The organism is Pseudomonas sp. F9001, from assembly GCF_013385435.1.
Classification (GTDB): domain Bacteria; phylum Pseudomonadota; class Gammaproteobacteria; order Pseudomonadales; family Pseudomonadaceae; genus Aquipseudomonas.
The window spans coordinates 1-57,671 of sequence record NZ_JACAPX010000048.1 but is presented as its reverse complement, the minus strand read 5'-3'; the positions used below and the strand labels follow the sequence as shown (position 1 = coordinate 57,671).

At 62.3% G+C, this 57,671-nt stretch carries 43 protein-coding genes; 24 read left to right on the top strand and 19 right to left on the bottom strand.

The annotated features are described in order from the left end of the window. Positions 1-55 precede the first annotated feature (55 nt). Positions 56-6,691 (bottom strand): NEL-type E3 ubiquitin ligase domain-containing protein, encoded by a 6,636-nt coding sequence (locus HX818_RS29325; protein ID WP_256346383.1) that lies wholly within the window; start codon positions 6,689-6,691, stop codon positions 56-58. A gap of 141 nt (positions 6,692-6,832) precedes the next feature. Here HX818_RS29325 and HX818_RS29320 point away from each other — a divergent pair, with 141 nt between their 5' ends. Next, entirely contained in the window at positions 6,833-7,048 is a 216-nt protein-coding gene (locus HX818_RS29320; RefSeq protein ID WP_008432997.1) for a DUF2970 domain-containing protein, read from the top strand. Between the two features lie 6 nt (positions 7,049-7,054). Here the strand turns inward: HX818_RS29320 and HX818_RS29315 are convergent, their stop codons facing one another. Next, a complete protein-coding gene (locus HX818_RS29315) occupies positions 7,055-8,134 on the bottom strand; it encodes an ABC transporter substrate-binding protein (RefSeq protein ID WP_177021231.1) in 1,080 nt (359 codons plus the stop codon). Positions 8,135-8,583: 449 nt separating this feature from the next. Between HX818_RS29315 and HX818_RS29310 the strand changes: the two genes are divergently transcribed. Together HX818_RS29310 and HX818_RS29305 are read left to right on the top strand one after the other, a co-directional pair. After that, entirely contained in the window at positions 8,584-10,242 is a 1,659-nt protein-coding gene (locus HX818_RS29310) for a nitrite/sulfite reductase (RefSeq protein ID WP_003210800.1), read from the top strand. Then, on the top strand, positions 10,226-10,720 hold the full coding sequence (locus HX818_RS29305) for a DUF934 domain-containing protein (RefSeq protein WP_003210798.1): 495 nt from the start codon (positions 10,226-10,228) through the stop codon (positions 10,718-10,720). The genes HX818_RS29310 and HX818_RS29305 overlap by 17 nt, the downstream gene beginning before the upstream one ends. 44 nt (positions 10,721-10,764) lie before the next feature. Here the strand turns inward: HX818_RS29305 and HX818_RS29300 are convergent, their stop codons facing one another. After that, positions 10,765-12,411: a SulP family inorganic anion transporter gene (locus HX818_RS29300; protein ID WP_102604661.1), complete on the bottom strand. Its 1,647-nt coding sequence runs from the start codon at positions 12,409-12,411 to the stop codon at positions 10,765-10,767. Positions 12,412-12,491: 80 nt separating this feature from the next. Then, positions 12,492-13,769, bottom strand: a complete 1,278-nt coding sequence (locus tag HX818_RS29295) for a serine/threonine transporter (protein WP_102604662.1) — start codon at positions 13,767-13,769, stop codon at positions 12,492-12,494. 252 nt (positions 13,770-14,021) lie between these two features. Between HX818_RS29295 and HX818_RS29290 the strand changes: the two genes are divergently transcribed. From HX818_RS29290 to HX818_RS29250, 9 genes are all read left to right on the top strand, one after another. After that, positions 14,022-14,405: a tautomerase family protein gene (locus HX818_RS29290; protein ID WP_003210790.1), complete on the top strand. Its 384-nt coding sequence runs from the start codon at positions 14,022-14,024 to the stop codon at positions 14,403-14,405. A 52-nt stretch (positions 14,406-14,457) separates the two neighbouring features. After that, on the top strand, positions 14,458-15,054 hold the full coding sequence (locus HX818_RS29285) for a TetR/AcrR family transcriptional regulator (protein WP_177008205.1): 597 nt from the start codon (positions 14,458-14,460) through the stop codon (positions 15,052-15,054). Between the two features lie 216 nt (positions 15,055-15,270). Then, on the top strand, positions 15,271-15,807 hold the full coding sequence (locus HX818_RS29280; RefSeq protein WP_177021230.1) for a cysteine hydrolase family protein: 537 nt from the start codon (positions 15,271-15,273) through the stop codon (positions 15,805-15,807). 132 nt (positions 15,808-15,939) lie between these two features. Continuing rightward, the gene (locus HX818_RS29275) at positions 15,940-16,890 is read left to right on the top strand and encodes a 2-hydroxyacid dehydrogenase (protein WP_087692887.1); all 951 of its coding nucleotides are present in this window, start codon (positions 15,940-15,942) and stop codon (positions 16,888-16,890) included. A gap of 90 nt (positions 16,891-16,980) precedes the next feature. Continuing rightward, positions 16,981-18,837 (top strand): pilus assembly protein TadG-related protein, encoded by a 1,857-nt coding sequence (locus HX818_RS29270; RefSeq protein WP_177021229.1) that lies wholly within the window; start codon positions 16,981-16,983, stop codon positions 18,835-18,837. 130 nt (positions 18,838-18,967) lie between these two features. Beyond that, entirely contained in the window at positions 18,968-20,035 is a 1,068-nt protein-coding gene (locus HX818_RS29265; RefSeq protein ID WP_003210778.1) for a phosphotransferase family protein, read from the top strand. Positions 20,036-20,054: 19 nt separating this feature from the next. After that, a complete protein-coding gene (locus HX818_RS29260) occupies positions 20,055-20,822 on the top strand; it encodes an SDR family oxidoreductase (RefSeq protein WP_087692885.1) in 768 nt (255 codons plus the stop codon). Positions 20,823-20,881: 59 nt separating this feature from the next. Continuing rightward, entirely contained in the window at positions 20,882-22,315 is a 1,434-nt protein-coding gene (locus HX818_RS29255) for a PLP-dependent aminotransferase family protein (protein ID WP_177021228.1), read from the top strand. Between the two features lie 83 nt (positions 22,316-22,398). Continuing rightward, positions 22,399-22,800, top strand: a complete 402-nt coding sequence (locus HX818_RS29250; protein WP_003210770.1) for a cupin domain-containing protein — start codon at positions 22,399-22,401, stop codon at positions 22,798-22,800. Positions 22,801-22,934: 134 nt separating this feature from the next. On the opposite strand, the gene HX818_RS29245 is transcribed toward HX818_RS29250, so the two are convergent. Next, entirely contained in the window at positions 22,935-23,564 is a 630-nt protein-coding gene (locus HX818_RS29245; RefSeq protein ID WP_102604667.1) for a DNA-3-methyladenine glycosylase I, read from the bottom strand. Between the two features lie 232 nt (positions 23,565-23,796). Between HX818_RS29245 and HX818_RS29240 the strand changes: the two genes are divergently transcribed. The 3 genes from HX818_RS29240 to HX818_RS29230 all read left to right on the top strand — a co-directional run bounded on the left by HX818_RS29240 (position 23,797) and on the right by HX818_RS29230 (position 26,661). Continuing rightward, entirely contained in the window at positions 23,797-25,107 is a 1,311-nt protein-coding gene (locus HX818_RS29240; RefSeq protein WP_177021227.1) for a C4-dicarboxylate transporter DctA, read from the top strand. A gap of 145 nt (positions 25,108-25,252) precedes the next feature. Continuing rightward, complete coding sequence (locus tag HX818_RS29235; RefSeq protein WP_003212959.1) at positions 25,253-25,957, top strand: FadR/GntR family transcriptional regulator; 705 nt, start codon at positions 25,253-25,255, stop codon at positions 25,955-25,957. A 17-nt stretch (positions 25,958-25,974) separates the two neighbouring features. Further along, entirely contained in the window at positions 25,975-26,661 is a 687-nt protein-coding gene (locus HX818_RS29230; protein ID WP_102369279.1) for a GntR family transcriptional regulator, read from the top strand. Between the two features lie 196 nt (positions 26,662-26,857). Here HX818_RS29230 and HX818_RS29225 read toward each other — a convergent pair whose 3' ends face one another. Then, a complete protein-coding gene (locus tag HX818_RS29225; RefSeq protein ID WP_102604668.1) occupies positions 26,858-31,717 on the bottom strand; it encodes an NAD-glutamate dehydrogenase in 4,860 nt (1,619 codons plus the stop codon). Positions 31,718-32,185: 468 nt separating this feature from the next. On the opposite strand from HX818_RS29225, the gene HX818_RS29220 reads away from it, so the two are divergent. The 7 genes from HX818_RS29220 (at position 32,186) to HX818_RS29190 (ending at position 39,698) form a co-directional block, all read left to right on the top strand. After that, complete coding sequence (locus HX818_RS29220; protein WP_003212949.1) at positions 32,186-32,542, top strand: hypothetical protein; 357 nt, start codon at positions 32,186-32,188, stop codon at positions 32,540-32,542. A 310-nt stretch (positions 32,543-32,852) separates the two neighbouring features. After that, the gene (locus tag HX818_RS29215) at positions 32,853-33,812 is read left to right on the top strand and encodes a MoxR family ATPase (RefSeq protein ID WP_003218556.1); all 960 of its coding nucleotides are present in this window, start codon (positions 32,853-32,855) and stop codon (positions 33,810-33,812) included. 5 nt (positions 33,813-33,817) lie between these two features. Beyond that, on the top strand, positions 33,818-34,750 hold the full coding sequence (locus HX818_RS29210) for a DUF58 domain-containing protein (RefSeq protein WP_003218540.1): 933 nt from the start codon (positions 33,818-33,820) through the stop codon (positions 34,748-34,750). Beyond that, on the top strand, positions 34,747-35,241 hold the full coding sequence (locus HX818_RS29205) for a DUF4381 domain-containing protein (protein WP_003218539.1): 495 nt from the start codon (positions 34,747-34,749) through the stop codon (positions 35,239-35,241). The genes HX818_RS29210 and HX818_RS29205 overlap by 4 nt, the downstream gene beginning before the upstream one ends. Continuing rightward, entirely contained in the window at positions 35,234-36,322 is a 1,089-nt protein-coding gene (locus HX818_RS29200; protein ID WP_003218538.1) for a VWA domain-containing protein, read from the top strand. The genes HX818_RS29205 and HX818_RS29200 overlap by 8 nt, the downstream gene beginning before the upstream one ends. Beyond that, on the top strand, positions 36,319-38,061 hold the full coding sequence (locus HX818_RS29195) for a tetratricopeptide repeat protein (protein ID WP_177021226.1): 1,743 nt from the start codon (positions 36,319-36,321) through the stop codon (positions 38,059-38,061). Before HX818_RS29200 ends, HX818_RS29195 begins: the two co-directional genes overlap by 4 nt. Then, positions 38,058-39,698, top strand: a complete 1,641-nt coding sequence (locus HX818_RS29190) for a BatD family protein (RefSeq protein ID WP_102604672.1) — start codon at positions 38,058-38,060, stop codon at positions 39,696-39,698. The genes HX818_RS29195 and HX818_RS29190 overlap by 4 nt, the downstream gene beginning before the upstream one ends. A gap of 139 nt (positions 39,699-39,837) precedes the next feature. On the opposite strand, the gene HX818_RS29185 is transcribed toward HX818_RS29190, so the two are convergent. The 6 genes from HX818_RS29185 to HX818_RS29160 are packed head-to-tail and all read right to left on the bottom strand — an operon-like array spanning position 39,838 to position 45,764. Beyond that, positions 39,838-41,580 carry an ABC transporter substrate-binding protein gene (locus HX818_RS29185; protein WP_003218534.1) on the bottom strand — a complete coding sequence of 581 codons (1,743 nt, stop codon included), beginning with the start codon at positions 41,578-41,580 and terminating at the stop codon, positions 39,838-39,840. Positions 41,581-41,615: 35 nt separating this feature from the next. Further along, positions 41,616-41,888 (bottom strand): DUF2160 domain-containing protein, encoded by a 273-nt coding sequence (locus HX818_RS29180; RefSeq protein ID WP_003218532.1) that lies wholly within the window; start codon positions 41,886-41,888, stop codon positions 41,616-41,618. A gap of 10 nt (positions 41,889-41,898) precedes the next feature. After that, positions 41,899-42,699, bottom strand: coding sequence for a carbohydrate ABC transporter permease (locus HX818_RS29175; protein ID WP_008433050.1), 801 nt, complete (start codon positions 42,697-42,699; stop codon positions 41,899-41,901). Between the two features lie 10 nt (positions 42,700-42,709). Further along, positions 42,710-43,576, bottom strand: coding sequence for a carbohydrate ABC transporter permease (locus HX818_RS29170; protein ID WP_003218527.1), 867 nt, complete (start codon positions 43,574-43,576; stop codon positions 42,710-42,712). Beyond that, positions 43,573-44,670 carry an ABC transporter ATP-binding protein gene (locus HX818_RS29165; RefSeq protein WP_003218526.1) on the bottom strand — a complete coding sequence of 366 codons (1,098 nt, stop codon included), beginning with the start codon at positions 44,668-44,670 and terminating at the stop codon, positions 43,573-43,575. Before HX818_RS29165 ends, HX818_RS29170 begins: the two co-directional genes overlap by 4 nt. Continuing rightward, a complete protein-coding gene (locus HX818_RS29160; RefSeq protein WP_003218524.1) occupies positions 44,670-45,764 on the bottom strand; it encodes an ABC transporter ATP-binding protein in 1,095 nt (364 codons plus the stop codon). Before HX818_RS29160 ends, HX818_RS29165 begins: the two co-directional genes overlap by 1 nt. A 237-nt stretch (positions 45,765-46,001) precedes the next feature. Here HX818_RS29160 and HX818_RS29155 point away from each other — a divergent pair, with 237 nt between their 5' ends. Further along, positions 46,002-47,828 carry a sigma-54-dependent Fis family transcriptional regulator gene (locus HX818_RS29155; RefSeq protein ID WP_177021225.1) on the top strand — a complete coding sequence of 609 codons (1,827 nt, stop codon included), beginning with the start codon at positions 46,002-46,004 and terminating at the stop codon, positions 47,826-47,828. Between the two features lie 134 nt (positions 47,829-47,962). On the opposite strand, the gene HX818_RS29150 is transcribed toward HX818_RS29155, so the two are convergent. The 7 genes from HX818_RS29150 to HX818_RS29120 all read right to left on the bottom strand — a co-directional run bounded on the left by HX818_RS29150 (position 47,963) and on the right by HX818_RS29120 (position 55,406). Beyond that, positions 47,963-49,495, bottom strand: a complete 1,533-nt coding sequence (locus HX818_RS29150) for a sodium:solute symporter (protein WP_177021224.1) — start codon at positions 49,493-49,495, stop codon at positions 47,963-47,965. Beyond that, positions 49,492-49,746 (bottom strand): hypothetical protein, encoded by a 255-nt coding sequence (locus HX818_RS29145; RefSeq protein ID WP_003218518.1) that lies wholly within the window; start codon positions 49,744-49,746, stop codon positions 49,492-49,494. The genes HX818_RS29150 and HX818_RS29145 overlap by 4 nt, the downstream gene beginning before the upstream one ends. Positions 49,747-49,876: 130 nt before the next feature. Further along, the gene (locus HX818_RS29140) at positions 49,877-50,812 is read right to left on the bottom strand and encodes a choline kinase family protein (protein ID WP_003218516.1); all 936 of its coding nucleotides are present in this window, start codon (positions 50,810-50,812) and stop codon (positions 49,877-49,879) included. Further along, complete coding sequence (locus tag HX818_RS29135) at positions 50,809-51,765, bottom strand: aminoglycoside phosphotransferase family protein (RefSeq protein WP_177021223.1); 957 nt, start codon at positions 51,763-51,765, stop codon at positions 50,809-50,811. The genes HX818_RS29140 and HX818_RS29135 overlap by 4 nt, the downstream gene beginning before the upstream one ends. 8 nt (positions 51,766-51,773) lie before the next feature. Beyond that, a complete protein-coding gene (locus HX818_RS29130) occupies positions 51,774-53,054 on the bottom strand; it encodes a M20 family metallo-hydrolase (protein ID WP_177021222.1) in 1,281 nt (426 codons plus the stop codon). Beyond that, positions 53,032-53,790: a DeoR/GlpR family DNA-binding transcription regulator gene (locus HX818_RS29125; protein ID WP_177021221.1), complete on the bottom strand. Its 759-nt coding sequence runs from the start codon at positions 53,788-53,790 to the stop codon at positions 53,032-53,034. Before HX818_RS29125 ends, HX818_RS29130 begins: the two co-directional genes overlap by 23 nt. Before the next feature lie 212 nt (positions 53,791-54,002). Then, the gene (locus tag HX818_RS29120) at positions 54,003-55,406 is read right to left on the bottom strand and encodes an amidase (RefSeq protein WP_177021236.1); all 1,404 of its coding nucleotides are present in this window, start codon (positions 55,404-55,406) and stop codon (positions 54,003-54,005) included. Positions 55,407-55,771: 365 nt separating this feature from the next. On the opposite strand from HX818_RS29120, the gene HX818_RS29115 reads away from it, so the two are divergent. After that, on the top strand, positions 55,772-57,671 hold a 1,900-nt coding region (locus HX818_RS29115; RefSeq protein WP_256346384.1), incomplete at its 3' end, for a DUF6531 domain-containing protein.

The window sequence follows — 57,671 nt, the reverse complement described above, 5'->3', positions numbered from 1 at the left end:
CGACCACTGAGGCGCGGCAGGCCCGTTTCCGGACCTGCCGCCGGGGCACAGGCTGTTATAGCCTCAGTGTTGCTCTCTCCCGCTCGGACAGGCGAATCAGCAGGGCCTGGCGTTGCTCAATCCTTTGCTTGGCCAAGACCACGGCTTGCGCCTCGTACTGCGCACCAAACGCCGGATAGCGATCCTCCAGGGCTTCAGCCTCGCGGGCCTGGGTCTGGGCCAGCGTCGTAAAGTCAGCCGCGTATTGCTTCTGCACGTAGTCGACCCAGTACTGGCGCGTGACCAGATCGGCCGTGAACGCCTCGGTCGCCTCCCGGGCGATGATGCTGGCGTAGGCCTGGTCGATATCGGCCTGTTTCACTTGGGAAAGGTTGCGGTACAGCATGCCGGACGGCTGGCGCGGCAACTCCAGGCGTTGGGCCAGGCCGATGCGGTAGGCCAGGCGAATTTCCGCCGGGTCAACACTGGGCTTTAGGCTGACCACGCGGCTGGCGGTGGCTTCAGTCTGTTCCAGGCGGATCATGCTTCTGGCCAGCTTGAACAGCGCCGCGCCTTCTTTTCCGGGCTCCACGGTTTCCAGGGCCTTGAACTCATAGACACTGACTTCAAGGTCGCTGAACAGCAGGATCCAGCCGTCACCGCAGGTCGCGTTGATTCGCATGCCGCGAGCCTTGCCGAACAGTTGCTCGCGCAACGCCGGACGTTGCTCGGCGGCCTCCAGCACCTCCCATACCCGGCGCGTCAACTCAGGGCGGTCGGTGATGAAGTCCTGGGCGTTTTTCAGCTGGGAAATGATGTAGAAGAAATCCTCACTGTCGTCAACGCTCTTGAGCGACTCCCAGACTGCGTGTTTGCTGGAGTCGGCCGCCACGCCAGCAAACCATTGGGCTTTCTGTGCTGCGGGCGTCAGCAGCTCCGGATGCAGCTCACCGCTCAGATCCGCTTCCTCGTGACTGGTACTGAGGAGGAAGCCATCGAGCTCGCGATCAATTTGCTCCCGGGTATAACCCAGGCCGAACCCCGTTTCCTCGAGGAACTCGCTCAGGCGCTCGAACACGCGTTCTTCCAGCCCGTTGTCCGTCAGGTTGGTGTTGCTCATCAGGAGGTTGTGGCGAGGCAACAGGGCATCGTCCGGGATGGTCTCGATCTGGTTATTGCTGAGGTCGAGGGTGCGCAGTCGCGGCAGTTCCAATGCCCCGGCCGGCCATTCCTCCAGGACGTTGTTGTGCAGATCCAGGTTTGTCAGCCCGCGCAGGCCGCTGACATCCAGGCTGGCCAGGGTGTTTTCGCCAAGGTCGAGCCATTCCAGCGCACTTAATGGGCCGAGCAGTGCCTGTAGCTCCACAGCGTCGCGCAAATCATTGTAGGTGGCTTCGAGATGAGTCAGCGCCGTGTATTGGTTGATCACCTCGGGCAGATGCGCCAGGCCATTCTTGTTGAGCACAAGCCGGCGCAGGTGGGGGAAACTGCCCAGGAACCCATTGGACCCCTGCTCCGTCAGCTTCACCTCGGTGAGGTCGAGCACGCTGACGTGGCTCATTGAAGCCGGCAACGTCGGCAGGTCGCCCAGATACAACCCGGACAGGTCCAGTACCTCGCGCCCGTCCACCGGCGGCACCTCGGGCCGGGCACGCAGGTTGTGGCGCCAGCTTTCAAGGAGCCGGCCGGCGGCACGACGACGGTCGAGGGCACTGACCCAGCCGCCCCCCTCGCGATAACCTTCGATGTCGATCCAACTGTTCAACATCCGGCTCAAGCGTTGATGCTCGGCGCGCAACTGCACCAGGCGTGTGTCGACGCCGGTGGCGCCCAGGCCGGCGGCCAGCCATTCATCAATGCGCGCCACCGCCTGGGCACTGCTCAAGGCAGGATCCAGTTGTTGCAGGCGCGCCGCCGGAGTGAGGCGTGCTTGCGCGTCGACGTTCTCGACGTGCAGGGGCAACAGCAACTGGCCGGGGTCGTCGGTGACCCTGACCGGGAAATACTCCGGATCGCCGCCGGTCCGGCCGATGCGCAGCTGTTCCTGGGGAATGCCCAGCGGCTTGTGCAGGTAGATTTCCGGCCCCACCAACGGCAGTAATTCCACATCAAGGCCCAATGGATTTTCCCGCAGGGTGCGTTGCGCAAAGGCCAGGATGTCGGCGCAGGCCCGGGCAGTCAGTCGGCAACCCCGCAGGTTGCTCTTGAGCATCAGCGTGTCGTGGCCGGTGAGCGCCTGGGCGGGCACCCGGGTGATAGCGCTGTGGCTCAGGTCCAGGCTCTCCAGGACTGGCAAGTCCAGGACACCCTCGGGCCATTCGGTGATTCCAGTGCGGCTGAGGTTCAAGTGGCGCAAGGCGTTGAGGCCACGCAGATCCAGGCTCGCGACACGGTTGTATTGCAAGTCCAGGGTTTCAAGAGCCGTCAGGCGGCTCAAGCGTTGCTGGATGGACGGGATGATGCTCAGTTGGTTGTGGGAAAGATCCAACTGGCGCAGGGCGGTGAAGTTGTCCAGGGCCGAAGGCAGCTGTGCCAGGTTGCTGGCACTGAGGTTCAAGTCTTCAATGGCGTTGAATGCGCCGAGAAAGTCATTCAGCGCCTCAATGGAAACCCGGGTGCCGCTCAGGTTGACCTGTTTGACATGGGCGAACGCGGCCGCCGGCAACCCGGGCAAGTCGCCCAGCACGCCCCCCGACAGGTTCAGTGTGGCGGTCGGCAGGTTGGAGCGCGCCGACATGCCCGACGGCGCAAACCGCGGCCCCAGGCCTTCACGCCAACTGTCCAGGAGCCGCTCGGCGGCGCGCTGGCGGTAAAAGACATCCACCTGCCGGCGGTCAACCCGCAACTCCCTGGTCGCCCACTCCTCCAGGTCCCGGCTCAGGGCGAGCTGTTCGTCGAGTACCTGGTGAGTGCGGGCCAGTATCTGTTCAGTGGTCAGACCCTGCTGCCGGAACTGAGAGACAACGTCTATGCCAAACCCCCAGCGCACGTCTTTCAAACGATCCATCACGCCCTCACAGTAACCCCGCACCAGGGCTTGCTCATTGAGCAGGTGAGCCGGATTGCCCCGCACGTGTTCATACACCGCCATGAATTCCCGGCGGTCAAACGCGGCCCACCGCAGGTTCAAGCCGCGCCACAGGCGTTCATGCCCGATGAGCATCGACGGGGGCACCGAACGGATGTTTGTTCGCCACAGGTCGAGCCTCTCAAGGTGCTCAAGTGACGCCACCCCCTGTGGCCACTCCTGCACCGAGCCCTCCATGCGCAGCGAGCGCAGGTGCGTGAGGGCGCTGACGTCCAGGCGTTGCGAAATGCCCTCGATGCTCAGGTGCTGCAAACGCTCCATTCCCCCCAGGCGTTGCATAAACGCAGCCGGATAGGCCATATTCCGGCCGCCTAACGTCAACTGGGTGAGCCCGGTAAAGCGGTTCAGTCTGTCGACCAGCTCGATGCCTGGCGTTGCCTCAAGGAATACATCAAGGCGTTGCACGCCGGAGAATTGCTCAGCCAGCCTTGTACCCTGCTCACCCGATAAGGCCTCGGCTCGCACACTCAGCGACTGCACATGGGAAAAGTCTGCGCTCAGCCGCGGAAGGTCCGTCACGCTGCCCAGCGACAGGGTGCTCAGCGGCGGCCGCTCGCGGTAAATGCCCTGGCGCCAGCAACTGATGATGTCGGCCGCCATCCGTTGCTGATCACTGACCCTACCCGGCTGTGGGAACGCAGCGGCGGTCCACTGATCAAGCTCTGCCTGCAACAGGTCGAACTCACGCTGGCGGTTTCCCAACAGGGTGAAGATCTGTTGGGCGCTTTCACCGGCCTGCAATCGGCTCAGGACAAAATCGCTGGCCTGCCCGGCGTTGAGGTTCGGATAGAGCGCCTGCACCCTCGCCGTCAGCGATGCATCCACGTCAAAGCCTTTGCCCCGACCGCTCAACGGGTAACCCAGGACGCCCCCCGCCCCTGTCAACACGGGTCGCGAACGCGGTGCGCGCAGGCCGAGCACATTGGACATTTGGCTACGGCGGCGGGTGGCATAACTGGCCACCGCCTGTTGCAGTTCCCGGTCCAGGGTCGCCACGGGCATGTCCAGGCCAGGTCGGGCCGCAGCGGGGATCGCATGCACGACGGACTGGAAGAAATTACGCCGCCCGGTGGTCCGGCTGTTCAGCGCGACACCGCGCTCGTCGTAGGCCTGGAAGGCTTCGCCCTGCTTGACCAGGTATCTGCGCAGCGGCGCATCTTGCGGGCCAATGCTGTTCAGTAACGGTCCTTCGACAGCCTGAAAGCGCACTTCCAGGCGCAGATTGGTGGGCCAGCCCGGCAAGTGTTGCAGGCAATGCAGGGCCAGGCGGTCCGTGTCGGCACCGGCGTCGGCCTGACGATGCAGCCCCGCCAGGGCACGGCTCAGGCGGCCTTGTTGGACTGCGCGGCGAGCGGCATTGTCCAGGCGCGCCGAGGCTCCACGCTGACTGCGCAGTTGCAAGCGCTCCTGTTCGCTGGCGGTATCAAGAATTTCCTGGATGGCTCGCCTCGACAATCCAGGGAAGCGCCGTTGCAGCACCGCCTCTTCGCCAGCCAGCGGCGCCGTATCCGCCACTGGCTGGCTGCGGAACTGCTCCAGGGTATCGGCCAGCACGGCGGGCAGCGGCCTGCCTTCGATATACGCCTTGCGCAACACGTCATCCTGGACCCCACTGATATCCCCAATAATGCCCAGTGTCGTATCAGAGAATTCTTCATTGGCAGGCCCCAGTCGTCGCAACAGGGTCAGGCGGTCCCATTTGAAGGGCTGCTCATGCACATGCCGCCAGGCACCGGCGTTGTTGTGTTCAAGGATCGGTTGGTAAGCCTCGGGATTTTCCGGGTGTTTGATCCGCCACTTGCGGATTCGGCTGTCGAAGACCTTTTCATGCAGGTTTTCGCCGATACGCACATAAATCTTGCCGCCTGTCTCGTACTGGCCCCGGGTATTGGGCTTGAGAGCCGGGGCCAGCACCACCTCGCTGCGGTACGGCGCCAGGTCCGGTTTCCACAGCCGAGCCTCACCACTGGGCAGTTTGACCGGTACCAGGCCATCCACCCAGCGGGACACCTGGATTTTCGGCGCGCGACCGGCCAGGGCCGTCGAACCGCCGAGGGCGGCCATGAAGGCCACGTTCAGCGCCACCGACTCCAGATGTCCCCAGGCGGCATCGATGTCGCCTTCCTTCCACGCCTCGATGCCATGGTAGACCTCCAGGCCCAGCTGCACAGCCGTAACCGCCAGCATCACCTCCCCCAGGCCGGGCACGACAAAGGCCGCCATGTTCAGCACATTCAAGCCAATACTCAGCCAATGTTCGTGGCGTTCCTGGGCAGCCTTGCGATCCGCCTCGGCGGTGGGTACGGCGAGCGTTCTGGCGTTATCTTTCAGGCGTTGCAGGTGGTTGTCATAGAGCGCTCCGAACAGCTCGCCACTGATCAGGCTTTCGCGGCGCGCCAGGTTGATGTTCGGGTCGTAGACCTGCTCCATGTAGCCTCTGGAATTCCACTCGAAGGTAAAGAGCTTGGTCTTCAGTCGTTGCAGGAAAGCCGGGGCTTCGTCTTGCGGCACCAGGCTGGCAAACAGCCGCTGATACTCCGGGGAGCGCAGGTTGATCGCCAGTTCCGCCTCGAACGCCTTTATCGACGGGTATTCCTTGAGCGGGCACAACGGCGCACCGGGGATCCACGCCACCAGCCGCTGGTCGGCCGCGGCCGGCACCAGCAACTCCCCTAGCGAGGCGCCGGGCACCAGCACAGTGCCCCAGCCCAACGGCTGCCGGGCATCTGCCATCGCGCCGACGCCCGGCCCGATCAGTACGACTTCACCCACCTTGCAGCCGAGAATCGCCAATTGGCTGCAGGCAACGGGCTTGCCATCCAACTGCGGCCGTTCGGTACCGGCCAGCAAGGCGTTGAGCATGGCATAGGCACTGTCGCTGACTTCGTTCTTCATCCGCGCCGTGTGCAGCCTGACGGCCAGCAGTTTCTTGTGCGCGTCGATCATCTGCTCGCGCACCACGGCCTTGGTGCCCGCCTCCTCGAACACTTGTTGCAAATGCGCCTGGTATTGCTGGCCCAGGTCCAGCGTGCGGCAGAGCGCGGCAAACTGGTCCGGGGTGACGGCGAGCTTTTCGCGGTAGCGATAGCGGGCCCGGCGTGAATGGTCGTTCAGAATTTCGCCGTAGTACTCGGTGAACAACGCCCCTTCGGGGGCCAGCGCGCTGGTTTGCTGAAGGGCGATATCGGCAAAGTCTTCATTGCCTTCAAAGTTGAGCAATGCTGCCTGCAACAGCGAATGCTGTTGCGGCACCTGACGGTAACGCAGGTAGTGCAACTGGTGCTTGTGGACGTCCGGTACCTCACCGAACCGTTTGCGCCAGGCGTCTTCCAGCAGCGGCTGGGCGAACTCGGTGATGCCCTTGAGGCCGTCGAGAGTCTTGGCCAGCCGCTCGTGGGCGCGGCGACTGGCCCACTGGCTGTCGGCGAATGCCTGGCGCAACCCCTGGGGCGGCGCGTTACTGAGCCAGGCAGGTGGTGCATCCTCGGGGACGCGCCCGGGCAGCAGGCCCGGCTTCAAGCGTCGGATGTCCGCAGCCGCGCTGCGGGCAATCCAGCCGGGCAAGGTGTTCTTGATCAATGCGGTGTGTAGCCCCGGCTCTGTCGGGGCGGGTAAGGTTGGCATGCGCTCGTTCCTGATGACTCTGTTAAGGAGTCCCAGTACAGCGAACGGGCCAACCGCCAGGGCGGTAGATAGCTACAGCCGGTGTTTTGCGGGAACTTGGCTATCCTCATCCATGGGTTTGATCCCTACCGCGAGGCCTTTATGGACGATTCCAACAACAAGCCACCGACTTTCTGGCAGATGCTTCACAGCGTGATGGCAGCCGCCTTCGGGGTGCAGAGCGGGAAGAATCGCGCCCGCGACTTTACCCATGGCAAGCCCAGCCACTTTGTCATCCTGGGTATTGTGTTTACCGCCGTGTTTGCCTTGACCCTGTTTGGCATCGTCAAGCTGGTGCTGCACCTGGCCGGTGTTTGAAGCCGGTCAATGCATCAGCAGTTGCAGGCTGAACGGGTAGCGATAGGTGGCTGGCTTGCCCTGGGCTGACAGTGCTCGAAAGTCGACGCCGTACTCCTCACGCCCCTGCATCTCTAAAAGGCGCGTGGCTTGTGGCGGATCAATCAATCGAAAGAGCCCAAGCTTGCGCTCACGCCCACCGTACTGCGCCATGCCCAGGCCGCGGGCATCGTCATGCAGCACCACCATCGCCCAGCCGCCAAGGGTGAAATGCCCGGCCACCAGCACACTCAGGCGCCCCTCAAGGCGCGCCTGCAACGCTTCGGGCGAACTGTTGACCGCGCTGAACAACACGTCCGTGCCCGGCGTGCGCCCGCTGCCTTTGAGTGCATCCATTGCCCCCAGCGCCATTTCATCGTTGGCCGCCCACACCAGCGCGGTCTGCGGGTAGCGTTTGAATAACTGCGTGGCCTGGTCGAAAGCGCGCTGGCGACTCCACTCGCCATACACCAACTGGCGCAGGCGCACCTGCGGATGATCCGCCAGGGCGCGCTGCAAGCCTTGCTCGCGCAGTTGCGCGGCGGGAGTGGTCTTGGCCCCGGAGAACGCGATCAGGTCGAGGGTCTGGCCGGGGGCGACAGGCCCATGCAGGCGCAACAACTGGGTGAGCATCAAGTAGCCCGCCTGTTCGTCGTCGGCGACCATGCTGCCGATCCAGTCAGGGTATTTGCCGGCGTCCAGCAGTTGAGTCTGGTCCGCCGTCAGCGCGTTGTTGACGATCAGCAGCTTGACCCCGCTGCCCTGGGCCAGGCGCAAGATCTGTGGGGCGATGTACTGCTCGTTGACCAGCACCAGGTAGTCCGGGCGCTCGGCGCCTTGCAGGGCTTCACGGGCCTGCACCAGCGTGGTCTCGGGATTGCGCTCGGAATAGCGCACGCGCAAATCCAGGCCGAGGTCCCTGGCGGCGGCCTGCATGAATTGCGCGTAGCTGACCCAGAAGGTCTCGGTCGAATTGCCAGGGTTGAGAAACACCACCGACGTCGCCTGGGCGATGGCCCAGAACGGCATGCTCAGCACCAGCAAGCACTTGCAGAGAACCTTCAACATCGTTGCCTGAGCCCTTCGGAATGACGGCCCATGATAATGGCATCAGGCCGGTCAATCTCGGCTAATTGCCGATTGTCGACAACAAGGCTCGATAACGCCCTTTTATTGATGGCTGACCCAGAACACGGCAGTGGAAACCACCAGGATAATCAAAAACAGAATGGCCCACGCATCGACACTGCTGTCACTTTTGCGCGCTTTGGTCGGATTGCTCATAGCATCGCCTCTTGTCGGTTTTATAGGTGATTGCACAAAGACACGAGCACAGTAAAGTTCATGATTGCCCGCATGACAAATGTGGGTATCGCGATAACCGTTCTCATTAGGCCATTTGGTTATTTGCATATACTCAAACATCACTTTTGCGCATAAACGCAAACTGGTATCGTGCGCCGGCTCCGTTGGGAGTGCGCGGCCGTGCGCGCAGATTTGCCGAGAACAGGACCTATATGTACGTATACGACGAATACGATCAGCGCATCATCGAGGACCGCGTCAAGCAGTTCCGTGATCAGACCCGACGCTATCTGGCAGGTGAACTGAGCGAAGAAGAGTTCCGCCCTCTGCGCCTGCAAAATGGCCTTTATGTTCAGCGCTTTGCGCCGATGCTGCGGGTTGCCGTGCCTTATGGCCAACTGACTTCCCGTCAGACGCGCATGATGGCCAAGATTGCCCGCGACTTCGACAAGGGCTACGCCCACATCAGTACTCGCCAGAACGTTCAGTTCAACTGGCCGGCCCTGGAAGACGTGCCGGACATCCTGGCTGAATTGGCCACCGTGCAGATGCACGCCATTCAGACCAGCGGTAACTGCCTGCGCAACGTGACCACCGACCAGTTCGCCGGCGTTGCCGCTGACGAGCTGATCGACCCCCGCCCATGGTGTGAAATCGTCCGTCAATGGACCACCTTCCACCCGGAATTCGCCTACCTGCCGCGCAAGTTCAAGATCGCCATCAATGGCTCGACCTCGGACCGCGCCGCCATCGAAGTGCACGATATCGGCCTGGAGCCGGTGCATAACGCGGCGGGCGAGTTGGGCTTCCGTGTACTCGTCGGCGGTGGCCTCGGTCGTACGCCGGTAGTGGGTGCCTTCATCAACGAATTCCTGCCGTGGCAGGACCTGTTGAGCTACCTCGACGCGATCCTGCGGGTCTACAACCGCTACGGCCGTCGTGACAACAAGTACAAGGCCCGGATCAAGATCCTGGTAAAAGCGCTGACCCCCGAGGTGTTCGCCCAGAAAGTCGACGCCGAGATGGAACACCTGCGCGGCGGCCAGACCACCCTGACCGACGCCGAAGTGCACCGCGTTGCCAAGCATTTCGTCGACCCCGACTACAAGGCCCTGAGCAATCAGGACGCCGCGTTGGCCGAGCTCGATGCGCAGCACCCGGGTTTCGCCCGCTGGCGCACCCGCAACACCCTGGCCCACAAGAAGCCGGGCTATGTCGCCGTGACCCTGTCGCTGAAACCTACCGGTGTTGCACCGGGTGACATCACCGACAAGCAACTGGACGGCGTCGCCGACCTGGCCGAGCGCTACAGCTTCGGCCAACTGCGCACCTCCCACGAGCAGAACATCATCCTCGCCGATGTTGAACAGTCTCAACTGTTCACCCTGTGGGGCGAGCTGCGCGAGCAGGGTTTTGCCACGCCGAACATCGGCTTGCTGACCGACATCATCTGCTGCCCGGGCGGCGACTTCTGCTCCCTGGCCAACGCCAAGTCGATCCCGATTGCCGAATCGATCCAGCGCCGTTTCGACGACCTGGACTACCTGTTCGACATCGGCGAGCTGGACCTGAACATCTCCGGTTGCATGAACGCCTGTGGTCACCACCACGTCGGCCACATCGGCATCCTGGGCGTGGACAAGAAAGGCGAAGAATTCTACCAAGTGTCCCTGGGTGGCAGCGCCAGCCGCGATGCGAGCCTGGGCAAGATCCTCGGCCCGTCCTTCGCCCAGGAAGCCATGCCTGACGTGATCGGCAAGCTGATCGACGTGTACGTCGAACAGCGCACCGAAGATGAGCGTTTCATCGACACTTACCAGCGCATCGGCATTGACCTGTTCAAGGAGCGCGTCTATGCAGCGAATCATTAAGAACAACGAAGTCCTCGACGAAACCTGGCACCTGCTGCCCAAGGATGCGAGCTTCGATGGCATCTCCAACTGCGACGACCTGATCGTGCCACTGGCCCTGTGGCGCGAGCACGCTCACGCCCTCAAGGCCCGCGACGGCGGCCTGGGTGTATGGCTGGACGCCGATGAAGAAGCCGAAGAGATCGGTGATGACGTGGAGCACTTCCAGGTCATCGCCCTGAACTTCCCGGCCTTCACCGACGGTCGCAACTACTCCAACGCCCGCCTGCTGCGTGACCGTTATGGTTACAAGGGCGAGCTGCGGGCGATTGGCGATGTGCTGCGCGACCAGTTGTTCTACCTGCGCCGCTGCGGGTTCGATGCCTTCGCCTTGCGCGCGGACAAAGACCCGTACGAAGCGCTGGAAAGCCTCAAGGATTTCTCGGTGACGTACCAGGCCGCGACGGATGAACCGTTGCCGTTGTTCCGCCGCCGGTAAGCTCGCGTCAATAAAAAGCCCCGACCAGTCGGGGCTTTTTGCATTCAGGCGGTGGGTTGCAACGCGAGTTGCACTGCACCATCGACACTCAACCCGCTGATCAGCACCTGGGGCGCACACGCCTCAGGCAGCGTCTGCAACACCTCCTGCGCCTCATGCCGTACGCGGGCCAGCACCAGGCATTTGCCCTCCCCTCGCACCTGTACGAAAAATGCCTGCAATGCCTCGATGCTGGTGCCGTCCAGGTCGGGGGATTCTTCCAGGCTGAGCACTACCGTGTGCACCGGTAACGTAGCGTGCCGCATCAGGCTCAACACCGCCCCCAACACTCGCTCGGCATTCGCGAAGAACAGCGCTTCACTGGGCCGCACGATCAGCACACCGGGGATCCGTTCGGCGCTCGGGTGATGCAGCAAGTCGACAAAATCATGTCCGCCGTCAATGCGCCCCAGCTCACGCACGTCCGCCGACGACATCTGCCGCAGCATCAACACCACGCTGATTCCGACGGCCACCAACAACCCATCCAGCACCCCCAGCACCAACACCGCTGCCACCGCGCAAATCACCAGCAACCGGTCGCGCCGCCAGGAGAAATAGCGGCCCAGGGGCTGCAGGCTCAAGCCACGGCCCAAGGCGTAAATGACGATGGCGGCCAGCACCGGCTCCGGCGTCAGCGCCACCAGAGGCAGCACCGTCAGCACGATCGCCAACACCACCAGCGCCGCCACGGCGCCCGCCAGCCGCGAGTTGGCTCCCGCCGCCTCATTGGCCGATGTCGCCGAATACCCGGCGCCAGTGGGCATGCCCTGGAACAGCCCGGACAGCAGGTTGGCGGCCCCCAGCGCCAGCAGGTCACGGTTGGATGACACGCGATCACCATGCTTGAGGGCGAAGGAGCTGATGGAGCCGTAGGACTCGGCGTAAAGAATCATCACCATGGCAAACGCCAACTCTCCCAGGCGCAGCCAGTCGGCGAACGGCAATACCGGCAAATGCGCCAGTTCCAGGCGCAGGTCGATGACGCCGATCAACGCCACGCCATGGGCCTGCAGATCCAGCCACTGGCCGGCGGCAATCCCGAGGATCACCACCAGCAACCCGCCCGGCAGGCGCCGAACTCGCGCGCATAGCCAGAGCAGCAGCAACGCGACGCCCGCGACGGCAGCGGCGGCCCAGTTCCAGCGCGGCAGTTGCTCCAGGAGCTGGGGCAGGAAGCGAATCAGGTTGTTGTCGGTCAGGTGCACGCCCACCACGCTGGCCAACTGCTTGAGGATGATCGTCAGCGCCAGGCCAAAGGCAAAGCCACGCAACACCGGCTTGGCGATAAACGAGGTCAGCCCGCCCAGCTTGAGCATCCCGGCCAACAGGAAAAACGCCCCCGTCACCAGTACCAGGCCCATTGCCAGGCTCAGCCTGAGTGCCGGGTCATCCCCCGCCAGCGTTGCCGTGGCCGCCGCCAGCACCGCTGCCGAGGACGATGTGGCAGAGACAATCGCGAAGCGGCTGGTGCCAAACAGGCCGTAGCACAACAATCCGGCAAACAAGGCGATCACGCCCGCCTGGGGCGGCAACGCGGCGATGCTGGAATAGGCCACGGCCTCGGGCAGCAACAGGCCGGCGATGGACAGGCCGGCCAGCAAGTCTTGTGCACGGTTCGGCGTGGTGTCGCTCTCAGGCTTGGTGTTCAATCCCTAATTCCCTGGCAAAAAAAACGGCCAATCCGCTGTCTGCGAATTGGCCGTGATCATTGCACTGAAACCGGGTGCTGTCAGGACACCAGCGAATAAATCAGCGCGGTAATCGCCACCAGGCCCACCGCCGTGACGAACACGTTGGACGCCTGGCCACGGTACTTGGCCATCGCCGGTACCTTGCGGATCGCGTACATCGGCATCAGGAACAGGATCGACGCAATGATCGGCCCGCCCAGGGTCTCGATCATGCCGAGGATGCTAGGGTTGAGGGTCGCGACGATCCAGCACACCACCAGCATGAAGGCAGCCGTCATGCGGTCCAGAGTCTTGGCAGCCGGGCGACGGCCGCTTTTGAGCACCAGGCCCTTGAGGCCTTCACTGGCGCCGATGTAATGGCCCAGGAACGACTTGGCAATCGCCACAAACGCGATCAGCGGCGCGGCGAACTCGATGGTCGGGTTGCTGAAGTGGTTCGCCAGGTAGGACAGGATCGACAGGTTCTGCGCCTTGGCTTCGGCCAATTGCGCCGGCGACAGCGTCAGTACACAACTGAACACGAAGAACAGCACCATCACTACCATCAGGATGTGTGCCCGGGACAGGATCTGCGAGCTGCGTTCCTCGGCGTGTTCGCCGTACTGGCGCTTCTGGTCCACCGCAAAGGCCGAGATGATCGGCGAATGGTTGAACGAGAACACCATCACCGGAATCGCCAGCCACAGGGTATGCAGCAGCGCCGACGGGGCCGGCACGGTGCTGGCGGTGCTGAGGATGCCGCCGTTCCAGTGCGGCACCAGGTACACGGCGAGGAACAGCAAGGCGACGATAAACGGATACACCATCAGGCTCATGGCCTTGACGATCACCTGCTCGCCACACCGCACCACGGCCAGCAGGCCGAGGATCAGCACCAGCGACAGGATCGCCCGCGGAGGCGGCGCGATGTGCAGTTGATGCTCCATGAAGCTGCCCACGGTGTTGGTCAGCGCCACGCTGTAGATCAGCAGGATCGGGAAGATCGCGAAGAAGTACAGCAAGGTGATCGCGGCGCCGGCCTTGAGGCCGAAATGTTCTTCGACCACGTCGGTGATGTCCGAGCCTTCACGGCCCGAGAGCACAAAGCGGGTCAGGCCACGGTGCGCGAAAAACGTCATCGGGAATGCCAGCAGCGCAAGGATCACCAACGGCCAGAAGCCGCCAAGGCCCGCGTTGATCGGCAGGAACAAGGTGCCGGCGCCGATGGCCGTACCGAACAGGCCGAGCATCCAGGTGGTGTCCTGGCGGCTCCAGCTTGTGAGGGTTGCAGGTGTCGTTGCGTAGCGTTCGTCGACGCTATTGGCCTGATCATTCATCCGTTCGGATCTCCGCATTCACTCAGTCGAGACGAGTCAGAAAAACCTGACAGGCAGCGCCACGACCGAAACAGGGGCGCGATTGTCCGGGATTCGCTTGAAGAAGCAAAGACTTAGCTGAGGAATGGTTGTGCAGTGCAGAGGATTGAAGACGTTTCCGGCAGCGTCAATTTTACATTTCATAAGAAATCTATTTTATAAATTCATCACGTCATGTATTTTTAAGGCACGCCTCTCACTGGACTACCTGCCATGCCAATCGTGCGCATCGACCTTCGGAAAAACCCCGACGTCACCTACGCCAAGCGCGTCGGCGTATTGATCTACAACGCCATGCACACGGCCATCGGCGTGCCTGAACACGACAACTTCCAGATCCTCACCGAGCACGATGAACACCACTTCATCTATGACCCGGAGTACCTGGGCATCCAGCGCACCGACAACCTGGTGATCATCCAGATCACCCTGAATGAAGGCCGCAGCACCGAGCAGAAAAAGCTGTTGTACAAGACCATCGCCGAGAGCTTGAACCGTGAACTGGCGGTGCGCCTGGAAGATGTGTTTATCAGCCTGGTGGAGGTCAAGAAGGAAAACTGGTCGTTCGGCAACGGGATCGCGCAGTACGCCAGCTAAACGTTTTATGATGCCACCCATCCCTGCCACCACCTGATCCAGAGAGCCCTCGATGCCACGCGTGTCCCGCAAACAAGCCGAACTCAACCGCGAAATCATCGTCGAGGCCGCCACGCGGCTGTTTCGTGAACGGGGCATCCATGGCATCAGCGTGTCGGACGTGATGGCCGCCGCCGGGCTGACCCATGGCGGTTTCTACGGGCACTTCGAGTCCCGTGAGGCGCTGGCCACGGAAGCCTGCAACCGGGCATTCGAGCAATCGAGCGAGCGCTGGCAGGCCAGGGTCGAGCAAAGCCCTGATCCCGAGGCTGCGCGCCTGGCGTTGATTGATCCGTATCTGTCGGCCGCCAATCGTGACAACCCCGGGGACAGTTGCCCGGTTGCGGCTTTTGCCGGGGAGATGTGCCATGAAGCCGCCGACAGCGCGTTGCAACGCAGCTTTATCCGGGGCTTTGAAGCGTCCATGGGCATCCTGGCCGCTACCCAGGCCACCGGAACCCCCGAAGGTGACCGGCAGGCCGCCATTGCCCAGTACGCGATGATGGTAGGCGCCCTCACCCTGGCACGTGCGACCAAAGGCAACGGCCTGTCTGATGAATTCCTCGCTGCCGCCAGGAATCTCCTGATCCCGGAAAAAAACCTCGGCTGACGCGTTGACAGCCAAACGCCAGCGCCAGCATGATCGGCCCATGAACCTTATTCAGCTGGCCCTCACCCGCACCACCACCACGACCGCTTCCGGCGGGTCGTGTGGTAGCGGTGAGTGGCGCGCAAACTAAGCCACCCGGATTTACCCAAGGCCCCGCCAGCAATGGACGGGGCCTTTTTATTGCTCCGCCATCTGGCAAACACGAGGAGCAGTACCATGCCTGACAACAAGCGCCCCGCCCTGCTGATCATCGACATGCAGACCGGTCTGTACGATGGTCCGGAAAAACCCTACGAACGCCAGCGCGTACTCGACAACATCAACCAGCTGATTCAGCGCGCCCGACACGCTGGCGTGCCGGTTTTCGCTGCACGTCACACCGGCCCTGCGGGTTCGCCCATCGAGGTGGGCAGCCCGTTTTGGCAACTATGGCCAGCACTGGAGGTTGATGAAGCTCGCGACACGGTTTTCAATAAAACCCGGCCCAGCTGTTTTCTCGGCACCGAGCTGTCGCAGCAACTGGCGGCGGCACAGGTGAATGAACTGGTGATCGTCGGGATGAAAACCCAGTACTGCATCGACACGACGTGCCGAGTGGCCGTAGAGCTGGGGTTCTCGGTGCTGCTGCCGGAGGATGGCCATACGTGCATGGACACTCCGGCGTTATCGGCCGCGGCGATTATCGAACATCACAATGCCACCCTGGCCGGGGCGTTTGTGCAGCGGGTGAAGGCGGCCGATGTCGGCTTTTGACGTCTCTACCTGGAGCGCCCGCCGGAGTACCAATGCCCGGCGGGCGTCGGATTTTTCTTCGCCAGACACGGGATTCGTGCCGACAAAATGTCGCATACTGAAGCCATCAAACCCTTCAGGAAGAGCCCTCGCATGCCCGTCACCGTTCTGGTCCTGGTTGAAACCATCAACGACTACCTGCCGATCATCGAAGGCAATGGCTTTCACGTGATTCTTGCGCCCACCCCGGCCGAACGCGCCAAGGCCATCAAGACCCACGGCGGGCAGGTCCAGGCGGTGCTGACCCGTGGCCCGCTGGGCCTGTACGCCGAGGAAATCGCCGCGCTGCCGCTGCTTGAGATCATCTGCGTGATCGGCGCCGGGTATGAACACGTGGACCTGCAAGCCGCCAGCAACCGTGGAATCGTGGTCACCAATGGCGCCGGGGTGAATGCGCCGTCGGTGGCCGACCACGCCATGGCTTTGCTGCTGTGCCTGGTGCGGGACATTCCCCGGGCGGACGCAGCAGTACGGCGCAGCGAATGGCCCAAGATAATGCGCCCTTCGCTGGCCGGCAAACAGTTGGGCATTCTCGGCCTGGGCGCCGTGGGCCTGGAAATCGCCAAGCGGGCCGCCCTGGGTTTTGGCATGGAGGTGAGTTATCACAACCGCCAGCCCCGCGAGGACGTGGACTACACCTACTGCGCCACCGCCGTGGAACTGGCGCGGGCCTCGGACTTCCTGATCCTGGCCACCCCGGGCGGCGCCAGCACGCGACATTTGATCGACCGCCAGGCCCTCGACGCGCTGGGCCCCAACGGCTTCCTGGTAAACATCGGCCGCGGCAGCGTGGTGGTCACCGCCGACCTGATTACCGCCCTGGAGCAACGGCGCATCGGCGGCGCGGCACTGGACGTGTTCGACGATGAACCCAACGTGCCCGACGCGCTCAAGCGCCTCAGCAATACCGTGCTCACGCCCCACGTCGCCGGCCTGTCACCGGAAGCCGCCCATGACACCGTGCAGCGCGTGGCGGACAACCTGCTGGAATACTTTGCCGGCCGCCCTGTGCTGACGCCCGTGGCACTGCCTCCGCGAAAATAATGGCCAATAGCCATAAATTCTCCAAAACCTGACTACACTGCCTGAGGGGATACTCAGGATGCCGGTACTGGACCGGCGAAGGAACGCAGGATGGTTTGCCAAGGACCCGGCTCGGCCCGCCAACGCGGCGCAATAGGACTGATGGGTGCGATGACCCTGGGGATCGCACTGTTGTTCCTGTTGCTGGTGGTCGACAGCGGCCGGCTGTACCTGGAAAAGCGCAAGCTGCAACGGGTTGCCGACACCGCGGCCTTGGAAGTGGTCACCCGCGGCGGCGCCTGCGTGACGCCGAATACCAACGCCGCGCAATTCGCGATCCAAAGCGCAGCCCGCAATGATTTCCCGCTCAACGCAGACCGTACCCTGGCGACCACCTGTGGCACCCTGGTCACCGGGGCTGACTTCATGCGCGCCTTCAGCCCCAATCCCTCAAGGTCCGATGCGATCCAGGTCATCGCCACCCACCGCGTCGTCACCAGTATCGCCAACCGCCTGTTCATGCTGCTCTCCACCGGCCCTTTCGAGCCGACCATCCGGTTGCAGGCAGTGGCCGTGGCCGCCGTGCCCGCGCCACCGGTGGCCGTACTGACCATCCGCAGCACCTTGCTGACCGTGGACAGCACCAAGTCCGCGGCACTCAATGCGTTGATCGGCGGACTGCTGGGGGGCAAATTGCAACTCGATGCGGTGGGCTGGAAGGGCCTGATCAATACCGATATCAACCTGCTCAGTTACCTGGACGCGCTGGCGATTCAATTGAAGGTCAGCGCCGGCAACTACGACGAGTTGCTCAAGACCGACGCCAGCGTCGGCGATCTGATCCAGGCCGCGATAGATGTACTCAAGCTGGGGGGCGATGCGGTCAAGGTGGTGATCAATAACCTGGAAGCGATCAAGCTGATTGCACCCGGCACCAAGATCCTGCACCTGGGCGACCTGCTGACCATCCAGAACGGCACCGACAAGAGCGCCCTGGACGTTAACCTGCAACTGTTCAACCTGATCCAGGGGTTTGTGCAACTGTCGAACAAGTACAACGCGGTCGCGGTGGAGTTGCCGGTGGATGTGCTGGGACTGCTGAATATCACGGTCAAGACCAAGGTCATTGAACCGGCGCAGGTTTCCGCCATAGGTAACCCCAAGCTGATCGCCACCCAGCCGATCTACGTCAGGACCGCGCAAGTCAGGACGTTGATCTCGGTGAAACTGCCGGCAATCGGCGCGGTGAACGATTTACTGGGCGGGGTAACGGCGCTGGTGGGCCTCTTGTTAGGCAGCTCCTTTGACCCCAAAATCGGCCAGCAAATCGATGTAGCACTGGAAGCCGCCAGCGGCAGCAGCACGGTCACCGGATATCGTTGCAACGGGCCTGCGGACAAAGCCTTGTCGGTGCTCGGTACCACCTCGGCGGTTAGGCTGATGGTGGGCCAGATCGACCCAAAAAACCTGTTTTCCTCCACAGCACCACTGAACGTTGACGAATTCCCATTACTCGACCTTGGGGTGAAGACCTGTAGCAACGGTGTCTGCGATCCCCGGCAACCGTATGGCGTGGGTGGCATCAGCCTGAAGATCGACAGCAGCGTGGCCAAGACCGTCCGGAACCACACTTACCTGTCGCCGCCCGAGGTGAAAAGCCCCCCGGATTACTTCAGTTTCAGTTCCAACAACGTGGTGGGCAGCTTGAGCAACACCCTCAATGGCATCCAGTTGATCAACCATCCACCGACACAGGGCGGACTGATTGGGCTGGTGCTGAACCTGGTGGTCGGCCTGATCACCGGCGTACTGAATCTGCTCAGCGGCATCATCTCCGGACTGCTCAGCCCGCTCCTCGACCCGCTGGTCAATAACCTGCTCGCCGGCCTGGGCATCGACCTGGCAAAAGTCGAAATCGGTGCCAACCTGTCCTGCAACCCCGGCGGGCGCGCAGTTCTGATGATCTGAGCACATCAAGCCCGCTGATCATCGGCCAACACGCTAACCTATTAAGCCGCCCCAACCTTGTGGCTTGGCGGCCGCGCGCATTAGATTAGCCAATAGTCCAAGGCCTTAAGAATAAGCAGAAGGGATAAGCATGGCGCTTAATGACCAATCGACCCAGATTCGCCCCGGCGAAGAACTTGATGCCAGCCTCATCGATCCCTACCTCAAGGCCCATATCCCGGGCTTGAGCGGCAGCGTCAAAATCAGCCAGTTCCCCGGGGGTGCCTCCAACCTGACGTACCTGCTGGAATACCCCGGCCAGGAATTCGTACTGCGCCGCCCGCCCTTTGGCCACAAGGCCAAGTCCGCCCACGACATGGGCCGCGAATACCGGATTCTCAACCAGCTCAAGGACGGTTTCCCGTATTGCCCCAAGGCCTACGTGCACTGCACCGACGAGTCGGTGATCGGCGCCGAGTTCTACGTGATGGAGCGGGTCAACGGGATCATCCTGCGCTCGGACCTGCCGCCAGAACTGGGCCTGGACGCGGCGAAAACCGAAGCCTTGTGCAAAAGCTTTATCGACAAGTTCGTCGAGCTGCACCAGGTCGACTACAGCGCCTGCGGCCTGGCCGACCTGGGCAAGCCCGAAGGTTACGTGGAGCGGCAGATTCGCGGCTGGAGCGACCGCTACGAAAAAGCCCTGACCCCCGACGCCCCCAGCTGGGAAGCGGTACGTGCCTGGCTCAACGACAAGATGCCGGCCGACCACCCCACCTCGAGCATCGTCCACAACGACTACCGCTTCGACAACGTGATCCTCGACCCGCATAACCCGATGCAGATCATCGGCGTGCTGGACTGGGAACTGACCACCCTCGGCGACCCGCTGATGGACCTGGGCAACACCCTCGCCTACTGGATCGAAGCGGCCGACCCGGCCCCGGTGCAACTGATGCGCCGCCAGCCGAGCAACGCCCCCGGCATGCTTACCCGCCGCCAGTTCGTCGACTACTACGCCGAACGCTCCGGGATCCAGATCGACAATTTCGACTTCTACTACACCTACGGCCTGTTCCGCCTGGCCGGCATCGTGCAGCAGATCTACTACCGCTTCTTCCATGGCCAGACCCAGGACAAACGCTTTGCACAGTTCATTCACATGAACAAGCTGCTTGAGCAGATGAGCCTGAATGTCATCAAACAGTCTTCCCTCTGACCCTCTTCAAGGAAAAACCATGTCCAAGACCCAACTGTTCGACCTCGACGGCAAGATCGCTTTCGTTTCCGGCGCCAGCCGCGGTATCGGTGAGGCCATCGCCAAGTTGCTGGCCCAGCAAGGCGCCCACGTGATCGTGTCGAGCCGCAAGATCGACGGCTGCCAGCACGTGGCCGACGCGATCATCGCCGACGGCGGCAAGGCCACGGCAATTGCCTGCCATATCGGCGAAATGGACCAGATCACCAACGTGTTTGCCGCGATCCGCGAACAGTTCGGCCGCCTGGACATCCTGGTCAACAACGCCGCCACCAACCCGCAGTTCTGCAACGTGCTGGACACCGACCTGGGCGCATTCCAGAAGACCGTCGACGTGAACATTCGCGGCTACTTCTTCATGTCGGTGGAAGCCGGCAAGCTGATGCGCGAGAACGGTGGCGGCAGCATCATCAACGTGGCCTCGATCAACGGGATTTCGCCGGGCGTATTCCAGGGCATCTACTCGGTGACCAAGGCCGCCGTGATCAACATGACCAAAGTCTTCGCCAAGGAATGCGCGCCGTTCGGCATTCGTTGCAACGCACTGCTGCCGGGCCTGACCGACACCAAGTTCGCCTCCGCGCTGGTGAAGAACGACTCGATCCTGAAAATGGCCCTGGCGCAGATCCCCCTCAAGCGCGTGGCCGACCCGAGCGAGATGGCCGGCGCGGTGCTGTACCTGGCCAGCGACGCGTCGAGCTACACCACCGGTGTATCGCTGAATGTAGACGGTGGTTTCCTGTCCTGATTCGGCTGGCGGGTGACTTGCGGTAATCTTGCGGGTGATTGCTTGCCTCTGGATGAAACATGGAACTGCACGTCGTTATCAAGGGCCGCAAGGACCTGGCCGAACAGCTTTACCAGCAATTGCGCACGGCCATTGAGTCGGGACAACTGGTGGCCGGGTCGCAATTGCCTCCCAGCCGCTTGCTGGCCCTGCAACTGGGCGTGTCGCGCAAGACAGTCTCAGACACCTACGCGGCGCTGACCTACGAAGGGTTGTTGGTCGGCAGGATCGGCCGTGGCACGTTCGTCAACGCCTGGGCCACGCGCCGCGAACACCTGCAAAGTGCCGCCGACCTTGCCTGCGCCGCCAACCTGGCCAAGTGGCAAGCCCTTCCCGCGCCCATGGGTCACCCCAACCGTGAAACCCGCCCGAGCCGGGACTTTATCGGCGGTGCCACCGCCCGCAGCCAGTTCCCCCAGGATGAATGGCGGCGCTGCACCCTCGATGCCTTGCGCCGTATCTCACAGGACAGCGGCTTCTACAGCCGGCCGGAAGGCTTGCCGGCCCTGCGCAGTGCAATCGCCGGGCATATCGCATTTTCCCGTGGGGTCAGGTGCAGCGAAGACGACATCGTAGTCACCAACGGCGCCCAGCAGGCGCTTGACCTGATCGCCCGCGTGGTGCTGGAACCGGGCACCGTCGTCGCCATGGAAGACCCCGGCTACACCCCGGTGCGACTGATGTTCGACGCCATGGGGGCGACCGTGGTGGGCGTGCCGGTGGACGAACACGGCCTGCGGGTCGACTTGATTCCCGACGGCACGCGGCTGATCTACGTGACACCGTCGCATCAGTTCCCCCTGGGCATGCCCATGAGCGTGCCGCGCCGTGAGGCGTTGCTGGCACGTGCGCTGGCGTTGGGCGCCATCGTGATCGAGGATGACTACGACAGCGAATTCCGCTACGAGGGCCGCCCCACCGACTCCCTGCAAAGCATGGACACCCGCGGCGTGGTCGCCTACGTCGGGACCTTCTCGAAAACCCTGCTGCCGGAGTTGCGCCTGGGCTACACGGTGTTGCCGCCGGCGATTTTCGGCGCGGTGCTCAAGGCCAAGCAACTCACCGACCAGCACAGCTCCACCCTGCCGCAATGGGCCCTGGCCAAGTTCATCAGCGAAGGCTACCTGCTCAAGCACATTCGGCGCTGCCATGGGGTATATGCCGGGCGCCGGGAACGGATTCTGCAGCGCCTGGCGGGGGACCTCTCGCCGTGGTTCGACGTGGTGCCCACCGTGGCCGGGTTCCATCTGGCCGCGCTGTGCAAGGTGCCGGTGAATATTCCGCAGCTCACCCAATTGGCACGGGAGGCTGACGTGGGGCTCTATCCGCTGAGCGTGTTTTTCCAAGACACACCGGTACGCGAGGGACTGAAGATCGGGTTTGGCGCGATCGAAACCCTGGACATTGACCCGGCGCTGGACGTGGTGCGGGATATCCTGCGACAGATTGGCTGAGGGAATTTCCGCCGGATTGGCTATTGGTCAAATCCGGATCGGGGCCTAGGGTGAACGGGTCTCGACTCACTCGGAGCCTCACCATGAAAGTACTGCTCGGCACCACCCTGCTGCTGGCCTCGTTAAGCGCCTTTGCCCACGACCCGGTGTACAACCAGGAAAAGATCAACGTGTTGCAGGAACACGCCCTGGCCAACGTCCCCGGCAAGAAAACCGTGATGCTCACCGTGGACTACGCCCCGGGCCAGGCCACCGTGCCCCATAGCCACACCGGCACGGCCGTGGCCTATGTGCTGGAAGGTGCAATCACCTCGCGGGTCAACGATGAAAAGGCGATCACCTACAAGGTCGGCCAGTCGTTCTATGAACCTGCCGGCTCGCGGCACTTTGAATCCAGCAATGCCAGCCAGACCCAACCGGCGAAACTGCTGGTAGTGATGGTGATGGATGACAAGGCCGACGTGCTCACGCCGCTGCCCCACTAACCCGCGCCACCACACCCTCCTGTGGGAGCTGGCTTGCCGGCGATGGCGGTGCATCAGACACAGTTGTGTTTGCTGATCCACCGCCATCGCCGGCAAGCCAGCTCCCACAGTTTTAACCGCGCACAGTCAGTGGCTCAGGGTCGTTTGAAGTGGTGGCGCAGGTGTTCGATTCGAGGCCGGCAGGTACAGCCTTCAAGGTGGTCGTTGACCATGCCCATCGCCTGCATGAACGCATACATCGTGGTCGGGCCCACATAGCTCCAGCCACGTTTCTTCAGGGCCTTGGACAAACGTGTTGACGCGGCTGACGTGGGGTTGGCCGTCCAGTACGCCATGTCCACCACCGCCGGACGCTCATCGGCGGCCGGTTCAAACGACCACAGCCACGCCGCCAGCGAACCGGTCTCATCCACCAGCTCACAGGCGCGCCGGGCGTTGTTGATGGTGGACACGATCTTGGCGCGATTGCGCACGATGCCCGGGTCGGCCATCAATCGCTCGATGTCCTGCTCGGTGTACTGCGCCACTCGGCGAAAATCAAAGCCCTCGAACGCCCGGCGAAACGCCTCGCGCTTGCGCAGGATGGTGATCCACGCCATGCCGGCCTGAAAACCTTCCAGGCAAATCTTCTCGTACAGCGCAATGTCATCGGCCACCGGCACGCCCCATTCGTGGTCGTGGTAATCCGGGTACTCCGGCGCCGCCGTGCGCCACGTACAGCTGGTGACGCCCGCCGCGTCCGTGATCAATCCTGGAATATCCATAACTCACCCTGTGAACCAAGCCCGGGATGATAAGCGAAAAAAATTCCGGGCCGCCAACCGCTCAAGTACGAACCTTGCGGACCAACTGGTCAGACCGGGACCTGCCATCCGCGTAATATTTACTTGCGACTTGAAAAAAACCGAGCGTAGACTGGTCCCGCACTGGACATACCGGTCAGACCACAACAATTAAGCCCTGGACCCACCAGGGCACCGAATAGAGATCCTTCCCATGCTCAGATGGTGCTCGCGTTCGATTTTTCTGCAAGTCGTGATTGGCCTGGTGATCGGCATAATCTGCGGCCTCGCCCTCCCCGAATTCTCCTCGCAACTCAAACCTCTGGGTGACGGCTTTATCAAGCTGATCAAAATGCTGATTGGCCTGATCGTCTTCTGCGTGGTGGTCAGCGGTATTTCCGGTGCCGGCGACTTGAAGAAAGTCGGGCGCATCGGCCTCAAGTCGGTGATCTACTTCGAAGCACTGACCACCGTGGCCCTGGTGATCGGCCTGATCATGGCCTTCAGCACCGGGATCGGCACCGGCGCCAATATCCACCTGGAGCAACTGTCGTCTGCCGGCCTGAATGAACTGGCAGACCGCGGCCAACACATCAAGGGCACCAGCCAGTTCCTGATGGACCTGATCCCCAACTCGGTGATCGGCGCCTTCGCGGATAACAACGTGCTGCAAGTGCTGTTGTTTTCCGTGTTGTTCGGCAGCGCGCTGAACCTGGTGGGCGAAGCCGCTTCCGGCATCTCTCGGTTGATCAACGAGCTGAGCCACGTGATCTTCCGCATCATGGGCATGATCGTGCGCCTGGCGCCCATCGGCGTGTTTGGCGCCATCGCCTTCACCACCAGCACCTACGGCCTGGATTCCCTGCAACACCTGGGCAGCCTGGTGGGCCTGTTCTACCTCACCTGCTTCCTGTTCGTCGCGGTAATTCTCGGCCTGGTGATGCGCCTGTCGGGCCTGCGGATGCTGCCGCTGCTCAAGTACCTGCGGGAAGAACTGCTGATCGTGATGGGCACCGCCTCCTCCGATGCAGTGTTGCCCCAGATCATGCGTAAACTGGAGCACCTCGGCATTGGCAGCTCCACCGTGGGCCTGGTGATTCCGACCGGGTACTCGTTCAACCTCGATGGTTTCTCGATCTACCTGACCCTGGCCATCGTGTTTATCGCCAATGCCACCGGCACACCGCTGTCGATGACCGACCTGCTGACCATCCTGCTGGTGTCGCTGATCACCTCCAAGGGCGCCCACGGGATTCCGGGTTCGGCACTGGTGATTCTGGCGGCGACACTCACCGCCATCCCGGCCATTCCCGTGGTGGGCCTGGTGCTGGTGTTGGCGGTGGACTGGTTCATGGGCATTGGCCGGGCGCTGACCAACCTGATCGGCAACTGCGTTGCCACCGTGGCCATCGCCCGCTGGGAAAAAGACATCGATATCCAGCGCGCCAACAAGGTGCTGGACGGGCAACAAGGGTATGCCTTCCAGGCCAAGAAACCGGTGCTGCCTGCCCACCAAGAGTTCTGATGAGACTGACTCACCCCCTGTGGCGAGGGAGCTTGCTCCCGCTGGGGCGCGAAGCGGCCCCAAAAAATGGGCCTGCTGCGCAGTCCAGCGGGAGCAAGCTCCCTCGCCACACAAAGCAGACAGTCCAATTTATAGGGAGCCACACGTGATCACCTCGTCAACCGTCGTCAATTCAGTGGTAGAAAAACTGCGCGCCGCCCTGGCGAGGGGTCAGTGGCGGCGCGGCGAGATGCTGCCCGGCCAGCGTGAACTGGCCGAGCAAATGGGCATCAGCCGCCCGAGCCTGCGCGAAGCGGTGATCGTGCTGGAAACCCTCGGCCTGGTACGTTCCATGCCCGGCAAGGGCGTGGTGGTGCTGGAAACCACCCTCAGCGAATCCCAGGCCCAGGACAGCGGCGTGGCGGACGCCAGCCTCGAAGACATCCTGCAACTGCGCTACACCCTCGAGCCCTTCATCGTAGGTTTAGTGGCGCAATCCATCAGCAGCAAGGAAGTCGGGCAACTGCGCCTGACCCTGATGGACATGCGCGAAGCCCTCGACGCCGGCGACAGCGAAGCCGGGATGAACGCCTACATCGCGTTCCACGAAGAACTGTTCGCCCTGACCTCCAACCCGATCTTCCAGAACGTGGTGCAACAAACCAGCAACGCCCTCAAGCAAAGCGCCCAGGTACTGCGCAACTCCCCCGAACACCTGGCGGAACGCTTGCAGGAAAACGACGCCGTGGTGCGGGCGATCCGCAACAAGAACAGCGCCCTGGCCAGCGCCGAAATGCGCCGGCATATCCTGCAGGAAGGCTTGCGCATGGGCATTCGCTTGAACATCCCGGATGACCATCTGGGTAGCTGACTTCCAGGAGACCGCGCATGACCGCTCACGCCCTGCACACCCCTTTCCCCTTTACGCCGTTGCGCCTGGTGGGCAAGCCGAAACTCTCGGTGGACGACATCTACCCGGCACTGTTCGACGCCATTCTTGAGCAACGCATCGCCCCCGCCAGCCGTTTTACCGAGGAGAGCCTCGGGCAAAGTTTTGGCGTCAGCCGCAGCGTGATTCGCCGGGTGCTGGCGCGGCTGTCGCACCAGCAAGTGATCATCCTGCGGCCCAACCACCGCGCCCAGGTGGCGGCACCGGATGCACAACAGACCCAGCAGATTCTCGAGGCGCGACGCCTGACGGAAATCACCGTGGTGCAGTTGGCGTGTGCCCAGGCGAAACCGGCGCAGATCCGCCAACTGCGGGAGTTGATCGCACGGGAGCGCGACTGCATCGAGCGTGACGAACGTGGCCCGGCGATTCGCCTTTCCGGGGAATTTCACCTGCAATTGGCGGCAATTGCGGGCAACGCGCCGCTGGCACAGTTTCTCAACAGCCTGGTGCCGCTGACCTCATTGGCGATTGCGCAGTTTGAGGCCAAGGCTTGCACGTATTGCGCATGGCAGGAACATAGGGCGATTGTGGATGCGGTGGAGCATGGCGATGCCGGCAAAGCCGTCAACTTGATGACCCGGCATCTGGATCATCTGGAAGCCAAGCTACTACGCAGCAATTGATCACACTGTTTTAACCTGTGGCGAGGGAGCTTGCTCCCGCTGGGACGCGCAGCGGCCCCAAAAACGGGACTGCTGCGCAGCCCAACGGGAGCAAGCTCCCTCGCCACAAGTTGAGATAACACGCCGATAATCAAATGCAAAAAAGCCCGATATCTTTCGATACCGGGCTTTTGGTTTTACCGCTCAATCAAGCCAGTTACAGCACCGATTGACCGCTCATCGCCAGGTCCAGCAACTCACGGTTGGCTACCGCGTACATGGCGTAGTCCGTGCCGACTGCAGCACGAATTTCCACCATCATGGTGCGCCAGCGATCAGCCATGTCCTGGTGCTGCTCAAGCCACAGGGCCACGCGGGCTTCCATGTCTTCTGGCGCATCGGCCATTTGCAGTACGGAAATGGTGATCGCCCGTTGCTGCCAATCCACGTCATCGCGGAAGGCTTCGCGGGCCTGGGCCTGCCAGTTGTTGCCCACGGGCAGGCTGCTGATCTGCTGCAGGTACCACGGCAAGTCCAGGGCGCTGCCGACGGCAAAGTAAGCCTTCGCGACGTCTGCCGCACTTTGGCCTGTCACGTCGGCGGCTTCGATGATCGGCAGCAGGGTGTACAGGTGGGTAGTGCCTGCAACCATGCGCGCCAACAACTCCGGCACACCGGCTTCGACATAAGCCTGGTAACGGTTCTGCCAACCTTCGCGGGTCGGGCCTTCCAGCAGTTCGTCGAGCTTGAGGCCCAGCGCGGCAAGGTGCGGACCGAAGTGCGCAACATCACGTCCGGCATCCTGTTCGTTGCGACGGCTGCGCAGGAACCAGCGCGTGGCACGGCGGCCCAGGCGCATCAGCTCGTCCATCAGCTCCAGTTGCACGTCGGCCGAGACCTGGTGGTCCAGGGCTTCGATCTGACGGAACCAGTGCGGGAGGTGGAAGATGTCACGCACGATCACGTAGGCGCCCGCCACGTTCGCCGGGCTCATGCCGGTGGACTCTTTGAGGCGCTGAACGAAGGTGATGCCCATGTGGTTGACCAGGTCGTTGGCGATCTGGGTGCTGACGATCTCGCGCTTCAGACGGTGGCGACGCATGGCTTCGGAGAACTTCGCCACCAGGCTCGGCGGGAAAGCGGTCTCCATGTCACGGGTCAGGTAGTCGTCATCCGGCACCAGGGATTTGAGCAACGCTTCCTTGAGGTCGATCTTGCTGTAGGAGATCAGTACCGACAGCTCCGGACGGGTCAGGCCCTTGCCCGCAGCGGCGCGCTCGTTGAGCTGCTCCTCGGTCGGCAGGTACTCGATGGCGCGGTCCAGCTTGCCACGGCCTTCCAGATCGCTCATCAGGCGCTTGTACTCGGCCACGCGCTCGAAGGCTTTGCGGGCAGCCAGGGACAGGGCCTGGGTTTGCTTGTAGTTGTTGCCCAACACCAGGCTGCCGACTTCGTCGGTCATGCTCGCCAGCAACTGGTTGCGCTGCTTGTCGGTCATGTCACCGGCCTGCACCACTTCGTTGAGCAGGATCTTGATGTTCACTTCGTGGTCGGAGCAGTCCACACCACCGGCGTTGTCGATGAAGTCGGTGTTGGAACCGCCGCCATTGAGGCCGAATTCCACACGACCCAGCTGCGTCATGCCGAGGTTACCGCCCTCGCCCACCACCTTGCAGCGCAGCTCGTTGCCATTGACGCGCAGGGCGTCGTTGGCCTTGTCGCCCACATCGGCGTGGCTCTCGGTGCTGGCCTTGACGTAAGTACCGATACCGCCGTTCCACAACAGGTCCACCGGTGCCTTGAGCAAGGCATTCAGCAGTTCGGTCGGGGTCAGCTTGTCGGCCTGGATGTCGAAGCGTTCTTTCATCTGTGGCGAGATGGCAATGCTCTTCGCGCTGCGCGAGAAGATACCGCCGCCTTCGGACATGATGCTGGTGTCGTAGTCGGTCCAGGCCGAGCGCGGCAGGTCGAACAGGCGCTGACGTTCAGCGAAGCTGTTGGCCGGGTTCGGGTTTGGATCGATGAAGATGTGCAGGTGGTTGAAGGCCGCGACCAGTTGCAGCTTGTCGGACATCAACAGGCCGTTGCCGAACACGTCGCCGGCCATGTCGCCCACGCCCACCACAGTGATGCTGTCTTGCTGGACGTTGATGCCGCGCTCACGGAAGTGACGCTGCACACCCACCCAGGCACCCTTGGCGGTGATGCCCATTTTCTTGTGGTCGTAACCGGCAGAACCACCGGAAGCGAACGCATCACCCAGCCAGAAGCCGTAGTCGATGGCGATGCCGTTGGCGATGTCGGAGAAGGTCGCAGTGCCCTTGTCCGCGGCCACCACCAGGTACGGGTCATCGTTGTCGTGGCGCACCACGTTCAACGGTGGCACCAGGGCGCCGTCTTTCAGGTTGTCGGTAATGTCCAGCAAGCCCGAAATGAAGATGCGGTAGCAGGCGATGCCCTCGGCCGCGATCTCGTCCCGGCTGCCGCCCAACGGCAGGCGACGCGGCAGGAAACCGCCCTTGGCGCCCACCGGCACGATCACCGAGTTCTTCACTTGCTGGGCTTTTACCAGGCCCAGCACTTCAGTGCGGAAGTCTTCTTCACGGTCGGACCAACGCAGGCCGCCGCGAGCGACGTTGCCAAAGCGCAGGTGCACGCCTTCAACCCGTGGCGAGTAGACGAAGATTTCAAACTTCGGCACCGGCTTGGGCAGCTCAGGAATCGCGTGCGGGTTGAACTTGAAGCTGAAGTACGACTTGTTCTGGCCGTTGGCGTCAGCCTGGTAGAAGTTGGTCCGCAGGGTGGCCTTGATCAGGTCCAGGTAGCGACGCAGGATGCGGTCTTCGTTGAGCACCTGAACGTCGTCCAGGGCCGTGAGGATCGCTTGTTCCAGGCGTTGCTGCTTGTCTTCGAGGTCTTCGGCGGTGAGCTTGCGCGCCAGGTAGAAACGGGTCTTGAACAACCGGGTCAACTCGCGGGCGATGTCGGTGTGGTTGTTCAGGGTGCTGGCGATGTAACCCAGGTCGAAGCCCAGGCGAATCTGCTTCAGGTAACGGGCGTAGGCACGCAGCAGCGCCACGTCGCGCCATGGCAGGCCGGCCGTCAGCACCAGACGGTTGAACGCATCGTTTTCGGCATCGCCGTGCACGATATGCACGAATGCGTCCTGCAGGGTGTCGTTCAATTGCTGGATATCGAGGTTCACGCCTTCGGCGGCGATGAACGCGAAATCGTGAATCCAGAACTCGCGGCCATTGGCATGACGCAGGCGGTACGGGAATTCACCCAGGACACGCAGGCCGAGGTTTTCCAGGATCGGCAGCACATCGGACAGCGCCAGCGGCGTATCGGCATGATACAGCTTGCAATGCAGCTCGCGCTGGCCGGAAACCTGGCCCAGCGGCTGATAGAAGCTCATCACCAGCGGGTTGGCTTCGGTCAGGCTGAGCAAGTGCTGCATGTCGACCACGGCCGAATGCGCGGCGAAACGCTCGCGGTAGCCGGCCGGGAAACCTTTCGGGAAATCAGCCAGCACGTTGGTGCCATGGGCTTCGCCGAAGCTTTCCACCACCAGGCTGGAGTAGTCGTCCTGCCAGCTGCGGCAGGCCTGCACCACTTCTTTTTCCAGTTGCAGCGGGTCGATGTCCAGGCGGTTCTTCGGGTCTACCCGCAGGATCAACTGCACGCGAGCCAGTACGGACTCGGAGAAGAACGTCCAGAACTCGCAGTCCGAGGCTTTCAGGCGATCCATCAGCACTTGCTGGATCTTCTGGCGCACCTCGGTGGAATAGATGTCCCGCGGCACGTAGGCCAGGCAGTAGCAGAAACGGCCGTACGGGTCTTTGCGCAGGAACACGCGGATCTTGTTGCGTTCCTGGATCTGCACGATCGACATCACGGTGCTGAACAGCTCGTCCACCGGGGTCTGGAACAGGTCATCACGGGGCAGCACCTCGACCACCTGGGCCAGCTCCTTGCCCAAGTGCGCCTTGGCCTGGAAGCCCGAGCGACGCTCGATTTCCGTCACCTTGCGACGGATGTAAGGAATCACCCGCACGCTCTCGCCGTACACCGAGGAGGTGTAGAGGCCCATGAAGCGGCATTCCTTGATGACCTTGCCGTCGGCGTCGATCTGGCGGATCGACACGTAGTCCGGGTAGGCCGGGCGGTGCACGCGGCTTGGGTGTGCAGCCTTGGCGAACGACAGCACGGCCGGCTCACGCAGGTAGTTCACCGCGTAGTCTTCGATGCGCAGCTCGTCGGTAGTCAGGCCCGGGCGCAGCAGTTTGGTCAGACCGAGGAACGAGTTGGCGTCATATTCGATATGACCGCCGTCCGCCTCGTCACGTACCACAAACTCTTCATAGCCGAGGAAGGTGAAGTGGTTGCCCACCAGCCATTCCAGGAAGCTCTTGATCTCGGCTTTTTCTTCGCCGTCGATCACGTACGGGCTGGCGTCGATACCGGCCAGCAGCTCCTGGACCTTGGCTTTCATCGGTTCGAAATCGGCGACAGCGACGCGCACTTCGCCCAGCACCTGCTCAAGTTCCTTGCTCAGGACACTCAGCTCGGCGGCGTTGGCGCAACGGTCGATTTCCAGGTACATCAGCGATTCTTGCTGAACGTCTTCGCCCTGGGTGCCTTTCGGCAGGATTTCCAGCAACTCGCCCTTCTTGCCACGACGCACGCTGAGCACGGTGGTTTGCAGGGTATGGATGCTGTAGCCACGGCGGTTCAGCTCGGTGCGTACCGAGTCCACCAGGAATGGCAGGTCGTGGTGCAGCACTTCGACCGCGGTGTGGGTCGATTGCCAGCCATGACGTTCGTAATCGGGGTTGTAGACCCGCACTTGCGGTTGGTTGTGATCAAAGCGCTCAAGCAGGCGCCAGGCAGACAGGGTGCAACCGGCCAGGTCGGACAAGCGACGCTGGGTCAGTTCATCCAGGGAAATGATGCCGAAAAATTGTTCAGCGAACAGCGCCACTTGTGGCAGTGCCTGTTCACTGATGTGCTGCGCCAGTGCCGCTTGCAGTTGGTGCTGGAAGTCGGCTTTGCTGGCTGCGGTGAAGAACGCCATCTGTGGTACTCCGCTTGGGCTTGTTATTGATGGAAGCGTCGCGTGTTATCCCCTTGCGGGGAGACCGTCAGCTCTGTTCGCGGTCTACAGTAACGAATTCAGAGTGACAGGTGGGTGAAGCTGGACAAGACAATGAGGTCACATTCAACTTCCATAAGATGCGCACCTTGCCAGGTGACGGTACGACGGGCAGGTCAGACTCCTGGCGAGGCACATCCGTTGCGCAGCTTAACGAGTGTAGGAAGCAAGCTGCTTGCGACGCTGCGACATATTCGGTCATCGGCACGCTGCCGGCGGGTTGCGACTTGGGCAACCGGGTGTTTTCGGAGAAATCCCAAGGCGCCGAGTACCGGAAATGACTGATATTGCCCGCCAGGTCATGCCACAAGGTCTGACACACGATGCAGCACAAAATTCGCCGCAATGGCACAATTGCCCTGCTTCGCCCTCCCCCAGACAGGATTAACCATGCCATTGCAACTCACCACCGCCCACCTGATCGTCAACCCGTGCGATGACGAAGAAGACAACATGGCCATGCTCTGCTGCCACGGCGACAAGGGCGAGATGTTCATGGTGACCCGTTATCCGGACGAGGACGAGGTGGAAGTCACCTGGGATTACGAGCCGTCGACCCTGGACGGGCTGAAGATCACCCTGAGTGCCACGACACTGTTGGTGGAGATTGGCGCGGCGGATGCCGATGCATTGGGCGGCCACGATCAATTGGCAATCACCCACGGCACCGCCGAGTCGGATCTGGCCGAAGTGGAAGAAACCCTGCAGAACATTCTCAAGGGCACCGGGACCTATATCCGGGCCTAGTTGCCAAACCCGCACAATGTGGCGAGGGAGCTTGCTCCCGCTGGGCTGCGAAGCGGCCCCAATCCAGCCAACTGCGTTCTGCCTGGAAAAACTCGGCAGCCTTGCTGGGGCTGCTGCGCAACCCAGCGGGAGCAAGCTCCCTCGCCACAAAGGCAGGCGCCTATCGGAAAAAACCTCAGACATTTCCCACATTTCCCGAAAAATACCCCCCGCGCCGTTAGTCTCCACCCCCTCCGATGCATTAAAGTAACGCCCCCAGGCCTGGCATTTTTCGCAATGCCCAGTCTCACCTCTCCAGGAACCGTCATCGATGGAACATCGTGAAGCGCTGCTTGCGCTGCGAACCTTTCTTTCAACGCAGATTCTCGGCCAGGAAAAACTCATCGAGCGCTTGCTCATTGCCCTGCTCGCCGATGGCCATATGCTGGTTGAAGGCGCTCCTGGGCTGGCCAAGACCAAGGCCATCAAGGAGCTTGCCGAAGGGATCGAGGCCCAGTTCCATCGCATCCAGTTCACCCCCGACCTGCTGCCCGCCGACATCACCGGCACCGAGATCTATCGCCCGGAAACCGGCAGTTTCGTGTTCCAGCAAGGCCCGATCTTCCACAACCTGGTGCTGGCGGACGAAATCAACCGTGCCCCGGCCAAGGTGCAGTCGGCATTGCTCGAAGCCATGGCCGAGCGCCAGGTCAGCGTGGGGCGCAGCACTTACGAGTTGTCGCCATTGTTCCTGGTGATGGCCACGCAAAACCCGATCGAGCAGGAAGGCACCTACCCGCTGCCCGAAGCCCAGCTCGACCGTTTCCTGATGCACGTGAAAATCGGCTTCCCGGATGCCGCCGTCGAGCGCCGCATCCTGCAGCAGGCCCGTGGCGAAGCCCTCAACGGTGAAACCAAGCCCGAGCGGCGCGTCAGCCAGCAGGCGATCTTCGCCGCGCGCAAGGAAATCCTCGGCCTGTACATGGCCGATGCGGTGGAGGAATACCTGGTGCAACTGGTCATGGCCACTCGCACCCCGGCCAAGTTCGATCCGGAAATGGCCGAATGGATTGCCTATGGCGCCAGCCCTCGTGGCTCGATTGCCCTGGACCGCTGCGCCCGGGCCCACGCCTGGCTGGCCGGCCGCGATTTCGTCAGCCCGGAAGACATCCAGGCGGTGCTGTTCGACGTGCTGCGCCACCGCATCATTCTGTCGTTCGAGGCCGAAGCGGCCGGCATCGACCAGGACCGCGTGGTGCAACGCATTCTCGACGTCGTTGCCGTCGCTTGACGCCTATGAACGCTGGCGATGGAACCCGTGTCACCCTGAGCGAATTGATCGAGATGCGTCATCGCGTGCGGGAAGTGCAGCTGTTTTCCACGCCGAGCCAGCGCAGCCCGCTGATCGGCCTGCACCACTCGAAACTGCGCGGGCGCGGGGTCGACTTCGACCAGGTGCGGGTGTATCAGGCCGGCGACGATGTGCGCACCATCGACTGGCGCGTCACTGCACGCACCCAGGAGCCCCACACCAAGCTGTTTCATGAAGAGCGCGAACGGCCGATCTTCATCATGGTGGAGCAAAGCTGCCGCTTGTTTTTCGGCTCGGGGCAGATGTTCAAGTCGGTGCTGGCGGCCCAGGCGGCGAGCCTGATCGGCTGGGCGGCGCTGGGCCATAACGACCGGGTCGGCGGGCTGGTGTTCGGTGACAGCGAGCACTACGAAATCAAACCCCGGCGCAGCAAGCAAAGCCTGCTGCAATTGCTCAACCGGTTGGTACGGGTCAACCAGAGCCTCAACACCGAACGCCGCCCCGAAGCCGACGCCCTCGGCATGGCCTTGCGCCGAGCCCGGGAAGTATTGCGCCCGGGCAGCCTGGTGATTGTGATCTGTGACGAGCGCGCCCTGACCGAAGGCGCCGAGCAACAACTGAGCCTGTTGTCGCGGCATTGCGACCTGCTGCTGTTGCCGGTTTCCGACCCGCTGGACCACGCCCTGCCCGCCGCCGGCCTGCTGCGCTTCGCCGAGCGCGGCGCACAGCTGGAGCTGGACACCCTGAATTTTGATCTGCGCCAGGCCTACAAGGCCCAGGCCGAAGCCCGCAGCGCACGCTGGGAACTGCTCGCGCAAAAGCTGCGGGTGCTGTTGATGCCCTTGAGTACCCAGGGTGAAATGGTCGAGCAACTGCGCGAATACCTGAACCCGCAACGCCCGGTTAAAAAGCAATGAGCAGCCTCGACCAACTGCAACCCCTGATTGCCCCGCCAGTGATCGGCTTCTGGCCGCCGGCGCCGGGTTGGTGGCTGTTGCTGCTGATCATCCCGTTGGCGGGCTGGGGCCTGTGGTGGCTGCGCCGTTTCCTGCCAGCCAAGCGCCCATTGGCCCGTGCCGAACAACCCCTGGACCCGCTGCGCATCGCCGCCCTCGCCGAACTGGCGCTGATGCCCAAACCCTACGACGGCGCACCGGCCGGTGCCTGGCTGCAACAACTCAACGGCCTGCTCAAGCGCCTGTGCCGCAACGACTACCCCTACAGCCAGAGCCACACCCTCAACGGCCGCAAGTGGCTGGCGTTCCTCGACAACCGTTGCCCCGCTGCCGGCCTGACCCGCTGGATGGTTCTGGTGGAAGGCGCCTACAAGCCCGAATGCAAACTCGACGACAAGGCCATCGCTGGCCTGACCCAAGCGGTCGACACCTGGATTCGCAAACATGTTTGAGTTCGCCTGGCCGTGGATCTTTGCCCTGTTGCCATTGCCCTGGTTGCTGCGCCTCATCCTGCCGGTGGCCGACAGCGGCGAACCGGCGCTGAAAGTCAGCTTCCTCAGCGACCTCGAAGGCCTGGCCCGCCGCCGCGCGCGGGTCAACCTGCCGGGATGGCGCCAGCAAGCACCGTTTGTGTTCCTGTGGCTGCTGCTGTTGACCGCCGCCGCCCGCCCGGAATGGTTGGGCGAACCCTTGCCGATTGCAGCCAGCGGCCGCGACTTGCTGGTGGCGGTGGACGTTTCCGGCTCGATGGACTTCCCCGACATGCAATGGCAAGACGAAGACGTCAGCCGCCTGAGCCTGGTCAAGCACCTGCTGGGAGATTTCCTGGAGGGCCGCGAAGGTGATCGCGTGGGATTGATCCTGTTCGGCAGCCAGGCCTATCTGCAAGCGCCGCTGACCTTTGACCGGCGCACCGTGCGCACCTGGCTGGATGAGGCACGGATTGGCATCGCCGGTAAAAACACCGCGATTGGCGACGCCATCGGCCTGGCCCTCAAGCGCCTGCGCCAGCGTCCGGCGCAAAGCCGGGTGCTGATCCTGGTCACCGACGGCGCCAACAATGCCGGCGAAATCGACCCGCTGACCGCCGCCCGCCTGGCCGCCGAAGAAGGGGTGAAAATCTACCCGATCGGCATCGGCGCAGACCCCGAGCAAACCGGCTCCCTGGGCATCCTCGGCGTCAACCCGAGCCTCGACCTCGACGAACCGGCCCTCAAGGCCATCGCCGAGGCCACCGGCGGCCGCTACTTCCGCGCCCGCGACGGCAACGAACTGCTGAAGATCAAGGAAACCCTCGACCAGCTCGAACCCGTGGCCCAGCAACCCACCCAGGCCCGCCCCGCCCAGGCGCTGTACAGCGCGCCGCTGGCGTTGGCGCTGATCCTCAGCATGCTGCTGGTGATCCAGGAACGCTGGCCGGATAACGCCCTGCAACGCCTGTTCAACAAACTCTCAAGCAAGGGCCGTTTCCTGCAACCCAATCCTGAATGGCGCGAACGCCTCAAACGCCTGCGTTTGCGGAGGCGTCGATGATCACCTTGTGGCCGCACTGGTTCCGCCCCTGGTGGCTGTTGCTGCTGCCGCTGCTCGGCTGGTTGCTGTGGCAGTTGTGGCACCGCCAGAAACGCGCCGGGCGCTGGCAGATGATTCTGCCGCCGGCCTTCCACGCCGCGTTGCTCAGTGGCGGCAATGGTCGGGAGAGCAAATCGCCGTGGGTGGTGCTCGGCATCGCCTGGCTGCTGGCCGTGCTGGCGTTGCTGGGGCCGAGCTGGGAACGCGTCGAACAGTCCAGCCAGAAGCCCGCCGACCCGCTGGTGGTGCTGCTGGAACTGACCCCGGAAATGCTCGCCACCGACAGCCCGCCCAGCCGCCTCGAACAGGCACGGCGCAAGCTGTTCGACCTGCTTCAGGCCCGCAGCGATGCGCAGACCGCCATCGTGGTCTACGCCGGCAGCGCCCATACGCTGGTGCCGCTGTCCGACGACCTGGCCACCAGCCATAATCTGCTGGAAGCCCTGCGCCCCTCGATCATGCCCGAGCCCGGCCACCGCGCAGACCTGGCGGTGGAAAAAGCCCTGAGCCTGCTCAAGCATGGCGGCCTCGGCCAGGGCCGACTGCTGCTGATCGGATCTTCCCTGTCCAAGCAGGAGCGCCAGGGCATCCGCCTGCAGCTGCAAGGCAACCAGGCGCCGAGCTTGTCGATCCTTGGCATCGGCAGCCGTGAAGGCACGCCGGTGACCCAGGAAAGCGGCGAATTCCTCAAGGACGCCCAGGGCGCAATCCTCGTACCGCGTCTCGACAGCCCGACCCTCAAGGCCTTCGCCAGCGAAATGGGCGGCCTCTACCGCCAGGCACGCCTGGACGACAAGGACCTGCGCCACCTCGGGATGCTGGACGGCCCGCAAAGCCTGCGCAATGACGGCCAACTGCTGCACCTCGATACCTGGGCCGACCAGGGTTATTGGTTGCTCTTGCCACTGCTGCTGCTCGCTGCCTGCGCCGGGCGCCGGGGCTGGCTGTTCTTCCTGCCGTTGCTGCTGTTGGGCGCGCCGCAGCCCAGCTATGCCTTCGACTTCCAGGACCTGTGGCTGCGCCCCGACCAACAGGGCCAACTGCTGCTGAAGAAAAAACGCCCGGCCGAAGCAGCCGAACATTTCGAAGACCCGCAATGGCAAGGCGTCGCACTGTATGAAGCGGGCAACTATGCCGAAGCCGCCAAGCGGTTTGCCGAAGGCAGCGACGCCTACTCCCACTACAATCGAGGCAATGCCCTGGCCAAAAGCGGCGAGCTGGAAGCGGCGATCGATGCCTACGAACAAGCCCTCGAAGCCCAGCCAGACTTGCAGCCGGCGCTGAAGAACAAGGCGCTGGTGGAAAGCCTGATGCAACAGGAACCGGAAAAAACCGAGCCGGCCAAGCCTGCAAAAAACGAGGATGACGAAACCACGCAACCCGGCCAGACTGCGCAACCGGGCGCCAGCAGCCAGACCGCCACCGGTGGCGAGCAGACGTCCCAAGGCCAGGGCCAGCCCGGCGCGACCGACACGCAAACCGGGGCCACGCCCCACGCCGGCAGCAACGAGGTACCCGGCAGCGAGTTGGGTGATGAACAAACCACCACCCCGCCCCTGCGCCCGGTCGACGGCACGCTTGAAGGCGAGCAGCGCCAGGCCCTGGAACAATGGCTGCGGCAGATCCCGGACAACCCCGGCGAGCTGCTGCGACGCAAATTCTGGTACGAACAGCAACAACATCAGGACAAGACTCGATGAACCGCTGCACCGCCTTTCTTCTCACCCTCGCGTTGTGGGCCAGCCAGGCCCAGGCCGCCGGCCTGGTGGCCAGTGTCGACCGCAGCCGCATCAATTCCGGGGAGACGGTGGAACTGACGGTGGAATCCAACGACGTCACGCTGTTCGGCAAACCGGACCTGGCGCCGCTGGACCCGCTGTTTGAAGTGAGCGGCACGCGCCAGATCAACCAGCTCACCACCCTGGGTGGCGATAACCATGCCACAACCCGCTGGATCATCACCTTGCTGCCCAAGGAGAACGGCACCGTGGTGATTCCGCCGTTGCAGATCGGCGAACTCAAGACCCAGCCGATCACCCTGCAGGTGGTGGAAACCGTCAGCCAGAACACCGAGGCCCAACTGGCCCCGGTATTCATTGAAACCAACCTCGACCAGGACAGCGTCTACGTCCAGGCCCAGGCGTTGCTGACCGTGCGCGTCTACCACTCGGTGTCGCTGTATGACGACAGCAGCCTCACGCCGTTGCAGGTCGCCGATACGCGCATCGAGCAGTTGGGCGAGTCGCGCACCTACGAGAAAGTCATCAACGGCATCCGTCACGGTGTGATCGAAACCCGCTATGCCATCTACCCGCAGCACAGCGGCACGCTGACCATTCCGACGCAGACGTTCAGCGCCACCCTGGTAGAGCCACGGCCCGCCCAGGACAACAACCCCCAGGGTTCCAAGCCCGGCAAGCTGATTCACGTCAGTTCGCCGGAGCTGTCGTTGACGGTCAAGGCCAAGCCTGCGCTGTACCCGGCGGATGCTCCCTGGCTGCCGGCCCGCAGCCTGACCCTCACGGAAAGCTGGAACCCCGAGCCCGATCACGTACAGGTGGGCGACTCCCTGACCCGCAGCCTGACCTTGAAAGCCGAAGGCCTGGCCGGCGCGCAACTGCCACCGCTGGCACTGAGCGACATCCCCGGCCTGCGCCGCTACCCGGACCAGCCGGTGCTGAGCAACCAGAACAACGACCGTGGCCTGATCGGCAGCCGTGAAGACCGCGAAGCGCTGGTGCCCAACCGCGTTGGCGCGCTTGAACTGCCGGCGGTGGACGTGGTGTGGTGGAACACCCATGAAGACCATCTGGAACGCACCAGCCTGCCGGCGCGCACCCTGCAAGTGGCGACCAACCCGAGCCTGATCGTGGACACGCCGGCCAGCCCGACCGTGATCACCGCGCCGGACAACGACAGCCTGTGGATCTGGCAACTGACCAGCCTGATCCTGGCCTGCACCACCCTGCTGGGCTTCGGTTTGTGGTGGCGTGCACGCTGGCAGCCGGCGATTTTGCGTGCCGCGCAAACCGGCCCGAGCCCGCGTACCTTGCTGGACGACCTCAAGCGGGCGAGCCAGGCGAATGACCCGCAGGCTACGCGTCAGGCGCTGGATGCCTGGGCGCGACAGCAGCCGGAGACCCTGGCGGATATGGCGGCGCGGTTTGTGCCGTTGTCGGATGCGCTGGATGGGTTGAACGGCGCGCTGTACAGCGAGAGTGGGCAGTATTGGCAGGGAGAGGAATTGTGGCGGGCGGTGAAGGCGATTCCGATGGCGGAGCGCGAGCAGGACCCTGCGGGGGACAGCACCAGCTTGCCGCCGCTGTATCCCAAATAGCCCCCCTTGCAGAAACACCGCAAACCCAATGTGGGAGCGGGCTTGCTCGCGAAAGCGGTCTGTCAGTCACATATCTGCTGACTGATCTACCGCCTTCGCGAGCAAGCCCGCTCCCACATTTTGATCTGCGGCGTCTGGGTTACTTGCGCGCCGCCTCCCACGACTTCAGCAACTCGTTATAACTGACCGTCTCACCCTGCGGCTTCTCATTCGCCAGCTTCGGTTTCGGCGCGCCCGGCTGGTCGAACCAGTATTGCGCGTCCCGTTCCTCGTTCATTTTCGGCCCGCAAATCGGCTGCACCTTGGAGCGTTCCAGGCGCGTCATGATCGCGTCCTGATCCTTGGCCAACCCGTCCAGCGCCTGCTGCGGCGTCTTCTCTCCGCTGGCCGCCTCCGAAATATGGCTCCACCACAATTGCGCCAACCGTGGATAGTCCGGCACGTTGGTGCCGGTCGGGGTCCACTCCACCCGGGCCGGGCTGCGGTAGAACTCCACCAACCCACCGAGTTTCGGCGCCAGGTCGGTCATGGCCTGGGAGTTGATGTCAGACTCACGAATCGGCGTCAGGCCAACGATGGTTTTTTTCAGCGACACGGTTTTCGAGGTCACGAACTGCGCGTAGAGCCAGGCCGCCAGTTTCTGCTTCTCGGGCGTCGACTTGAGGAAGGTCCAGGAACCTACGTCCTGATAGCCCTTCTTCATGCCCTTTTCCCAGTAAGGCCCGACGGGTGATGGCGCCATGCGCCATTTCGGCGTGCCGTCGGCGTTGACCACCGGCAGGCCCGGCTTGGTCATGTCGGCGGTAAACGCGGTGTACCAGAAGATCTGCTGGGCGATGTTGCCCTGGGACGGCACCGGACCGGATTCGGAGAAGGTCATGCCCGCCGCTTCCGGTGGTGCATAGGCTTTCATCCAGTCCACGTATTTCTGCGTGGCATACACCGCCGCCGGGCCGTTGGTGTCGCCACCACGGGTGACGCTGGAGCCCACCGGGTGGCAGTCCTCCACGCGAATGCCCCATTCGTCCACCGGCAAACCGTTGGGCAGGCCCTTGTCGCCGCCACCGGCCATGGAGAACCAGGCATCGGTGAAGCGCCAGCCCAGGGACGGGTCTTTCTTGCCGTAGTCCATGTGCCCGTAGACGCGCTTGCCGTCGATTTCCTTGACGTCTTCGCTGAAGAATTTGGCGATGTCTTCGTAGGCCGACCAGTTCACCGGCACGCCGAGTTCATAGCCGTACTTCTCCTTGAACTTGGCTTTCAGGTCTGCCCGTTCGAACCAGTCGGCGCGGAACCAGTACAGGTTGGCGAACTGCTGGTCGGGCAATTGGTAGATCTTGCCGTCGGGCGCAGTGGTGAACGAAATACCGATGAAGTCCTTGATGTCCAGGGTGGGTGAAGTGAAGTTCTTGCCTTCGTTGGCCATCAGGTCGGTGATGGATTCTGTCTTGCCATAGCGAAAGTGCGTACCGATCAAGTCGGAATCGTTGACCCAGCCGTCATAGATATTCTTGTCGGACTGCATCTGGGTTTGCAGCTTTTCCACCACGTCGCCTTCCTGCAGCAAGTCGTGGGTCAGCTTGATCCCGGTGATTTCGCTGAAGGCCTTGGCCAGCACCTTGGATTCATACTCGTGGGTGGTGAGGGTTTCCGACACCACGTTGATCTTCATCCCACGAAACGGCTCCGCGGCCTTGATAAACCACTTCAGCTCTTCAAGCTGCTGGGCTTCGGTGAGGGTCGACGGTTTGAACTCACTGCCGATCCATTTTTTCGCAGCGTCTTCATAAGCATCCGCCCAGGCCGCAGCACTGAGCCCGCTGAGCGCCAGCACGGCCGCCAATGAAATGCTATGTCGCAGCTTATTGTTTTTATCGAACATAGAGACCTCCTGGTTTTGGGGTTCAAAAGGGGCAGCTAGCCCCAACGCATCACAGACAACAGCCACACCAGAGACAGCGCGGACGCCACCCAGATGCTCCAGCCGGTTACGCCGATCACCAACAAATGCAGGTAGGCGCTGCCGAGAAGACCGATAAACAAACGATCACCACGGGTGGTGCTGATCGGTAAAAAGCCGCGCCGGGGGATACTCGGCGAGCGCAATTCCCAGGTCGTCATGCCCACCAGCAGCAGGCCGATCGCGGCAAAGAACAGTGCAGTCGGGGTGGTCCAGGCCATCCATTCCATCATCGACTCCTCAGACCCGGCCCAGGGCAAAGCCCTTGGCCACATGGTTGCGAACGAACCAGATCACCAGCATGCCCGGCAAAATGGTCAACACCCCCGCCGCCGCCAGCACGCCCCAGTCGATGCCGGAGGCCGAAACCGTACGGGTCATCACTGCGGCGATGGGTTTGGCGTTCACCGACGTCAGCGTGCGTGCCAGCAGGAGCTCGACCCAGGAAAACATGAAGCAGAAAAACGCCGTGACGCCGATCCCCGAGCCAATCAGCGGGATGAAGATCTTCACGAAAAACTTGGGAAAACTGTACCCGTCGATGTAGGCCGTTTCGTCGATTTCCTTGGGCACGCCCGACATGAAACCTTCGAGAATCCACACCGCCAGCGGCACGTTGAACAGGCAATGGGCCAAGGCCACCGCGATATGCGTATCGAACAAGCCAATGGACGAATACAGCTGGAAGAACGGCAGCAAAAACACTGCCGGCGGCGCCATGCGGTTGGTCAGCAACCAGAAGAACAAGTGCTTGTCGCCGAGGAAGCGGTAGCGCGAGAACGCGTAGGCCGCCGGCAGCGCCACGCTCAGGGAAATCACGGTGTTGAGGCTGACGTAGTACAGCGAGTTGAGGTAGCCGGTGTACCAGCTCGGGTCGGTGAAGATCACCTTGTAGTTGGCGAAGGTGAAGTCCTGCGGAAACAGGGTCAGGCCGCCGAGGATTTCGGTGTTGCTCTTGAAGGACATGTTCAGCAGCCAGTAGATCGGCACCAGCAGGAACAGGATGTAGACCAGCAGCGGGATTACCTTGCGCTTGCTCATGTTGGCGGCCTCAGCGGTTGGCGTCGGAGTGGGTCATGGCGGTGTAGAACAGCCAGGACACCAACAGGATGATCAGGAAGTACACCAGCGAAAACGCCGCCGCCGGGCCCAGGTCGAATTGGCCTACGGCCATCTGGGTAAGCGTCTGGCTGAGGAAGGTGGTGGCGTTCCCTGGCCCGCCGCCCGTCAGCACGAACGGTTCGGTGTAGATCATGAAACTGTCCATGAAGCGCAGCATCACCGCGATCAACAGCACGCTCTTCAGTTTTGGCAGCTGGATATGTCGGAACACCGCCCAGCTGGACGCCCGATCAATCCGCGCCGCCTGGTAGTACACATCCGGGATCGCCCGCAGCCCCGAGAAACACAGCAGCGCCACCAGGGACGTCCAGTGCCACACGTCCATCACCAGCACCGTGACCCAGGCGTCCATAGTGTTGGCGGCGTAGTTGTAGCTGATGCCCATCGCGTTGAGCGTGGAACCCATCAGGCCAATGTCGGCACGGCCGAAAATCTGCCAGATGGTGCCGACCACGTTCCACGGAATCAGCAGCGGAATCGCCATTACGATCAACACCAGCGACGACCAGCGGCCCTTGGTGGGCATCGTCAGGGCGATCGCGATACCCAGCGGAATCTCGATCAACAGCACACACGCCGAGTAGATGAACTGACGCAGCAGCGAGTCATGCAGGCGCGGGTCCAGCAGCACCTGTTTGTACCAGTCGGCGCCGACGAAGTAGCGGCTGGATTGGTCGAAGATGTCCTGCACCGAGTAGTTGACCACGGTCATCATCGGGATCACCGCGCTGAAGGCCACCAGCAGGAACACCGGCAATACCAGCCACCAGGCCTTGTTGTTCTGCACCTTGTTCATGGCTGCACCTCCAGCAAGTAGTCATCGGCATACACCATCAGCCACTGCCCCGGAAAGCTGATGGACGCCTGGCCCTCGGGCACCGGTTTGTCTTCGGCCAGGCGCACTTTCAACGGTGCGCCATCGAGGTTGAGGGTCATGATCTTGTAGGTGCCGAGGTCTTCCACATGGGTGACTTGCGCCTGTAGCGCGTCGGGATTGTGCTCATCCCACACATGGATAAATTCCGGGCGGATGCCGACCTGCAGCTTCTTGTAAGGCATTTCGCCAATGCGCTGCTGCAACGCCTCGGGCAACGCCAGATGTGTCCCGGCAAAGCGCACACCGCCCGCCTCTGCCTGCACCTCAATCAGATTCATCCCAGGGCTGCCGATGAAATAGCCGACAAAGGTGTGGCTGGGCCGCTCGAACAACTCCCGGGGCGTGCCGAACTGAACGATCTGCCCGCCATACATCACCGCGATCTTGTCGGCGAAGGTCGAGGCTTCCAGTTGGTCGTGGGTCACGTAGACCATGGTGATGTTGAACTGCTCGTGGATCTGCTTGAGCTTGCGCCGCAGCTTCCATTTCAGGTGCGGGTCGATCACCGTCAGCGGTTCGTCGAACAGGATCGCCGACACGTCATCCCGCACCAGGCCGCGGCCCATGGAGACTTTCTGCTTTTCATCGGCAGTGAGGTTGCGGGCCTTTTTGTCCAGCAGGTTTTGCAGGTCGAGCACCTCGGCAATTTCCTGCACCTTGCTGTGAATCTTCGCCTCGGCCATGCCCTGGTTTCGCAGGGGAAAAGCCAGGTTATCGAACACGGTCATGGTGTCGTACACCACCGGAAACTGGAACACCTGGGCGATGTTGCGTTTTTCCGGGGTCAGTTCGTTGACCACCTTGGCGTCGAACAGCACCTGGCCTTCGGATGGGCTGAGCAGGCCGGAGATGATGTTGAGCAACGTCGACTTGCCGCAGCCCGACGGCCCCAGCAACGCGTAGGCGCCGCCCTGCTCCCAGACGTGGTTCATCTCGCGAATCGCGTAGTCCTCGGGGCCGTTTGGCTTTGAGCTGTAGCTGTGGGCCAGGTTCTGCAAATGGATCTCGGCCATCAGGCAACCCTCGCGACACGTCGGCCGGGGGCCTGGACCAGCCGTCCCTGGCCATCGAACACAAACAGTTTGTGGGTGGGGATATAGATGCGGATCGGCGCGTCGACGTCGTACTCATGCACCCCGGGCAAGTGCAGCACCAGCAGGAAGTGTTCGCTGCGTACGTGCAGGAAGGTTTCCGAGCCGCTGATCTCGGCGACTTCCACGGTCACTGCCAGCTCCAGGTCATCATCGTTGCTCGGTACCAGGCTGATATGGCTGGGACGCACGCCAAAGCGAAACTCGCCTTCGCCGATGGGCCGCAGGTCGACGTTCAGCGGGAAGTGCACGAAGTTGGCGAAGCTCACTTCATTGCCACTGATGCGCCCGGGCATCAGGTTGATCGGCGGCTCGGAAAACAGCTCGGCCGCCAGCACGGTTTGCGGCTGGTGATAGACCTCGGCGGCCTTGCCGCTCTGGATCACCCGGCCCTCATGGAGAATCGTGGTGGTGCCGCCCAGGGCCAGGGCTTCGTTGGGTTCGGTGGTGGCGTAGATGGCGATGGTGTGGCGCGCCTTGAACAGCTCGCGCATTTCCTGGCGCAGTTCTTCGCGCAGTTTGTAGTCCAGGTTCACCAGGGGTTCATCGAACAGAATCAGCTCGGCATCCTTGACCAGCGCCCGGGCCATGGCGGTACGTTGCTGCTGGCCGCCGGAGAGTTCCAGGGGGTGACGCTGGAGAAATTTCTCGATACGCAGCATTTTCGCGGTTTCGAGGACTTTGCTCTGGATCTGCTCGGCAGAGACTCCGGCCTGGCGCAGCGGCGAGGCGATGTTCTCGAACACGGTCATGGTCGGGTAGTTGATGAACTGCTGATAGACCATCGACACATTGCGCAGGCGCACCGGCTTCTGGGTGACGTCCACGCCATTCATCAGGATGCGCCCGCTGTCAGGCTTGTCCAGGCCGGCCATCAGGCGCATCAGGCTGGTCTTGCCGGAGAGCGTGCGGCCCAGCAATACATTGAAGGAACCGGCTTCGAAACGCAGGTTGGCGTCGTCGATCCAGGTTTGGCCTTCGACAACGCGAGTGACGTGCTCCAGGGTCAATGACATGACACGACCTTTTTATTATTGGAATGGTTCTGGCAGGAGCACAGAGCGAGTTCCGTGCCAACAACCCAAACCTCAGGCCGGTCAACGAGTTAGGCAAAACAGCGATTCGCCTCTGAACAGAAATGAACAGGTCACGCTGAACAACTGAACAATCGGCGGGTTGACAATGAACAGTTCTGAACAACACTGAACGGGCCTTCCGCCCCCCAGAACAACAATAAAGCAAGGGTCACCGCCATGAGCACACCGCTGGCGCACGATGCCATCATCCAGGACTCCTGGCGCCGCTGCCGGGCCTATGGCCTGGATCACCAGAGCACACCGAGCTTCGACCAACTGCCCGCAGACGGCGTCAGCCAGTTGCTGGAAAGCCAGCATTCCCTTGTGCAGACCACCCACCAGGAAGTGCTGCCCTACTACGAAAACATCCTCAGCAACTCCAACTGCCTGATCATGCTTGCCGACAACCAGGGCCAGGTGCTGACTTCGTGGGGCACCCAACGCTTTATCGACCCCAAGCTGGCCCGTGGTTTCAGCGCCGGCGCCAGCTGGATGGAGCGCTCCAGCGGCACCAACGCCATCGGCACCGCCCTGGCCTGTGCCCAGGCAGTGCATATCGAACATGACGAACACTTCCTCAAGGCCAACCGTTTCATGACCGGCTCGGCAGCGCCGATCTTCGATGCGCAGCGGGAAATCATCGCGGTGCTGGATGTGTCCAGCGACAGCTACCTGCCGCCCTCCCACACCCTCGGCATGGTCAAGATGATGAGCCAGACCGTCGAGAACCGGCTGATCCTCAACCTGTTTCGCGGTGAGCATTTCCAGCTGACGTTCAATACCGGGTTGAACAATCTCGACAGCCAATGGGCCGGGCTGCTGATTTTTGATGAAAGCGGCCAGGTACTGTCGGCCAATCGCCGGGCCGACAACCTGCTGGGCATCAGCCTGTCGCGGGTGTTGATCGACAGCCTGTTCAAGGTCTCGCTGCTGGAACTGCTCAACCAGCCCGAAGGCCTGCCCTTCTCGCTGCAAGCCGCCGGACGCAACCGTTTCCAGTGCCTGCTGAAACGGCCGAAACAGGCGCCAGTGCAGGCTCGCGTGTTTGTGGAAACGAAAAAGCCCCGCGAACCTGGCCCCACGGCCATCAGTCTCAAGACCCTGCACTTCGGCGATGCCCGCGTGGAAAAGGCCGTGCGTCAGGCCGAGCGCCTGCTGGAAAAGGATATTCCGTTGCTGATCCACGGTGAAACAGGTGTCGGCAAGGAAGTGTTCGTCAAAGCCCTGCACCAGGCCAGCTCTCGCAGCCAACAAGCGTTTATCGCGGTCAACTGCGCAGCGATCCCCGCCGAACTGGTGGAGTCGGAACTGTTCGGCTATGAAAAAGGCGCATTCACCGGCGCCAACCAGAAAGGCAGCATCGGGCTGATCCGCAAGGCAGACAAAGGCACGCTGTTCCTCGACGAGATCGGCGACATGCCCCTGCCGACCCAGGCCCGGCTGTTGCGGGTATTGCAGGAACGCTGTGTGCAGCCTGTAGGCAGCAGCGAGTTGTACCCGGTGGATTTGCGGATCATCTCCGCCACCAACCGCTCGCTGCGCGAACAGGTACAGCTCGGGCGTTTTCGCGAAGACCTGTATTACCGCATCGGCGGCCTGACCCTGGAGCTCCCGCCGCTACGGGAGCGCACGGATAAACAGGCGCTGTTCAAGCAGCTGTGGCAACAGCATCGCGAGCCGACGCAGTGGGCCGGGTTGACTAACGAGGTGCTGGCCTTGTTTGAACAGCATCCGTGGCCGGGGAACCTGCGCCAGGTGAGCAGCGTGTTGCAGGTGGCGCTGGCCATGGCGGAAGAGCAGCCGATTCGGGTGGAACATTTGCCGGATGATTTTTTTGTGGATTTGAATGGGGTGGTGCCGGTGTGTGATGCAGTGGATGACAGTCTGGACCTGAATGAGCGACTGAAGGCGGTGGGCGGGAATATCTCTCACCTGGCCAGAGAGCTTGGCGTCAGCCGCAATACCCTCTACAAACGCCTGCGACAAAACGGGAATTCTGTGTAGAAACACAATCAAAAATGTGGGAGCGGGCTTGCTCGCGAATGCGCTGTATCAGTCGCTGATGCTTTAACTGACAGCCTGCATTCGCGAGCAAGCCCGCTCCCACATTGGAACTACATTGGGTTTGAGAGGTGGGTTCAGTTCAGGACCGGCCTTACCCCCATCGGCACTTTGTGCCCCGGCGCCGCCATCTCAAACAACTGCTCCACCCGCGCACTCTCCTGCGCACTCGGCTTGATCGCCAATGCACACGCCACAAAAATCCCCGCATTGACCACCAGCCCCACAATCCCGCTGGTCAACGACCCCAGCCCGGGAATGTCGTCCGGATACATCGTCGTCAGCACAATCGCCACCACGATCCCCGCCAGCATCCCGGCAATCGCGCCTTCCTTGTTGCCGCGGCGGCTGAAAATGCCGAAGAACAGCGGCACCGCCAACTGGATAATCCCCTGGTAGGAAATCTGCGCCAGCAACTGCAACCGCGCGTAATCAAAGGTCAGGTACGCCAGCACCGAGGCGGCGACGATAAACACCACCATCCCGGACTTGGCCAGCAGCGTCAGTTGCCGGTCGGTACGCGGTGTGTTCCAGGTGGCCAGGTCGTTGGCGAACTGGGTGCCGCAGACCTGCACGCAGCCGTCGACGTGGCCGATGCTCGCCGCCAGTACGATGACGATCGCCAGCGCCAGCATCCACGGCCCGCCGATGTCGAACAGCGAGAGGAACCAGCCTTGTTGCGGGTGCGCGATGACGTTCGGGTCCTGGCTGATGGCCGCGGCAAACAGCATCAGAATCCCGTAGAAACCACCCACCAACAGGATCGTGTACAGCGTGCCTTTCTTCACCGCCTTGACGCCGCTGGCGGTGTAGATGCGCTGGAAGCTCATGGGCCAGCACATCGAGCCGATCACGCCGGTAAAGATCAGGCTGAACATGTACAGCGGGCCGTAACCGGTGCCGCTGGCGCCGGGAATCAGCAACATTTTCGCCGGCAGGTGCGACAGGTTGGAGAACGACGCCTGGTCGCCGAACAGCAGGAATACACACAGCGCCGCACACACGACATAGGCGATCAGGCCCTGGAACATGTCGGTCATGATCAGCCCGCGCATGCCCATGCTCACGGTCCAGTACTGGCGCACCAGCACCACCACCACGCCGGCGACCAGGCAGGTGGTGACGCCCCAGCGGCCGAAACTGGCGAACTGGAACAACATCGCCAACGCCTGGATGCCCATCACCACCCACGGGAATACCGAGATGATGCCGATGATCGAGGCCACGCGCTTGACCACCGGGCTGTTGAAGCGCATGCCGAGCAAGTCCGGCTGGGTGCGCAGGTTGAAACGCTGGCCCCAGGTCCACGCGCGGCGGGCCATCAGGTACATTGCCGTCACGCCAAGGGTGGCGTAGACCATGCCGTAGAAGCCCAGGGCGCCGCCGATGGTCAGGGCGAAAAACGCGGTAAAGGTCGAGCCCGGCCACCACGAGTTGGTGTAACACATGGCGATGTACCACGGCCCATAGGAGCGCCCGCCTACGGCGTAATCGGAAAAACTCGTGCTCTCGCGGTTGGTGGCGTACAGCACGGCGATCATCCCGGCCAGGAACAGGCCGATGACGCCGAAGGTGATAAAGAGGTTGGCATCGCTGGCGGTGCTGATCATTGCGCATCCCCCTCTTCGGGTATTTCGCCGGCCTTCAATTCGGCGACGTACAACGCCCACAGGCCCAGGCCTGCGAGGACGGCAATGGCGATCCAGTAGAAGATCGGCAACGGTATGCCCAGTACCAACGCGGTACTGCCGCTCACGCTCAAATAGAACGGCGGGAATAAGGCGAGCATCAGCAACAGGAAAAAGTACACGCCGAAGAGTTGGCTTTTCAGGCGTCCGGGTGGTGCGCTATCAGATTTCATGAGTCGGGTGCTCCTTGAATTTGTGGATCGTTTTTTTGTGTGATCAAACAAAAATCAAGCAGTGAAAACGCAGGCACCAATCAGCGCCCAAGTGACTTCATTCAATGCATTATTGTTGTCTGGCGCAGGCTCAAGCCTGTCTTAGCCAGGTTTCCCATTGCGAATCGTTGATGATGCTGCGGGCACGCATGTGCTTCCAGGTGCCGTATTTGTAGAAGTCGAAATCCAGCTGCGACACCGCGTGCTGCACCATCGCCCAGGTCGACCATTTGATGTCCGCCAGGGCCTTGTGCAACTTGATGCGCGCGAGGTTCTGCGGGGTGACCTGGCCGAAGTAATCCTCGATCAGGGCCAGTTCCATTTCATCAGTGAAAAACATCTCGCCGAACCACAGCGCCAGTTCGTAATGCCGGTCGTTGTTGGAGGCGTATTCGAAGTCCACCAGACGAATTTGCCGACGGTCGTTGAGCATGAAATTACCCGCCAGGGTGTCATTCATGCAGGGAGCCAGATCGATGCCGGAAGCTTGCAGCACGCCCCGGGCGCGGTCGCATTGGCGGCGCAGCCAAGCGTCGTCGGCGGGCTTGCAGCCGTTGAGTTGCTCCACCTGCCGCTGGTGCTCGGCAATCATGTCGAACACGGTCTTGGTCTGCACCAGTGGCGGCTGGTCGTTGAACGCCTTGAGGGCGTGCAGCGCGTTGTGGCGCACGTCGCGGTCGAGGAAGTCGTGGTTGGAGGAGGCGCGCCAGCCCTCCATGAACTCGAAGACTTCCACGCCGAACTCTTCAAGGAATGCGAACACCGGCGCGCCATAGCCGGTTTGCGCCGCCTTGAGGCTGGCGTCGTGGGCCGTGCGGCGGTCGATGAACATCTCGGTGCCCACGCCCGGTACCTTGAAGAAATACGCAGTGTCGATCCCGGCCACTTCCACCCGCCAGTTGGTGTTGGAAATCCCGCCGCTGACCGGTTCATAACGAATGCCGGTGCCGCCCCAACTGGCAACCCCGCGCACCGCCGCTTCCAGCTGACACTCTTGTGGCGTACACGCCTCACCTAACGCTTTCATGCCTGCCCCTCCTGTACCTGACGTAGCCAACCTTCAAACCGCGGGTCTTGCAGACTTTGGCGGCAGCGCAACAGCGTCCACTGCCCGACCTTGGAAAACTCCAGCGGCCGCGCCGAGGTAGCGCCGACCCACAGGCCCCAGAGCGTCCAGTACCAATCGTTGATCAAGGCGTACAAGCGGCAGCGCGCATAGTCGCTTTCACGGCACTCGCCGGCCCAGGCATGGATGCCTTCGCGCCAGTCGTTTTCGAAGACGTACAACTCGTTAAGGCTGATGGCCACGTCGTACCAGGGATCACCACTGCCGGCGTAATCGAAGTCGATCAGTTGCAAGGCGCCGTCCGGGCCGATCATCACGTTGCTCGCCACGCCGTCGCCGTGCAGCGGCACCGAGTCGCTGGCGTTCAGTTGCAGCGAGGTCCAGGCCAGGTCAATGCAGGTGCTGATCCAGGCGTGGTCGATGGGCAAGGCCACGCTGTAGCGCACGCATAATTCGCGCAGGTGCTGGATGTCTTGCAGCGGCGAGCGGGCGAAGCCCGGCGAGGTGCCTTGGTGCAGTTGTTTCTTCAGGGTCCAGAGCGCTTGCAGGCGCTGGGGCTGCATCAATTCGTCGAGGCGGGCCCAACGCCACTCGCTGGTGGGCAACGCATCCAGCAGCAACACGCCGGCCGTGGCATCCACCAGGCGCACACCCGGCGTCACGTCGCAATCAGCTGCCAGTTGGGTGGCGCGGGCAGTGCGTTCAATGTCGATCAGCGCGCGCATGTCGTCATGCAAGACTTTGGCGTAACACTGGCCCCACGGTGCGCTGACGGTAAAACCGGCCCACTCGGTGGCCAGGCGTACCGGCGAGGCAATCCCGGCGGTGCCCTCTTCGACCACCACATGGGCGGACAAGCCGGCGGCCTCCAGGGCGCCCAGCAGCCGTGACTTTGCTTGCAAACGACTCGACATGGCAGACCTCAGCGGTAGGCGTTGGGGGTGGAACAGGCGCGGTGCAGCAACGCGGTCAGCATGTGCAGGCCGTTGCGCATGTCCTGTTCGCTGGTGAATTCCGCTTCGTTGTGGGACACGCCATTGCTGCTCGGGATAAACAGCAGGCACACCGCGTAATGCCGGCTCAGGCTGATGGCGTCGTGGCCTGACACGGTGACGCTGTTGCCGATGGGCAAGCCCAGTTGCTGGCCGACGCCGTAGGCCAGCTCGGCAAAACCGTGATGCAGGTGGCTCGGCTCACGCAGGGCGCGGCTTTCGATGCTGTAGTCAGTCGACGTGGCGCTGGCGGTGGCCTTGAGGCTGGCGTCCAGGCGCGCACCGGCTGCGGCCAGCAATTCGGTGTCGGGCGAGCGGTACTCGACATGCAACGTCACGCTGGAAGGCACCACGTTGGGGGAATTGGGATAGATCTCCAGGCGCCCCACCGAGCTGTGCAGTTGCACGCCGTGCAGGTCGGCCTCGGCCCGCACCGCAGTGATCGCGTGGGCGGCGGCCAGCAAGGCATCCTTGCGTGCAGCCATGGGTGTAGGACCGGTGTGGTTCTGTTCACCGATGAACCGAATCCGTTGCTTGAGGGCGGCCCAGGTGTCGCGCACCACACCGATGGCCAGCCCGTCGCGCTCAAGGCCATCACCTTGTTCGACGTGGATTTCCACATAACCGGCGACGTCCAGCTCGACGCGGCCCTCTCCCAGATAACCAATCTGCTGCAGCGCATGCTTGAGGCTGATGCCATCGCCATCGCGGCAGGCCCAGGCGTCTTGCAGGGCCAGGTCACCAGTGAACACGCTGCTGCCGATCAGACTGGGCTGAAAACGCGCGCCCTCCTCGTTGGTCCAGTTCACCACCGCCAGGTTGCACGCCGGCGTTTCGCCGCGCTCGCGCAGTTGGCGAGCCAGGCTGGCCACCGCGACCGCGCCGGCCAGCACGCCGTAGACGCCATCAAATCGCCCGGCACTCGGCTGGCTGTCCAGATGCGAACCACACAGCACGTAGGGCGCTTCTGGATTAAAGGTGATCAAACCGAACATGTTACCCACTGCATCCACACGCACGTCAAAACCGCGTTCAGTCAGCCAGGCCGCGAACAGGTCGCGCACGGCGCCGTCTTCGGCCGAGGCGGCGAGGCGATGCAGCCCACCGGCCTTGGTCGCGCCGATGGCCGAGGTGTCGCGGAACAGCGCCTCGAAGGTTTCAAGGTCCTGTTCACTGGGCACCAGCAACTCAGGGGTAAAGGATATCGACATGGGCTTGCTCCAGGCGGGTCGCAAAGTCGTTGGACGGCGCACGATTGGTGACCAGGGTCGTGATGGCGCTGAACGGCAGCGTATTGATAAAGGTGCGGTGGCCGAACTTGGCGTCATCGGCCAGGATCACGCTGCGCAGGCTGTGTTTGGTCAGTTCCCGGCGCAGCAGCGCCTCGGGCTCCTGGTAGTCCATGAACCCCAGCTCAAGGTCGACAGCGCCGATGCCCATGAAGGCAATGTCGTAGTGGAACTGTCGGACGAATTCCAGGGTGTGGGCGCCAATCAGCGCGTTGTCGTTGCGGCGCACATCGCCGGGCACCACCAGCACCTGGTTGGCGCTTTGCTCGGTGATCAGGCGGGCGATGTCCAGGGAGTTGGTGATGATGCGCAACTGGCTGAACGCGGTCAGTTGCTGGGCCAGGGCCAGGGTCGAGGTGCCGGTGTCGAGGAACAGCACCATGCCTTCGCCCACCAGCTTCGCTGCACACACCGCGATACGCGTCTTGGCCTGGGGCTTGATGCGGCTGCGCACCTGCAGCGGCTGTTCTTCGTTGAGTCGCGGCAGGATCGCGCCGCCGTGGATGCGCCGCAGCTTGCCGGCTTCTTCCAGGTACTTGAAGTCGCGACGGATGGTTTCTTCGGAGACGAACAGTACCTGCGCCAGGTCCGACGCCTTGACGCGCTGGTGTTGAGTGAGCAGGAGCATGATTTCGTCGAGACGTGGCTGGTTGAGCATAAAAGAGGTATTCCAGGGCAGGTTCAGGCGGCCGGTATTGCGCGCCCCACGGCGAAACGCGGCGCGAGCCGGTCCAGCGGGGAGCATAGAACGTAATACGGCCATGGACAGGGTCACGGGTACCTCTCACTCATCAGGGTGTGAAAGGGCAGGACAACACAAAGCGTTTATCACGGGCGGGCTTCTTTTGAGCCCACTCCGGGTGCAATCAATCAAGGCATCAGCATCGGGGGGAGGTGCTGATCCCAGGGGGCGATGGCTTCGACGGCCGCGCAGAATTGCAGCACCTGGGCGTCGGCAAAACGTGGGCCGATCACCTGCAGGCCAATCGGCAAACCGCTCGGGCTGAAGCCGCAGGGCAGGCTGGCAGCGGGGTTGCCGGTGATATTGAACGGATAGGTAAACGGCGTCCAGCGGGCCCAGGGCACCGCGCCCTCCTCGCCCGGCCAGCCCTCGGGGGCAACCCGGTCGGCGGCGAACGGCAGGATCGGCATCGTCGGCATCAGCAGTACGTCGTAGTCATTAAACAGCGCGTGTACCTGATTGGCGAACAGTGCACGTTGCTGCACAGCCTTGAGGTAGGCCGCCAGATCGTAATCGGCGGAGCGCTTGATCAGCGCAGCGAAACCCGGGTCCAGTTGGTCGAGGCGATCGGCCAGGGATTTGCCATAAGCGATCCCGCGCCCGCCGACCCACAGGGTTTCGAAGGTGGCCAGCGGGTCTTGCCAGTCCAGGTTCAGGGTGGTGACGGTGACCGGCAGCTCATCCGCAAGGTAATGCACCGCCGCTTCGACGGTGGCGGCGATGACCGGGTCCACCGGCGTATCGAACAAGGTCGGGCAATACGCCACACGCACAGGGCCCAGCGGTTGGTCGCAGCGCGCCAGGTAGGACTCGGTGGGCGCGGGCAAGGCCTGGTGATCCAGCGGATCGGGCCCGGAGAGGATATCGAAGAGCAACGCGCTGTCGCGCACGGTACGGGTGATCGGGCCGGCGTGGCTGAGCATTTCAGTGGCGGACCAGGGCCAGGTGGGGATGCGCCCCAGAGAGCCTTTAAGAGCGAATGCACCGCAAAAGGCGCCGGGAATGCGCACCGAACCGCCGCCGTCGGAACCCAGCGTGGCCGGGACCATGCGTGCTGCCACCGCAATGGCCGAGCCGGAACTGGATCCTCCGCTGGTGAGCTGGGGGTTCCAGGGGTTGCGGCCATTGCCGAAAACCCGGGAGGTGCTGGCGCCGGTCCAGCCGAATTCGGTGGTGGCGGTCTTGCCGAGGATGATCGCGCCGGCCTCCTTGAGGCGGCGGATGATCGGGGCGTCCTGGGTGGGGACGTTGTCCAGGCCGGTCAGCGAACCGCGGGTGGTGCGCAGATTGGCGGTGGAGAACAGGTCTTTGATGCCGAAGGGGATGCCGTGGAGCGGGCCACGAAATTGGTTGGCCTGCGCTTCTGCGGTCAGGATTTCAGCCCGCTCCCGCGCGGATTCGGTGTAGACGTCGCCGAAGGCATTCAGTGTGGGATTGTGGGTTTTGATGGCTTCGAGGCTTTGCTCGACCAGTTGCACAGGGGTCAGTGTGCCTTGGCGGATGCTTTCGGCTGCATGCAGGACGCTGGGCATGTGGGTCAGTGAGGTATCAGTCTTCATTGAGCATCCTGGGACATCTGCGAAATGATCCAGCGGGTACGTCAATAGACGCCAAGGGAATGGAAGCTGTCAAGTTGGATTTGTTGCGTATGTGGGTTTTGTGGGATTTATTTTTGTCGGAGATTTGGCTTACGAAAACGGGTCGGTTTAGCCGGGGATTTGGCGAAACGTCCTATCAGTAGCAGTGGATAGCTCTGACTTCTTTCTCTTACAAACCTCTGCAAAGTCCCTCGCCTGATCACACAGCGCGAGGGAACGCCGATGTTTTTTTCGATTAATGCCCTGCCCGATGGGGCTGCCTCTTGAATCCCGCCCTAGGCAGGTTGGCCCTGGCTCCCATGGATGTGGAGACGAAGGACGTTGAAGCGGTCTTTCGTAACTTCAGGGAGTGCCTTAACACGTTTGACGATTGGGCTGAGAGCTTCTGGAGCTTTTCGTCGCTGGAAGTCGAGCAGGTGTTCAAGGTTGGGGATGAGGTCGCGCTGGTCGCGCCTGTTTCCTCTAAAGCCCCCAGTACCACTGTTGCAATGTGCAAACCCAATGGTGCGCTGACCCTGGTGCATATGTTTGAGAGCAAGCGGTTTGTGCCGATCGGCAACACGCCGGTCATGCTCCAGGCCATCGCCGAGGACGGCAGCCTGATCGGTCCCCCCATTCATAAAACCATCGGCCCCAGCGGCATCCTCGAAATCACCGACTGCACGCGCGACCAGCAGTATCAGGTCAGCTTCTACCCCGATGTTTCCAAAGATCACGTCAAGGCGCTCTACGCCTCCTATCAGTCGGTGATCAGCTCACTGGAAAGCAGCTTGCGCAGTGAATGGACGAGCACCTTCGAAGAGCAGTGGAAACAGTACTCAAACGCCAGCGCCCTCGACCGTCGCAAGTTGATGGACGCCGCGTTTGTGCGAGGGATTACGAACACGCTGTACAGCCTTTGGGACGGTATTCCAAACCTGTACGACTGGCTGGCGGACATCAAACCCAATAGCGAAAAGTTGCTGCAGTACCTCTCCCAAGGCGAGCTTGAAGAGCTGTTGAAGCTCAGCAATGAGGCTATTGCCAACGGTCTTCTGGTGCTGAGCGATGAACCGCTGTTGTTCATCTATCTGTCGGCGATGTTCAGTTGGGCGCAATTGCTTCCGCCGCCGGACATGAACGAGCTGCTGGGGGAAATGACTTCCGAGGTACTGCTCAACCTGCTGTTGCTGTTGGCCACTGGCGGCATGGGTGTGGCGGTGCGTTTGGGCCCGCAGGTGCTGGGCAAGGTCAGGTCCGGCCGGGCACGGGTGTTACTCGAGCAGATGGCCAAGTTGGGCGAGGCGCCACGGCTGGACTGGCACCCCAGTGTGCTTAAGCCGGTGTCGCTTAAAAATGATCCAGTGTCGATCAAGGCAGCGGCCGTGCCGTTGAAGGCCGGTGTAAACGAGGTTTCGAATCCGGCAGCGCTGGTCCGAAAGCCTAAGGCGGCACGCACGGCGTTGGTGAAGCAAGAACATGTGGATGATGCCCCGGCTTCGGCGAAAAACCCCAATGGAGATGCTTCGGTCTGTTCGGCGAATACCTGTACCAATGGCTGCCCGGTTTCGATGGTTACTGGTGAGGAACTGCTGAACCTCACAGACGGCTCGTTGGAGGGTGTCCTGCCATTTGCCTGGACGCGGTTGTATCGCAGCAGTGCCGTGGAAGTGGATTGCGGGTTGGGGTTTGGCTGGAGTCATGCGCTGGCGCAGCGCTTGGTGGTGAGCGGCGAATCGGTGGTGTGGACCGATCACGAAAACCGCAGCACCACCTTTCCCCTGCCCTCTGCTGCACGGCCGGCCATCACCAATAGCCTGGCGGAAGCGGCGATTTATCTGGGTGCTTTGCCGGATGAATGGGTGCTGGCTCAGGCGTCGCTTTTCTACCACTTCCGTGACGGTGTGCTGACGGCGATCAGCGATGCTTACGACAACCGGCTGCGCATTGCTCGCGATTATTCCGGGCGGATTCAGCGGATCGATAACCATGTTGGCCAGGCATTGCTGCTGCGATATGAGCGCGGCCATATCGTTGCCGTCGACTATCAGGTGCAGCGGGAGCCGGGCTGGGTCACCGAACAGAACGTTGTTTCCTACACGTACGACGATGCCTGGCGGTTGGTTGAGGCGACCAACGCGGTAGGCGAAAGCGAGCGTTATCGGTACGACGATCAGCAGGTGATCCTGGAGCGGGAACTGGCCGGTGGGGCGAGTTTCT

Excerpts from the sequence above, each read along its gene's own strand:
- HX818_RS29325 (WP_256346383.1), bottom strand. The coding sequence starts at position 6,691 with ATGCCAACCTTACCCGCCCCGACAGAGCCGGGGCTACACACCGCATTG.
- HX818_RS29320 (WP_008432997.1), top strand. The coding sequence starts at position 6,833 with ATGGACGATTCCAACAACAAGCCACCGACTTTCTGGCAGATGCTTCAC.
- HX818_RS29315 (WP_177021231.1), bottom strand. The coding sequence starts at position 8,134 with ATGTTGAAGGTTCTCTGCAAGTGCTTGCTGGTGCTGAGCATGCCGTTC.
- HX818_RS29310 (WP_003210800.1), top strand. The coding sequence starts at position 8,584 with ATGTACGTATACGACGAATACGATCAGCGCATCATCGAGGACCGCGTC.
- HX818_RS29305 (WP_003210798.1), top strand. The coding sequence starts at position 10,226 with ATGCAGCGAATCATTAAGAACAACGAAGTCCTCGACGAAACCTGGCAC.
- HX818_RS29295 (WP_102604662.1), bottom strand. The coding sequence starts at position 13,769 with ATGAATGATCAGGCCAATAGCGTCGACGAACGCTACGCAACGACACCT.
- HX818_RS29290 (WP_003210790.1), top strand. The coding sequence starts at position 14,022 with ATGCCAATCGTGCGCATCGACCTTCGGAAAAACCCCGACGTCACCTAC.
- HX818_RS29285 (WP_177008205.1), top strand. The coding sequence starts at position 14,458 with ATGCCACGCGTGTCCCGCAAACAAGCCGAACTCAACCGCGAAATCATC.
- HX818_RS29280 (WP_177021230.1), top strand. The coding sequence starts at position 15,271 with ATGCCTGACAACAAGCGCCCCGCCCTGCTGATCATCGACATGCAGACC.
- HX818_RS29275 (WP_087692887.1), top strand. The coding sequence starts at position 15,940 with ATGCCCGTCACCGTTCTGGTCCTGGTTGAAACCATCAACGACTACCTG.
- HX818_RS29270 (WP_177021229.1), top strand. The coding sequence starts at position 16,981 with ATGGTTTGCCAAGGACCCGGCTCGGCCCGCCAACGCGGCGCAATAGGA.
- HX818_RS29265 (WP_003210778.1), top strand. The coding sequence starts at position 18,968 with ATGGCGCTTAATGACCAATCGACCCAGATTCGCCCCGGCGAAGAACTT.
- HX818_RS29260 (WP_087692885.1), top strand. The coding sequence starts at position 20,055 with ATGTCCAAGACCCAACTGTTCGACCTCGACGGCAAGATCGCTTTCGTT.
- HX818_RS29255 (WP_177021228.1), top strand. The coding sequence starts at position 20,882 with ATGGAACTGCACGTCGTTATCAAGGGCCGCAAGGACCTGGCCGAACAG.
- HX818_RS29250 (WP_003210770.1), top strand. The coding sequence starts at position 22,399 with ATGAAAGTACTGCTCGGCACCACCCTGCTGCTGGCCTCGTTAAGCGCC.
- HX818_RS29245 (WP_102604667.1), bottom strand. The coding sequence starts at position 23,564 with ATGGATATTCCAGGATTGATCACGGACGCGGCGGGCGTCACCAGCTGT.
- HX818_RS29240 (WP_177021227.1), top strand. The coding sequence starts at position 23,797 with ATGCTCAGATGGTGCTCGCGTTCGATTTTTCTGCAAGTCGTGATTGGC.
- HX818_RS29230 (WP_102369279.1), top strand. The coding sequence starts at position 25,975 with ATGACCGCTCACGCCCTGCACACCCCTTTCCCCTTTACGCCGTTGCGC.
- HX818_RS29225 (WP_102604668.1), bottom strand. The coding sequence starts at position 31,717 with ATGGCGTTCTTCACCGCAGCCAGCAAAGCCGACTTCCAGCACCAACTG.
- HX818_RS29220 (WP_003212949.1), top strand. The coding sequence starts at position 32,186 with ATGCCATTGCAACTCACCACCGCCCACCTGATCGTCAACCCGTGCGAT.
- HX818_RS29215 (WP_003218556.1), top strand. The coding sequence starts at position 32,853 with ATGGAACATCGTGAAGCGCTGCTTGCGCTGCGAACCTTTCTTTCAACG.
- HX818_RS29210 (WP_003218540.1), top strand. The coding sequence starts at position 33,818 with ATGAACGCTGGCGATGGAACCCGTGTCACCCTGAGCGAATTGATCGAG.
- HX818_RS29205 (WP_003218539.1), top strand. The coding sequence starts at position 34,747 with ATGAGCAGCCTCGACCAACTGCAACCCCTGATTGCCCCGCCAGTGATC.
- HX818_RS29200 (WP_003218538.1), top strand. The coding sequence starts at position 35,234 with ATGTTTGAGTTCGCCTGGCCGTGGATCTTTGCCCTGTTGCCATTGCCC.
- HX818_RS29195 (WP_177021226.1), top strand. The coding sequence starts at position 36,319 with ATGATCACCTTGTGGCCGCACTGGTTCCGCCCCTGGTGGCTGTTGCTG.
- HX818_RS29190 (WP_102604672.1), top strand. The coding sequence starts at position 38,058 with ATGAACCGCTGCACCGCCTTTCTTCTCACCCTCGCGTTGTGGGCCAGC.
- HX818_RS29185 (WP_003218534.1), bottom strand. The coding sequence starts at position 41,580 with ATGTTCGATAAAAACAATAAGCTGCGACATAGCATTTCATTGGCGGCC.
- HX818_RS29180 (WP_003218532.1), bottom strand. The coding sequence starts at position 41,888 with ATGGAATGGATGGCCTGGACCACCCCGACTGCACTGTTCTTTGCCGCG.
- HX818_RS29175 (WP_008433050.1), bottom strand. The coding sequence starts at position 42,699 with ATGAGCAAGCGCAAGGTAATCCCGCTGCTGGTCTACATCCTGTTCCTG.
- HX818_RS29170 (WP_003218527.1), bottom strand. The coding sequence starts at position 43,576 with ATGAACAAGGTGCAGAACAACAAGGCCTGGTGGCTGGTATTGCCGGTG.
- HX818_RS29165 (WP_003218526.1), bottom strand. The coding sequence starts at position 44,670 with ATGGCCGAGATCCATTTGCAGAACCTGGCCCACAGCTACAGCTCAAAG.
- HX818_RS29160 (WP_003218524.1), bottom strand. The coding sequence starts at position 45,764 with ATGTCATTGACCCTGGAGCACGTCACTCGCGTTGTCGAAGGCCAAACC.
- HX818_RS29155 (WP_177021225.1), top strand. The coding sequence starts at position 46,002 with ATGAGCACACCGCTGGCGCACGATGCCATCATCCAGGACTCCTGGCGC.
- HX818_RS29150 (WP_177021224.1), bottom strand. The coding sequence starts at position 49,495 with ATGATCAGCACCGCCAGCGATGCCAACCTCTTTATCACCTTCGGCGTC.
- HX818_RS29145 (WP_003218518.1), bottom strand. The coding sequence starts at position 49,746 with ATGAAATCTGATAGCGCACCACCCGGACGCCTGAAAAGCCAACTCTTC.
- HX818_RS29140 (WP_003218516.1), bottom strand. The coding sequence starts at position 50,812 with ATGAAAGCGTTAGGTGAGGCGTGTACGCCACAAGAGTGTCAGCTGGAA.
- HX818_RS29135 (WP_177021223.1), bottom strand. The coding sequence starts at position 51,765 with ATGTCGAGTCGTTTGCAAGCAAAGTCACGGCTGCTGGGCGCCCTGGAG.
- HX818_RS29130 (WP_177021222.1), bottom strand. The coding sequence starts at position 53,054 with ATGTCGATATCCTTTACCCCTGAGTTGCTGGTGCCCAGTGAACAGGAC.
- HX818_RS29125 (WP_177021221.1), bottom strand. The coding sequence starts at position 53,790 with ATGCTCAACCAGCCACGTCTCGACGAAATCATGCTCCTGCTCACTCAA.
- HX818_RS29120 (WP_177021236.1), bottom strand. The coding sequence starts at position 55,406 with ATGCCCAGCGTCCTGCATGCAGCCGAAAGCATCCGCCAAGGCACACTG.